Below are 57139 nucleotides of genomic sequence, written 5' to 3'. Positions count from 1 at the left end.
CCCACAGCTCCAGTCTCCTTGCTAGATCAGGAGCCTCTCCACCGGCCAGGACGGTTCAGACTGGCAGGCCGCCTACAACGCCGACGGCGAGCCCCGCCCGGGCGCGTGGGTCACCGAGGCCACCGGCCTGATGAACCTCGCGACCTGGCCGAAAGGGATGCGGGTGATCGTCCGCAAGGAGCGGCCGCACCCGGGAGCGCAGCTGCGCCTGACCGACCCGGACGGGTTGCGCCCTCGGAGCCGGCGGCAGCCAGGGACCACGCAGGGGTAATCGAATCCTCGTCGATGATGCCCGGCTCGGCCTCGGCGAGGATCGCGATCATCGCGCTAGTGGAATCGGCGATGTCTGTGACCGGCAGCGTGTCGTCGTGCCGGAAGGCACCGAGCAGGGCTCGTGCAGCGTTCGTCGCGCCAACACCGACGCTCGTGCGGATCAGGTGGTCGAGCGTCGACGTCTGCGTTCTCGGCCGCTGCTTCGACCGCGAGGGCGGTCTGCCCCTCGAGCCCGAAAGCAATGCCGGTGCTGTGCAGGAAGACAAGATCACGACTCGGGCCGGGAATCGTCGTGGTCCGGCGCAGGTAGTCGATGAGCTGACGATTGCTCTGCGAAGCCGGCGGGCTCGTCGCCGGGTGACCGACAGGTCCATCACCGGCCCTGCACCTCACGGATGATCGAGGTGTCGACGAGGCCCTCCAGCTCGGCGCGGCTGCGCGGCGTCCGGTTGTCCTTCGCCGCGAGCCATTCCTCCTCTAGTACGAGGACATCGACCAGGTCGGCCGGGATCGCGCAGGGGAAGGTGTGGTGGTGCCACGAGTCCTTGATCAGCGTCTGCGGCTGGCCGGTCCGGGTGGCCAACAGCCCCTGCATCTCGGTGGGGTCGTCCTCGGCGGCCTGGCAGCCCGCCGTGACCTCGCGCAGGAACCCGACGATCTGCGCGCGTTTGGCCGGATCGGCGAGATCGCCCGCCTTGGCGTTGAGGCTGTAGATCTCGCGGTAGCTCGCCTCGGGCCGGAGGCTCACGGCATCTGCACCGAGTGCCTGCACGGCCCGCTCGGCGTCGGGCTCCCAGATGGAGATCGCGTCGACCTCGCGGTTGATCAGCGCGTCCGCGCTCGCCGGCGCCGTCAGCGAGGTGATGGTGACGTCGGAGTCGCTCAGGCCCGCGGTCGTGAGGACCTGGTTCAGGAACACCGCCGCCGACGTGTTGGCGAAGGTCGCGACCCGCTTGCCCTTGAGGTCGGCGATGGAGGTTATCCCCGCCGACGACCGGGCGACGATCCGGTAGAGCCCCTCGGTGACCGTCATGACGATCCGGGCGTCCGGATGGGTCAGCGACATCCGCAGGGTCTGGGTGCCTGCGTTGCCTGCGAGGTCGGCGATCCCGGACGTGACGGGCGCGGACCCGCCCGCCGTCCGGCCGCTCACGCCGCTGGAGAGCTGCGAGTCGGTCGCGTCCCACAGGTTCGGGACGCCACCGCTCGCGGTGGTCACGGTGCCGGGGGCCACCTTCGAGGCCGCGAGCAGCACGGGTCCGAACTCGAGCACGGAGTTGTGTCCGACGACCGAAAGCGGTGGCGCGGTCGGGGTGGGGGCGGTGGCTGGCGGGGTGGCGGCACAGGCCGCGAGCAGCAGGGCTCCGATCGGGACGAATAGGAGCGACTTGCGCATGCGGTTCTCCTTCGGGTTGTCCTGCACACGCGGCTCGTTCCGCGACGAGACCGACGAGGGGGGTGGTGCAGGGCTGGAGCGGCCGGGTCGGGTCTGCGTACCCGGCCAGAACGGATCGATCGCGGCGGACTGCCGCTCGATCGGGGACGGGCGGTGGGCGCTCGCGGTTCGTCGGCAGCTCGGACCGGTCGGCCGGGGATCTGCCCCTTGGGCGACCACCGGTCCTCCCGCTCACTGCGGCCGAGGGAGGCATCCGGGCGGGGAAGGTGACCGGAGGGGGCTCGCGGTCCCGGGGCCCGACGGCGAAGGCCTTGCCGACTCCACACTTCGGACCTCCGCGGCGCTGCGTATATCGGGACAAGTGTCGCGCAATACGCAACAATCGGGACGCTAGTTGACGAGTCGAGCACCGTCAATGCTCGTCGGGGCCCTTTTGTCCGACAGGCAGACGAGCGGCGCCTGCGGGCGAGTGGATCCGGGCCGGCTGATCCACCTTCGAGGGCAGTCAATACCGGGGTCGGGCGGGTTCGTCCGGCCGCTCGCCCCGGCCTGCTGACCTTCGGGCGGTCCAGTCGTGCCGACCATCGGGAGGGTCAGCGCTCACCCCGCGACCACCACTGCCGGCGGCCGCCCCGTCACCGTCCGGTCGACGTTCTTCTCGCCCACGGGGTCGATGACGGGTTCCTCGACGTGGGTCTGGGCGCAGGCCCCAGGCCTTGAGCGCTCATGTCCGCGGCCGCTCGTGAGTTGGGCCGAGCGTGGTCCGCGCCAGCTCCCACGGTGCAGGCTGTCCTCTGCAATCCCCAGGGTGACCGCGAGCACGACCTGGGCGGACTCGGTCACCGCCCTCCCACGTCGTGCGCAGCTCGTGCCCACTGGTGGCCCGCCGCGGCGCCGAATACCGCGGCGTTGTTCGGTGCGTACTTGCGCACGAGCAGCGAGCGCACGAACTCCCGCCGCCCCGGAACGTGGCGTCCCGGGCCTCGTTGCCGCCGACCATCCGTTTGCGCTCGACCCGAGCGGCCTCTTCTCCGTGGCCATCCCCGCGCCGGGTTCGGCGGTGAGGGGCGGCGCTCGGAGAACGGGGGTGTTGATCCCGGTCATCGGCTCGGCCGGGTCCGCCCACATCGGCATCCGAGCTCCTCCGCCGTAGTCTCGATGTCCGGCGTGCCTGGGTCTGCTCGCCCGCGGCCACGGCCGTCCCCGGAGGACTCCTCGTCGGTGGCTTGCGGGCTACCGATCCCCCGAGGCGCAGCCCGCGCCCAGCTGATCCGGCCGGGTGAGGGGCGTACAGCCCCGCTCTCGGGCGCACTTGCATCCCCATAAATTGTCTGACAGCCTGACAGTCCGAGGTACGAGGGGGGTGCGATGACGCACGGGGCAGGCGCATGAGCGGGTACGAGGTCCTCGCGGTCCGGTACGGAACCCGGGTCGCGGGCAAGGCCGAGAGTTACCTGAACTTCCACGTCTACGGCGAGCCGGACGAGTCCTTCGAGATGGACTACTTCTTCTGGCTGGTCCGGAGCCCGGAGCGCACGGTCCTGGTGGACTGTGGGTTCGGCGCGGAGTCGGGCAGGCGGCGCCGCCGCGACATGCTGGTCGACCCGGTCGCCGCGCTGTCGGCGCTGGGCGTCGAGTCGGCTGCGGTGGACCAGCTCGTCGTCAGCCACGCGCACTACGACCACATCGGCAACCTGCACCGCTTCCCGAACGCCGAGATCGTGATCGCCCGCCGCGAGTTCGAGTTCTGGACCGGCCCGTACGCGGGGCGCCTGCAGTTCGCGCACGCCGTCGAGCCGCCGGAGCTCACCGCGCTCGCCGCGACCCGGGAACAGGGCCGGCTGCGGCTGGTCGAGGACACCCTCGACCTCGCGCCCGGCATCGAGCTGATCGTCGTCGGCGGGCACACCCCGGGCCAGATGGTCGTCCAGGTCGCCGGCGAGGGCGGCGCCGGCGCGGTGATCCTGGCGGCGGACGCGCTGCACTTCTACGAAGAGCTGGAGCGGGACCGCCCGTTCTTCGTCGTCGCCGACCTGGTCGACATGTACCGCGGCTTCGACGTGCTGCGGGAGATGACGGAGGACCCGGGCCGACTGCTCGTGGCGGGCCACGACGCTGAGGTCGGCAAGCGCTTCGCCGACCGCGTCCCCGGCCTGCCCGCCGAGCTCGCCGAGCTCGTCGTCCGGATCTCCCCATCGGCTGCTGAAGGAAAGGAGAGGCAGTGAGCCTCGAAGGAGAGGTCGCCCTGATCACGGGGGCGGCGGGCGGCCTCGGTTCCGCCACGGCGCACGCGCTGGCCGCGCAGGGCGCGAAGCTCGTGCTCACCGACGTGGACGGTGACCGGCTGGAGACGCTGGCCGAGGAGCTGGGCGTCCCGGTGGTCACCCGGGTCGCGGACGTGTCGAGCGAGGCGGACGTCCAGGCCGCGGTCGCAGCGGGTGTCGCCGAGTTCGGCCGCATCGACCTGCACCACCTCAACGCAGGCATCCCCGGCCCGCTGGTCCGGCTCACCGAGCTGTCGGTCGAGGACTGGGACCGGGTCATGGGCATCAACATGCGCGGGGTGTTCCTCGGTGTGCGCGAGGCCTTCCGCCAGTACGAGAAGCAGACCGGCGGCGGCGCGATCGTGATCACCGCCTCGATCGCGTCGCTACGCGCCTCCGACGACCTGCTGGCCTACCACTCGTCGAAGCACGGGGTGCTGGGCCTGCTCAAGGGTGCCGCGATGTACGGCGGCCCGATCGGCGTGCGGGTCAACGCGGTCGCCCCCGGCATCGTCCCGACGGCGCTGTTCGCGGGCGCCGGCGGGGGCCCGGGAGGGGGCGACGACATGGTGCGGCGGGCCTCCACCACCCCGCTACGCCGCGCCGGGCGCGCCGAGGAGATCGCCTCGGTCATCGCGTTCCTGCTGGGCGACGGTGCCACGTACATGACCGGCGAGGTCGTGTCCGTCGACGGCGGCGCGGCCGCCGTCAACACCGTCCGACCCTCGGGTGGGGCCGGGGCGTGGGATCCGCGCCCCGGCGACCTGCGGATGCACCCCGAGCTGGCAGCAGAGGAGTCCCCCCGATGAGCGAGCAGCGGACCGTCGGGTTCGTCGGCCTGGGCAACATGGGCGGCCGGATGACCCGCCGCCTGGTCGACGCCGGCTTCGAGGTCCACGGCTTCGACCCCCGGCCCGGTGCCGTGGAAGCCGTGGGCGCCGCGCCCGCGGGCTCCCCGGCCGAGGTGGCGGGGCGCGCGCAGGTGCTGCTGATGTCGCTGCCGGACAGCAAGGTCGTCGAGCCCGTCGTGCGCGGTGCTGACGGCCTGCTGGCCGGCGCGAGCGCCGGCGCCACGATCGTCGACCTGTCGACCGCGTCCCCGGCCTCCACCGAGAGGCTCTACGCCGAGGCCGCTGCGCAGGGCGTCCGCTACATCGACGCCGGCATCTCCGGCGGGGCCGCGGCGGCCGAGAAGGGCGTCCTGACGATCATGGCCGGCGGTGACGCCGAGGCTCTCGCCGGCATCGAGTGGGTGTGGAGCCCGATCGCCTCGCGGGTCTACCACCTCGGCGCCGCGGGTGCCGGGCACACCGCGAAGCTGCTGAACAACTTCCTCAACGCGGTCAGCCTCGCCGCCACCGCGGAGGTCATGGTCGCCGGGCGCAAGGCGGGCCTGGACATGGTCCAGCTGCTCGACGTGCTCAACTCCAGCAGCGGGGTCAACTTCGCCACACAGAACCGGTTCCCGAACATCGTGCGCGGTGACTACATGGAGGGTGGGCTGACCGGGCGGCTGATGACCAAGGACGTCGCGCTCTACGTCGACCTCGTCGGCCGGCTCGGTGTCCCGGCGCTCAACGCGTCGGGCCCGCTCGCCAGCTTCGGGCTGGCCGAGAACCTCGGCTACGGCGACCAGATCAGCAACCGGGTCGTGGACGCGATCGGCGACGTCTCCGGCGGCGTGCGCGTGCACGGTTCGAAGGAGGGCTGAGCATGCAGATCGTCCGCGGGCGGGCCGCAGGATCCGCCCCCAGCCAGTCCCGCACCGACACCTTCACGGGCACGGTGTGGGCCGATCCGGTGCTGCCGACCACCAACGGCAACACCATGAACTCCGTGACCTTCTGCCCCGGGGCGCGGACCTACTGGCACCACCACACCGGCGGCCAGATCCTCGTCGTCACCGCCGGTCGGGGCTGGGTCCAGTCGCTCGGCGAGCCGCCGCAGGTCATCCGTGCCGGGGACACGGTGTGGGTGCCGCCGGGGGAGCGGCACTGGCACGGCGGCACGGCCGACACGATCATGACCCATCTCGCCGTCTCGATCGGCCCCACCGTGTGGCTGGACGAGGTCGCCGAGGACGACTACCTGGCCGCGCTCAGCGTCGTGGCCGAGGAGGTGACCGCCCGATGAGCACGGAGCACAGTGCTGGACCCGGTGCCGTCGGCGCCCGGGAGCCCGACGCGCGCTATGAGCGCGGCCTGGCGATCCGCATGCAGGTGCTGGGGGAGGCCCACGTCGAGCGCTCTCTGGCGAACGTCAGCGAGTTCTCCCGGCCGGTCCAGGAGTTCGTCACCGCCGCCTGCTGGGGCGACATCTGGAGCCGGCCGGGGCTGGACCGCCGCACCCGTAGCCTGCTCAACCTGGTGATGCTGACGGCCCTGGGCCGCAACCACGAGCTGGGCGTGCACGTGAAGGGCGCCATCGCGAACGGCTGCACCGAGGAGGAGATCCAGGAGACCCTGCTGCAGACGGGCGTCTACTGCGGCGTGCCTGCCGCCCTGGAGTCCTTCCGGGTGGCCGAGCAGGTGCTCGGTGAGATCGCCGGGACCCGGAATGGCTGAGCCGCAGGGCCTGCCGGGCACCGTCGGGTTCATCGGCCTCGGCCGCATGGGCGAGCCGATGGTCCGCCGGCTCGCGGCCGCGGGCGTCACCGTTCGCGCGTTCGACGCCGTGGCCCGCCTGCACCTGGCCGAGGTCGTCACGCTGGTGGACGAGGTCGCCGCGGTCGCCGAGGGCGCCGCGGTCGCCGAGGGCGCCGCGGTCGTCATCCTCATGCTGCCGGACTCGAACGTCGTCGAGGCCGTCGTGCACGGTGGCGACTCCGAGACCGGCCTGCTCGACGCGCTGGCGCCGGGCGCTGTGCTCGTCGACATGGGGTCGTCGGAGCCGCTGCGCACGCGCGCCCTGGCGGCGGAGACCGCCGCCCGGGACGTCGTGCTGGTGGACGCGCCGGTCTCCGGCGGGGTGACCGGCGCCGAGTCCGGCACCCTGACGATCATGGTCGGCGGCCCGGAGGAGACCACCGCCGGGCTCGCCCCGCTGCTCGGGGTGCTCGGCCGGGTCCGGCGCGTCGGGCCGGTCGGGGCGGGCCACGCGCTCAAGGCGCTCAACAACCTCATGTCGGCGTCGCACCTGCTGGCCAGCTCGGAGGCGCTGCTCGCCGGGCAGCGGTTCGGGCTGGACCCGGCCGCGATGCTGGAGGCGGTCAACGGCTCCAGCGGCCGCAGCGGCTCGACCGAGAACAAGTGGCCGAACTTCGTGCTCCCCGGGACCTACAACTCCGGGTTCGCGCTCAGCCTGATGCTCAAGGACATCCGCATCGCCCTCGGCCTCGCCGAGGCCACCGGGGCGCCCTCGGCGCACACCGCGCGGACCGTCGAGCTGTGGGCCGAGGCGTCGGCCGCGCTGGGGCCGGGTGCGGACCACACGGAGATCGTGCGATGGTTGCGGTCCATCGGGACGGGGGAAGGGGACTCGTGAACGCTGGCTCGCCCCCGGCCCTCGGCCGGCCGACGTGGTCCTCGGACCAGATCGGCCGCGTCGCCGCGCCGCTGCGCGAGCAGGTCGTGACCCTCGTCCGGGACGCGATCCTCGGCTTCCGGCTGGCTCCGGGCCAGCGTCTCGTCGAGCGCGAGCTCGTCGAGCAGATCGGCGTCTCGCGGGCCACCGTCCGCGAGGTGCTGCGCCAGCTCGCCGCCGAGGGCCTGGTGACGGTGGTGCCGCAGCGCGGCGCAATCGTCACCGCCCTCTCGGCGGACGACGCCGCGGACCTCTACGAGATGCGCGCCTCGCTGGAGGCGCTCGCCGTGCAGCGGTTCGTGCAGCGCGCCACCCCCGACCAGGTGGTGGCGCTGCGCGAGGCGGTCGCCGAGATCGAGCGCACCGCCGGCGTCGCCGAGTCGGCGGAGCAGCTGGCCGCCAAGGACCGCTTCTACGAGGTGCTCTTCCGCGGTTCGGGCAGCGAGCCGCTGCAGCAGACGCTTGCCGGGCTGCAGGCCCGGGTCCGGCTGCTGCGGGCCAGCTCGCTGTCCGAGCCCGGCCGACCGCGCGTGGCGGCCGCCGAGCTGGCCGCCGTCGTCGACGCCGTGGAGGCGGGTGACTCCGCGGCTGCCGCGGCGGCCTGCGTCCACCACATCCAGAGCGCGGCCCGCACGGCGCTCGCCCGCCTCGGCGCCGACGGCTGAGAAGACTTCCGTCCACCCGCCGAGCCGCCGGACCCCGCGGCTCACCCCTCGCACCGCCGTTCCCAGGAGGACCCGTGTCGACCACCGAGCAGACCCTCACCCCCGAGCAGCAGGAGATCAAGGACGAGTTCGTCCGGGTGCGGGGCACCTGGGGCGAGACCTGGCAGAAGATGCTGGAGCTCGATCCGGCCTTCGTGCGCGCCTACCTGCACTTCTCCGCGGTCCCGTGGACCGGGACCACGCACCTGGACCCGAAGGTCAAGGAGTTCGTGTACATCGCGGCGGACGCCGCGGCCACGCACCTCTACGTCCCGGGCATCCGCCAGCACATCGAGGCCGCCTACAACCAGGGCGCCACCACCCAGGAGATCATGGAGGTCCTCGAGCTGACCTCCACGCTGGGCATCCACGCCAGCAACATCGGCGTCCCGCTGCTGATCGAGGTCCTGGAGGAGGCGGGGCTGCGCGACGGCACCCCGCCGCTCGACGAGCGCCGCGAGAAGCTGAAGGCCGAGTTCACCGCCAACCGCGGCTACTGGCACTCCTTCTGGGACGGCCTGCTCGAGCTCGATCCCGACCTCTTCGAGGCCTACATCGAGTTCTCCTCGGTGCCGTGGAAGACCGGCACCCTGTCGCCGAAGGTCAAGGAGCTCGTCTACATCGCCTTCGACGCCTCGGCCACCCACCTCTACGTGCCGGGCCTGAAGCTGCACATGCAGAACGCGGTCGGCTACGGCGCCACGGCCGGGGAGATCATGGAGGTCCTGGCGATCGTGAGCGTGATCGGCATCCACGCCGCCACGACCGCGGCACCGATCCTCGCGGAGATCGCCGCCGAACGCGGCGCCTGACCCCCGCGCGGGAGAGGCCCTCCGGACCGCGGTCCGGAGGGCCTCTCCCGTCTCCCGGGGAGCCGGCTCAGGTGACCTGCTCGACGGGCGGGGTCACGGCGAACACCGCCAGCTGGGTGGCCACGAAGTCGTAATAGCCCAGCAGGACCACCAGCTCGAACAGGTCGCGCTCGCCCAGCACGGCCACCGCGGCGGCGTACTCGGCGTCGTCGAGGGTCTTCCGGTCGATGATCGCGAGGGTCGTCGCGAACACGGTCCGCTCATCGTCGGAGCGGAAGTCCGGCTCGGTGCGGGTGGCGAGACCGTCGATCTCGGCGTCCGTGAGCCCCGCGGCCCGGCCGGCCTGCCGGTGGGCGTAGATCTCGAATGGGCTCTCGCGGTGGAAGGCGTGCAGCAGGATCGCGATCTCGCGGGCCCGGTCGGACAGCTCGAGCTCGTACCGCACGGCGTAGCCGATCTTCTCCAGCACCCGGCCCAGCGGCGGGCTGAGCAGCCAGCCGTTGGGCGGGCCCATCAGGCCGCCCTCGGGGTGCACGAGGGAGAAGGCCGCGCCCGGGGCCGCGCGCTTCCCGGTGGCGAACCGGTCGTAGATCTCCACCTGCTCGGGGGTCAGGGTGTCCCGGGTCAGGCGGGCCAGGCGCTCGGTCATGGTGCTCCGTCCTCTCCACCGCCGGAGGCCGTCACACCGGCTCCCCTTCGACGGGCTCGTACCGGTAACCGCCGGCCGGGTCGGTGACGACCCGGCCGGGCGTGGACTGGGGGAAGTGCGCCGGGAAGAGCAGCACGTCCTGGTCGGCGATGTCCCGCAACAGCTCCAGGCGCGCCGTGCTCGCCCCGCACGCGTCGATGCAGTAGTCCGTGCTGCGCTCCGGAAAGGCCAGCTGCAGCGCGTGATGGACCATGTCGCCCGCGAACACCGCCCGGCGGCCCTGCGAGCGGACCTCGACCGAGACGTTGCCGGGGGTGTGCCCGGCGGCCGGGACCAGCCGCACCTCCTCGCAGATCCGCAGGTCCGGTTCGACGAGGTCGAGGACCCCGGCCGCCTGCAGCGGCAGGATGCTGTCCCCGATGTAGTCGCCGAGCCGCTCGACGTCCGACCCGGCCTGCGTGCCCGTCCAGTAGGCGAGCTCGGGGGCGGTGGTGAGGTACCGGGCGTTCGGGAACGCCGGCACCCACGCCGTGCCGTCGAAGCGGGTGGCGAACCCGACGTGGTCCACGTGCAGGTGGGTGAAGACGACGGTGTCGATCTCCTCGGGCGCCACCCCCGCCCGGCCCAGGGCGGCGAACCAGTCGTCGTCGCGGTGGTCGAAGACCGGGTTCGGCCGGTCCTTCCCGTTCCCGATCCCGGCGTCGACGAGCAGGGTCCGCTCCGGGGTACGGACGACGAACCCGCCCATGTCGACGACGACCCGCTCGCCCTCGCGGTACGGCGGCTGCCAGTACCAGGCCGTCTCGTCGACGGTCGTGAGGTCCAGGTCCGGGAAGAACCGCAGCGGGTGCACCCGGTAGTGGAACTGCACGACGGGCACGACCGTGACGGCGCCGACGCGGAACCGCCGCTCCGCGGTGGCGCCGTCCCGGGGCCGCGCGACGGGTGGCGCGATCACTGCGGCACCGAGACCTTCCGGATCCCCACCCGGTGCAGCAGCTTCGTCACCACCAGGTACTTCAGGTGGGCACCCGGCCACTGCGTGATGTTCTTGCCGCCCTCGGAGTGGTAGTAGTTCCGGCAGCCGGACTCCATGGCGGAGGCCTTCTTGGCGATCTGCCCGTCGATCCACTTCACCCAGCGCTGCTGCATCCGCTCGTCGGTGTCGACGTAGCCCGGGCCGGACTCCAGCCGGCGCACGGCCTTCGCCGCGACCTCGGCCTGCCGCTCCAGCTGGGCGATGATCGAGAACCCGCCGTTGGTGTTGGGGCCGTAGAGGATGAAGAAGTTCGGGAAGCCGGACACGGTGATCCCGAGGAAGGCCGAGGTCCGGTCCGCCCACGCGTCGTGGATGGAGCGCTTCTCCAGGCCGCGGACGTCGATGTTCGACAGGAACCGGGTGGGCTGGAAGCCGGTGCTCATCACGAGCACGTCGATCTCGTGCTGCACGCCGCGGGAGTCCACGAGGCCCGTCGGGGTGACCGAGGTGACCGGGTGCGGCACCAGGTCGACGTGCGGCTGGTTGAGGGCGTCGTAGAAGGTCGACGCCAGCACGGGCCGCTTGCAGCCCCACGGGTAGTCGGGGGTGACGGCCTCGCGGGTCGCCGGGTCGGTGACCGTCGAGTTGATGTACTCGACGCACGCCTCGCGCTTGCGGTCCTGCGCGTGGCTGGTGGCGTCGTACGCCTTGAACCGCACCACGGACTGGTAGAAGAGGTAGCCGCGGTGCAGCCACTGCGCGCCCGGGACGTGCTTGTAGACCCAGCGCTCGCGGTCGGTGAAGGCCCGTTCCTTCTTCGGCTCCACCCAGCCCGGCTCGCGCTGGAAGACCAGCAGCGACTCGACCTCCGGGGTGATGCCGGGGACCACCTGCGCGGCGGTCGACCCGGTGCCCACGACGGCGGCGCGCTTCCCGCTCAGCTCCACGTCCTGCGGCCAGCGCGAGGTGTGGAACTTCGTGCCCTCGAACTCGTCGAGACCGGGCCAGTCCGGGTAGTTCGGCACGCTGAGCAGGCCCAGCGCGGACACGACGACGTCGAAGGTCTCGGTGTCGCCGTCCGCGGTCGTGACCGTGTAGTGGTGCTCGGCCTCGTCCCAGACGACGTCGGTGACCGCGGTGTTGAGCCGGATGTGCGGCCGAAGCCCGAAGTGGTCGACGATCTCGTTGGCGTACTTGAGCAGGTCCGGCTGCCGGGCGTGCGTGGTCTTCCAGTCGTAGCGCCAGAAGGAGAAGCTGTAGGCGTGCGAGGGGATGTCGACCTCGCAGCCGGGGTAGCGGTTGTCGTACCAGGTGCCGCCGACGTCCGGCGACTTCTCGAAGATGACGAACGACGCCGCCGTCATCTGACGGAGCTTGATCGCGGCGGCGATCCCCCCGAAACCGGCACCGATGATGCCGACCCGGACCGTCCGGCGGGGAACCCTACGTCGAGTACTCACCCTCATTGTGTCCTTCGCTCTATGCCGACGCGGCCGGCGCGGCGTCGCTGCCCGCCGTGTCCTGCGCTGTGTTCCCGGCTGTGTTCCCGGCCGCGTCCTCGGGGGCGTACGCGTTCTTCTCGCGGAGCACCTGCTCCGCCTGCCGGAACGCCGACATCGCCGCGGGGGCGCCGCAGTAGGCGGCGGAGTGCAGCATCAGCTCCTGGATGTCCTCCACGGTGCAGCCATTGACCAGGGCGGCGCCGACGTGCGAGTCGAACTCGACGGGACGGTTGAGCGCGATGAGGATGCCGAGTGTCACCAGGCTGCGGGTCCGGCGGTCCAGGCCGGGCCGGCTCCACACGTCGGCCCAGACGGCGCCCGCGATCCAGTCCTGGATCGGGCGCTGGAAGTCGTTGGCGTTGGTGTAGTTCTGGTGGACGAGCTGCTCGCCGAAGATCGCCCGCCGCACCTCCAGCCCACGGTCCACACCGGCGTCGCCCGGCTGTCGCATCATCAGTTGCCTCCCTGCTCCAGCAGCGTCCTCGCGTTGCCGCCGACCATCGCCCTGACGTCGTCGGCCGGCACGCCGTGATCGAGCAGCCGCCGGACCATCCGGCGGTACCCGGTGACCGGCAGGATGTTGCCGGCCTGCCCGAGGTCGGAGGAGAAGATCGTGCCGCCGACGCCGCACTCGTCCAGGTAGGGCTGCAAGGCCTCCTGGGTGAGCGGCGACGCCGGCCGGTTGACGGCCAGCGCCAGGCAGTGCTCGATCAACGCCCCCTGCCGGGCCCACTCGCCGCACCGCTGCGCGGACGCGCCGACGATGAAGGTCGGGTGGCTGATCACGATGCGGTGGATCCCGGCGGCGCGCGCACCCGCGACCAGCACGTCGATTTCGGGGGCGGAGAGGTGCCCGCAGTTGAGCACCGCCTCCTCCGCCGCGATGATCTCGAGGATCTCCTGTGCCACGGGCAGCAGCCGGCCCGCGTCGTCCAGGATCGGCAGCGGCTCGTGCTCGAGCAGCGCCATGCTGCTCGTCGGGAACCGGCTGTCGTGGTGGTCGTGGTGGAACTGGATGTGGGCCGCCGACGAGATCGTCGGGAACCACACCACGCGGCCGCCCAGCTTCAGGATCAGCTCGACGATGTACGGGTTGAGCCCGCCGACGGTCCGGTTCAGCGCGACCCCGCTGTACACGTCGATCGGCAGCTCCGCGAGACCGGCGTCGCGCAGGGCGAGGACGTCGGTCTGCATGCTCAGATGATGCGACTTGACGACCATCGCCGAGAAGCCCGCGGCCGCGGCGTCCCGGGCGGCGCCGAGGATGCCGATCCGCCGGGGAAAGGGGCTCGGCCCGGGGTGGACGTGCAGGTCCACCGCCCCGACCAGCAGCTCGTCGACCTCCGGGTCGGGCTCGCGCAGATCCGCGTCGAGGACGGCGGTGCTGCTCACGCGGCCTCCCCGACGACGAAGGCCTGGGCCCCGACCTCCCACGCGGCCCGCACCCGGTCGCCGACGCCTACCCGCACCGCCTCGTTCGACGGCAGGACCGCCGCCCCGACACGGCCGTCCGGCAGCACGAGGTCGATCCGGGAGACCGGGCCGAGCCGGGACACGTCGGTGACGGTCGCGCCGACCGAGTTCCAGCCGGCGGGGACGTCCGACGCCGGGTAGACGCGCATCCGCTCGGGGCGCACGACCAGCACCGCGTCGGCCGGGCGGTCGTCGGTGGCGGCGCGCCACTTCTCGTCCTGCCAGCCGTAGGTCTGCGGGTCCGCCCAGGCGCCCGCGAAGACGTTCGCCTCGCCGAGGAAGTTCGCCACGAACAGCGTGCCCGGGTCGTCGTACAGCTCGGCGGGCCTGCCGACGCGGTCGATCCGCCCGTTGTTGAAGACGGCGATGGTGTCCGACAGGAACATCGCCTCCTCCTGGTCGTGCGTGACGAACACGAAGGTCAGGCCCACGTCCTGGTGCAGGCTCTTCAGCTCCGCCTGTAGCGACTGGCGGAGCTTGCGGTCCAGGGCACCCAGCGGCTCGTCGAGCAGGACGAGCGAGGGGGAGAAGACCAGCGCGCGGGCGAGCGCCACGCGCTGCTGCTGGCCGCCGGACAGCTGCGCCGGCCGGCGGTGCTCCATCCCGCCGAGCCCGAAGCGCTCGAGGATGTCCAGGACGAGCGTGCGGACCTCGGCCTTGGTCTTGTTGCGCTGGCGCAGCGGGTACGCGACGTTGTCGAACACCGTCATGTGCGGGAACAGCGCGTAGTTCTGGAAGACCATCCCGAAGTTGCGCCGGTGCGGGGCGACCCGGGTGAGGTCGTTGCCGTTGAGCAGGATCGCGCCGGACGTGGGCTCCACGAACCCGGCGATCATGTTCAGCGTGGTGGTCTTGCCGGAGCCCGACGGCCCGAGCAGCGTGATGAACTCACCGGACTCGATCGCCAGGTCGATCCCGGCGACGGCCGGTGCGTCCGACCCGTACTGCTTGACGAGGTCCTGGATCTCGATGCGGCCCTGCGCGGTCGTCGCGGTCGTGGCCTCGGTGATCGTCGTGGTCGTCATGCCTTGCCACCGGCTCCCTGTCGTTTCCTGTTCATCCAGCCGAACTGCACGAGCAGCACGACGGCGCTCACGACGACCACCAGGACCGTCGAGGCCGCGGAGATCGTGGGGTCCGCCGCCTCGACGACGGCGTTGAACATCTGCACGGGCAGCGTGACGTTGCCCGGGCCCTGCAGCAGCAGCGCGATCACCAGCTCGTCGAACGAGGCGACGAAGGCGAACACCCCGCCCGCGACGATCCCCGGCAGGATCAGGGGGAAGGTCACGGTGCGGAACACGGTGGCCGGGGTCGCCCCCAGGCTCAGCCCCGCGGTGGTGAGCGAGCGGTCGTAGCCCTGCAGCCGGGCAAGGACCGCGATCAGCACGAACGGCACGGCCAGCGCGGTCTGCCCCAGCACCAGCCCCAGCAGGGTGCCGCTGAGCCCGAGCCGCAGGAAGGTGCCGTAGAGGGCCAGCGCGATGAGGATGTTCGGGACGATGAGCGGCGCGCTGAACGCCGCGGTCCCGAGGGCGCGCAGCCGCTTGCCGAGCCGGACCAGGCCGAAGGCGGCGCAGGTCCCGATCACCACCGCGAGGGGGGTGGCGAACGCCGCGACCTGCAGCGACACGAACACCGCGTCCCGCCACTCGGACGCCTGGACGAGGTTCTCGTACCAGCGCAGGGACCAGGTGTCCGGCGGGAACTGGAAGGTCGTCCCGCCCGACAGGCTCATCGGGATGAGGAACAGCGTGGGGATCGTCAGGAAGCCGGCGACCAGCCAGACCACCACGCCCAGGAACGGTCGGGTCCTCACGGCATCGCTCCCTTCGGGAGACCGGCCGCGGCACCGGGGCCGCCGCCACCCGGGGGCCGGGCCTGACGGCGGGCGGCGCGTTCGGAGACCTGGCGGCTCAGCAGCAGCATCGCCATGGTCACGATGAGCAGGAAGATGCCGATCGCGTTCGCCCCGGCGAAGTCGAGCACCTGCTCGACCCGGGCCATGATCAGCTGGGCGATCAGCGTCTGCTGCGGCGAGCCGAGCAGCGCGGGCGTCACGTAGAAGCCCAGGGACAGGATGAAGACGAGCACGCCGGAGGCGACGACGCCCGGCATGGACAGCGGCAGGTAGATCTGCCGGAAGGCCCGCAGCCGGGTGGCGCCGAGGCCCTGCGCGGCGTCGAGCAGCCGGCGGTCGATCTGGTCGAGCCGGGCGTAGAGCGGCAGGACGGCGAAGGGCAGCAGCACCTGCGTCATCGCGATCAGGACCGCCGGGGTGGTGCCCAGCAGCGGGTAGTCGATGCCGAAGGTCCCGGACAGGAACCTGTCCACCAGGCCGTTGCGCTGGAACAGGATCATCCAGCCGAAGTTCTTGGCGAGCGCACTCGTCCAGAACGGGATCAGCACGATCGTGAACAGGATGGCCCGGGTGCGCGGCCCGCAGACCGTCATGGCGAGGGCGAAGGGGTACGCCATGATCAGGTCGAGGACCGCCACGCCCAGCGCCACCAGCAGGGTCCGCAGCAGGACCCGCAGGGTGTAGCCGTCGGTGAACAGGCTGAGGTAGTTGTCGAGGCCGAGGCTCGGCTCGGTCACGCTGACCACGACGATCCGCACCAGCGGGTACACGAAGAGCAGGCCGCAGGCGACGATCGCCGGGACGAGCAGGATCAGGGTGGCGAGCCGGGACCCGGACGCGCGCTCCGTGGTGCGGGCACGGACGGCGGCCGGGCGGCCGGCCTGCAGGACGGCGGTCACGTGCGGACCGTCCGCGGCGGGGCGGCGCCGCGGTGGCCGGCGCCGTGGAGGGTCCAGGGCGGGATGGTGTGCATGTCGTCGGCTCCGCGAGGGGATGGGGACGGATGGTCGGTCGAGCGGGTGCCGGCCGGGGGAGCGCCCCGGCCGGACCTCAGCTCGGGGTGATCCGGGCGGCGGCCTCCACCAGATGGTCGGTGACCATGTCGTCCTCGTTGTCCGGCATGAACACGGAGAGGCCGATCACGGCGAGGGTGGCCACGATGGTGCCGTCGGAGGACAGGACCGGCGCGGCGATCGTCTTGAAGCCGCCGCTGCCGTAGACGTGGATGGAGGTCAGGACCCCGCCGACGGCCTTGAGCCCCTCGTCCTCGATCACCCGCAGGTGACCGCCTGCCGGGGGACGGCCGGTGCGGGCCAGCTTGTGGTAGGCCGCGAAGACCTTGGACTGGGCGGCGTCCGGCGGCAGCGACCGCCCGACCTCCACGGAGATCGTGGTGATCCGGCTGCTGTCCGGCACCACCCGGGCGATCACCGGGGCGCGGCCGCCCCACACGCTCAGGACGGCGGTGTTGCGGATCGCCCGACAGAGCTCCTGCATGACCGGGCCGGCGGCCTCGAGCACCCCGAGCCGGGACAGCGCGAGGGTGCCGAGCCGGGCGAGCACCGGGCCGAGCTCGAAGGTGGTGGCGTCCCGCCGGCGGAGCAGCCCGCCCCGCTCCAGCGAGACGAGATACCGATGAGCGGTCGACCGCCCGACACCGAGCACCTTGGCGGTGGTCTGGGTGTCCAGGGTGGTGGCTTCGGGTTCGAGGCACTCCAGGAGCGACACCACACGGGCGATGACCTGGATGTCTCCTCCGGAGCCTTCGCTCTCGGGTGGCACCGGGGCTTCCGACTTCCCCATACGGACCTCCGCTACGTCGCGTATTCCGGTATGAGCGTCGCACAATACGCGACACCGATGGACGGTAGTTGAGGCGGTCCGTGCCCGTCAATGCTCGTCAGGACATCTTTGTCAGACAGTCAGACGATAGCAGGTACGGTGACCCGGTGCACGCACTGGTGCGTCGCCCGACGAGGACTGGAGGAAGTGCGATGACGGTGGAACGGGAACGGGTCGCCCTGGTGACGGGTGCGGCCGGCGGGGTCGGCGGTGCCCTGGTCGAACTGCTCGCCGCGCGCGGGTACGCGGTCGTCGCGACGGACATCTCGCCCGACGTGGAGGGCCTCGCGGAGAAGCTCGGCGCCTCCGGCGGGACCGTCCTGCCGCTGGTGGCCGACGTGGCCGACAGCGCGTCCGCGGAGCGGTCCGTGGCCGCCGCCGAGCGCGAGTTCGGCCGGCTCGACCTGCTGGTCAACAACGCGGCCCGGTTCCTGCGGCGGCCGATCGTGGAGACGGCCGACGAGGACTTCGACCGGCTGCTGTCCACGAACGTGCGGGGAGCCTTCGTGCACTCCCGCGCGGCCGTGGAGCCGCTCGCGTGCACCCGCGGCGCGATCGTGAACGTGACGTCGATCTCCGGGCTGGTCGGCATGCCGAACCAGTCCGTGTACGCGATCACGAAGGGCGCGCTCGTCCAGCTGACCCGCCAGCTGGCCGTGGAGCTCGCGCCGCGGGGGATCCGGGTGAACGCCGTGGCTCCCGGCGCCATCGACACCGAGTTCATCGCCGAGGCCCGCGCGGCGGATCCCGATCCCGCGGCCACCGCGGCGGCCGTCGTCGCCCGGCACCCGCTGGGCCGGATCTCCACCGCCGAGGACATCGCCGAGGCCATCGCGTTCCTGGCCTCGCCCGCGGCGGGCGGGATCACCGGCACCATCCTGAGCGTGGACGGCGGGTACGTCGCCCAGTAGTCGGCGCACCGACCGACCGGTCCCGTGCGGGCCGTGCCCGGCGACGAGCGTCGCCGGGCACGGCCCGGGGGAGCGGTCAGCCGACCTGCCAGGCCGTCCACTTCTGCGTGATGTCCGTGGAGTTCTGCGCCCAGTAGGTCGGGTCGAGCAGGCTCACCGTGCCCTTGCCCTGGCCGACGAACGGGTTGAACAGCTTGCCGTTCGTGCTGAACTCGATCGTGTTCGGGTCGACGTCGCTGCGGACGGGGGTCAGCCCGCTCAGCGCCGCGTACTTCTTCAGGTTCTCCGGCTCCTGAGTGAACTCGAGGGCCTGCTTGGCCGCCGCCGCGTTGGGCGAGCCCTTCGGCACCACGAAGGAGTCGAAGTCCCAGCTGGTGAAGTCCCACACCGGCGCGAGCGTGCCGCCGCTGTCCTGGATGATCCCCAGCCGCCCGTTGAGGGTCAGCGTCATCGTGGCCTGCTTGTTCACCAGGCTCTGCTGCACCGCGGTGAACGACGGCGCGAAGATGATGTCCTGCTTGATCGTGCTCAGCTTGGCCAGTGCCCGGGTGACGTCGAGCGGGTAGAGCCTGTCCGGCGCCACGCCGTCGGCGACCAGGGCCGCCTCGACGATCCCGCGCGGGGTGCCGCCGAAGAAGACCCGCTTGCCGGGGAACGTCCTCGTGTCGAAGAAGTCCTTGATGGACGTCGGCACCGTTCCCTTGTAGACGGTCGTGTCGTAGGCCATCACGGTGGCGTACTTGACCGCCGGCACGGAGCAGTCGGTCGTGGTGCCCGGGGGCACCAGGTCGGTCTTGTACTTCGACAGGTCGATGGACTCGAAGAGCCTGCCGCAGTACTGCTTCGCCAGGTAGGAGCCGGTGTGGACGACGTCCCAGATGGTCTTCTGGGCCTCGACCATGGTCAGCAGCTGGCTGATGTAGTTCAGCGACGTGACGTTGTCGAACTTGGCGCCGGTCCTGGCCGTGAAGGGCTCCTGGAAGGCCTTCTTCTCGTACTCGGTGGCGTCACCACCGGTGGTCTGCCAGGTGATGGTCGTGGCCGGGCCGGCCGTTCCGGCGGGGTCCGCGGCCGGCGCCGACCCGCACGCGGCGGTCGCCAGGACGGTGCTTGCAACGGCCGCGACCAGGAGGTGCTTGGTCCTCATGCACCCTTCTCCTCTGCGTTGAGTGATCGAGTGTGGCGCCGACGGCCCGCCGGTCGTCCGGTCGTCCGCGAACGGGTCGCGCGCGTCGCCGATCGGGTGGTCGGCGCCGGACGGGTCGCCCGGTCGGAAGCCGATTCTGATGAGTCGCGTATAGCGGGACGCTCGTCGCGCCATGCGCGACGAAGCGTTGCGGACCGTAGCTGCGCTCACGGCGCCCGGTCAACCCCGGGTGGCCCGGACGTGCGGAGTCGATCGCCGGAATCGATACAGAAGGCGTCTCTCGCGGGTTCGGCTTGCGCAATCGAATCGTCAGGGTGCAACCTGCATCGCGAACAGGCTGTTCGGGAAACGAACAACGCGAGGCGGAGACGCCCCGCAGCCAGCGCGCCGATTCGATGGAGATTCGCCACCCATGGCTTCCTTCCGTGAGCTTTTCCGGTCCTCGGACGGGCCGGTCCTCGGGACCTTCGTGAAGATCCCGGCACTGGAGATGGCGGAGATCCTCGGCGAGGCCGGCTTCGACTTCGTCGTGATCGACACCGAGCACGCGCTGCTCTCGGTCCGCGACGTGTACTCGCTGGTGGTCGTCTACTCCCGGATGGGGGTGGCGCCGCTGGTCCGGATCACCGACCACGGCTACGGGGACGCCCAGCGCTACCTCGACGCCGGGGCCGCCGGCGTCCTCGTGCCGCACGTCTCGAACGGGCGGCAGGCCGAGGCCACGATGCGCCAGCTCCTGTTCCCGCCGGAGGGCACCCGCGGCATGGGCTACGCCTCCCGCGCGGGCCTGTGGGGTGCGCTGCCCGGCGGCCCGGCCGAGTACGTGCGGGCCGGCCGGGACGAGGTCGCCCGGATCGCGATGGTCGAGGAGGCCGAGTCCGTCGAGGACCTGCCGGCGATCCTCGCCGCCGCTGGCGTCGACGCGATCTTCGTCGGGCCCGGCGACCTCTCGCTGTCGCTCGGGGTGCCCGCCACCTCGCCCGTCGTCCACGAGGCGGTCACCCGGTCCATCGGCGCCGCGGTCGAGGCCGGGGTCCCGGTCGGGACCGTGGTCCAGGGCGCCGACCAGATCCGGCTGCGCGCCGAGCAGGGCTGCTCGTTCCTGCTCGTCGGCAACGACACCGGGCTGTTCGGCTCGGCCGCGCGCACCGCCACCGCGACAGCCCGCACCGCGCTCGCCGAGCTCACCGCCGCCGCCACCACCCGCTGACGAGGAGGATTCACCCGCATGGCCTACGCCAAGGACGACCTGCGCTCCGTGCTCGCGGCCCCCGCCGGGAAGCCGAACACCGGCGCGCCCATCTCCGCGCCGCAGTTCCTGGACTTCTCGGTCACGCCGCCGGACGTGCAGAGCGGCTCCGGGACCAACCAGTGGATCTCGCGCGGCCAGAACTTCGTCCTGATCTACACCGAACCGGCCGCGGGGGACCTCGTCTGGAAGGCCACCCTCGGCACCGAGCAGGTCCTGCTGCTGATCGACGAGCACAGCGCGATCACCGGCACCGCGGGCGACGAGACCCACGAGGTCTCCGGGCCCGCCCTGGTCGTGGTCCCGCCCGGCGAGAGCGCGATCACGAGCACCGGCACCGGTCCCGTCGTCCAGCTGATCGAGTCCGGGGAGACGGAGTGGGCGGCGAAGGCCTCGAACGCCGCCGCCTACGCCGAGCCGGATGCGCACGTGGCCCCGCTCGAGCCGTGGCCCGAGCCGGTCGGCGGGTACCGGTGGCGGACCTACCTGATGTCCGACGTGCCGGAGGACCCGAAGCGGTTCGGCCGACTGTTCCGCACCCGGTCCTTCATGGTCAACTTCCTGAAGGCCGGCACCGGGCCGCGTGACCTCTCGAAGATGTCGCCGCACTTCCACGACGACTTCGAGCAGGCGAGCCTGGTCGTCGCGGGCACCTACGTCCACCACATCCAGACGCCATGGGGGACCGACGGGCGGCAGTGGCGCCCGGAGGACCACGCCCTGGTGGGCAGCCCGTCGCTGGCGATCATCCCGCCGCCGACCGTGCACACCTCGCAGGGCGTCGGCTGGCGGGCGAACCATCTGATCGACATCTTCTCCGGCCCGCGCCACGACTTCTCGGCGCGGCCCGGATGGGTACTCAACGCCGAGGAGTACCCGGCCCCGGCGGCCGGCTGATCCCGCCCGCCGGGCCACCCACACACTGCCTCAGGCTCCGCCCACCCCCTCCCAAGGAGATCCCATGTCCGTGAGCACCTCGGACCCCGACTTCCGCGTCCGGCGGCGGCGGGCGATCCTGAGCGCCTGGGCCGGCTTCGCCGTCGACTCGTACTCGATCTACATCGTGTCGTCGGTGCTGTTGCCCGCGCTCGTCTACTTCCAGGGCGACATCTCGGCCGAGGGCAAGGCCATCTTCGCCGGCCTGACGCTGGCGACGACACTGCTCGGCCGCCCGCTCGGCGGCATCATCTTCGGGCACTTCGCCGACAAGATCGGCCGGGCGCGGGTCGGCTCGGTCACGATCTACGGCTTCGGCACGATCTCGCTGCTGATCGCGTGCCTCCCCGGCGCCGAGCTGATCGGCGCGGTCCCGGCGATGGGCCTGCTGCTGTTCCTGCGGTTCGTCGAGGGCATCTTCCTCGGCGGCGAGTACACCGCCGCCACGCCGATGGCGCTCGAGTACGCCCCGCCGGCCCGCCGCGGTCTCGTCGGCGCGGTGATCCAGTGCTCCGCCTCCGGTGGCCCGCTGCTGGTCGCGGCCGCGATGGCGGTCGTGCTGCTGATCGCCCCGAGCGGTGACATCAACTCGCCCTACGTCCAGTGGGGCTGGCGCCTGCCGTTCGTGCTCGGCTTCGTGATGTCCTTCGTGATCGCCTGGTTCCTGCGCCGCAAGGTCGAGGAGTCGACGATCCAGCAGGAGGTCAGGGCCCAGGAGGGCGAGCACACCACCTCCGCGCTGCGCCGCGTGCTCAAGGGCAAGTCCGGCCGGGCCTTCGTCCAGGCCTGGGTGATCATGACCGGCATCTTCTTCACGGTGAACCTCACCGGCAGCGTGCTGAACCAGTTCCTGCTCGGCAACGAGGGCTTCACCCCGGCGGACCTCGCCAACACCCAGCTGATCGTGTCGGTGTTCGGCATGGCGTCCTACATCGTCGCCGGCTTCTTCAGCGACAAGATCGGCCGCAAGAACGTCCTCTTCATCGTCATGGGGGCGAGCCTCGTCTGCTACCCGATCCTGATCTCGGTCATCGGGTCGAACGTCGGCTTCGGCTGGGGCACGCTCACGCTGCTCGCGATCGGCATCCACATCCTCAACGCCGCGCCGCTGGGCGTGCTGCCGGCCTACATCAACGAGCGGTTCGCGACCAGCGTCCGGTCCACCGGCTGGGGCGTCGCGTACAGCACCGCGGTCATCATCCCGGCCTTCTTCTCCTACTACATGGTGTGGCTGAGCGCGCTCGTGCCCTTCGCCTGGACCGCCGGCATCCTGGCCGTCCTCGGCGCGGTGATCGTGCTCGCGGCCACCGCGGCCGGTCCCGAGACCAAGGGCATCGACCTGCGCGTCGCCGGCACGGACGACGACCAGGCCCCGGCGGGTGGGACGGTCGGCTCGGAGCCGTCCGTCGCGAGCGGGACGTGACGGTCCGCATGACGACCTCCGTGACCCGCACCGCCGTCCCCAGCTACGCCGAGCTGCGGGAGCGCACCGACGCGCCCGCAGGCTCGTCGTGGGGCCTGTTCGGTCCGGTCGACCAGCTCGGGATGCTCAACTTCCTCACCGAGGAGCGGACCGCCGCCGCGGCCGGCCTGGTGAAGCGGGGTGCCACGTTCAACCTGGACTACCCGCTCAACACCTTCGTGCCGAGCCTGGCGGGCACCCGCCCGCCGACGGAGCACCGCATCTTCGCCAACAACCCGAACCACCGCGACGACTGGGTGGACTCGTTCTACCTGCAGTCCACCTCGCAGGTCGACGGGCTGCGGCACATCCGGCATCCGAAGCACGGTTTCTACGGCGGGGTGCCGGACGAGAACGTCGACGTGGGCAAGCCGGACCTGGGCATCCAGCTGCTGGCCGAGAAGGGCATCGCCGGCCGCGGTGTCCTGCTCGACGCCGTGGCGTACTTCGCGAGCATCGGCGAGCCGCTGGAGTTCGGGACGATGCGCCGCATCACCCCGCAGGACCTGGACGCGATCGCGGAGTTCGGCCGGGTGCGCGTCCGGCCCGGCGACATCGTGCTGCTGCACACCGGGTACTCCGCGGAGTGGGTGCGGCTCACCCCCGAGGAGCGCCTCGCCCGCCGCGGCACCGGTGGCACCGGCCTCGACCAGTCCGAGGACATGCTGGCGTGGCTCTGGGACCACCAGGTCGCGATGATGGCCGCGGACAACGGCGGCCTGGAGTCCTTCCCGGTGCGCACGGACTCCGGCTGGGTGGACCCGGACGAGCCGCTGCCCGAGCGCGGGCCCTCGCACAACGGCATGATGCACCGCCCGATCATCGCGCTGCTCGGCCTGATCATCGGCGAGCTCTGGAAGCTCGACGAGCTGGCCGCGGACTGCGCCGCGGACGGCGTCTACGAGTTCCTGCTCACCGCCAAGCCGCTGAACCTCCTCGGTGGCGTCGGGTCCCCGCCCAACGCCATCGCCGTCAAGTAGCCCCGAACGCACGCCGAAAGGGAACACCCCTCATGACCCAGACCGCCAACGCCCTGTGGGACGAGACGATCGAGCCCGACCGCTTCGTCCCCGACGCCGAGGCCGACGGGTTGCTCGTCGGAGCCGTGGACCTGCACACCCACCCCGGCCCGAGCCCGTTCCCGCGGCGGATGTCCATCCTGGACGCGGCGGTGGACGCGGCGACGGTCGGCTTCAGGGCCCTCGTCGCCAAGTCCCACCACCACAGCATGCAGACCGACATTCTCGCGCTGGGCCCGGCCGGGCTGGACGACATCGGGGTGAAGGTGTTCGGCGGCGTGGCGCTCAACCGCACGGTCGGCGGGCTCAACCCGTACGCCGTCGAGCTGGCGCTGCGCATGGGCGGCAAGGTCGTGTGGTTCCCGACGATCTCGTCGACGGCCCACATCGAGTACCACAAGCACGACCACGGCACGGGCTTCCCGGTCTCGGGGATCCCGTTGCGGGACAACGAGCCGATCAGCATCCTCGCCGAGGACGGCACGCTGCTCCCGGAGGCGCAGGACATCCTGGCGGTCATCGCCGCGGAGTCCGCGGTGCTCAACTGCGGGCACCTGCCCGCCGCCGAGATCGACGTGCTGATCCCGGCGGCGCTGGCCGCGGGGGTCGAGCGGATCGTCGTCAGCCATCCGGAGTTCGTCGTCGCGGCCGAGCCGGAGCGGGTCGGTGAGTGGGCCCGCCAGGGTGCCTACGTCGAGCACTGCCTCGCGATGCTCACCGGCCGCGTGCCGAAGGCGGCACCGGTCCAGGAGATCGCCGCGTTCCTGGCCGCGGCCGGGCCCGGCCGGACGATCATCTCGTCGGACCTGGGGCAGAAGGGCAATCCGCTGCCGGTCAGCGCCTACCGGCGGATGGTGCGGGCGCTGCTCGACGCGGGCACCGCCGAGGACGACATCCGTTCCATGGTCGGCGGCAACGCCGGCCAGCTGCTGGGCCTGTGATCCAGGCACATCCCGGTACACTCGCGGCCTGGCCGACACGGGCGGGCCGCGACGTACCCGCCGAGGAGGAGCGTTGACCAACGCCTCGGGCGGGACCGGTGACATCCAGGCGGTCCAGCGTGTCGGACAGCTGCTGGCGCTCTTCACGATCGACCGGCCCCGGCTGTCGGTCGCGGAGGCCGCCGCGATCGTCGGGATGAACCGGAGCACGGTCAGCCGCTACTTCGGCTCGCTCGTGCTGGTGGGTTTCCTGGAGCGCACCGTCGAGGACCCGACGGTCTACGTTCCGGGCCCACTGCTCGTCCAGCTCGGCGCGGTGGCGCAGGGGCAGCGCCGGGTCCTCGACCTGGCGCCGCCCCACATGCGCCGGCTGTCCCGGGAGACCGGGCTGACGGTCGTGCTCTCGCTGTGGGGCGCGGCCGGCCCGGTCGTCTCCCTCGTCACCGAGATCGGCACCAGCCCGATCCTGGTGACGGTGCGGGTCGGCGCGCTCCTGGACCTGGACTCGGCTCAGGGCAAGCTCTTCCTGCGCTTCGCCAAGGACCAGGAACCCACGGCCCGGTACCTGGCGGGGCTGGATCCGGTCCAGCGGCGCCGGATGGAGACCGAGGTCGCGGGTGTGGGCGCGGCGGGCCTGGCCCGCGCGCCCGCCCCGATGCACATGTCGATACTGGCCGGCCCGGTCTTCGACGACCACGACATCGCGGCCACCATCGCCGTGGTCGGTATGCCGGCGGACGAACCGAAGACCGTTGCCGCCCTGCACCGTGCCGCCTACCGGATCACCACGGACATGGGCGGTGCGGGTCACTGGCGGGCCCTGATGCCCGTCGGGACAGCGGACGCGGCACGGGACTCCGAGGAGTCGGAAGCCTCCTGACCGCCTCTCGGAGGGCGCGGCCGCACGCAGTCGTGCGCGGGTGCTCGACTGCGGGGCCGCGGACGTCGAGCCTGTTCACGGGTCCGTGCAGAGTCGAGCGGGCTGGTTGCGCCGGGAGGGCGCACGGAACTCGAAGGTGCGCGCGGTGGCCTCGTCGAAGCCCCGCCGCGGCCATGTACTCGTCTCACAGCTCACGCTGCCCGCCGTCGAGAGAGCAGTGCGTTCATGTCGTGAGGCAGACACCGCTTCTACGAGGTCGACACGTCGACCACACCGGGATCGGCGGCCGGATCCGGCCCGCGTAGGCGGTGCAGGCCTCGACGAGCGCGAGGGGGGCGTCGCCGTCAGGATGCGGCCGGTCATGCCGCCGGCGTGGAGCTCGACGTCCATGCCCTCGGCGGAGCGCATGTCGAAGACGCTGTACGGGTGATCTGGACGGCGATGATGACAGGTGTCCGCCGCGGCGAGCTCTGCGCAGTGAAGGTCGAGTCGGTGGACTTCACCCCGGGCCGCAAGACCCTCTGGTTTGAGCGAGCGATCCGCCGGGAGTCCGGCTGGGGCTGGGGCAAGGGCGAGCTAAAGATCCCGCGCCGTCCAATTCCTGGTGCCGATCTGGGTCGGCGAGCAGTGAGCCTTTGCCAACCTGGTGGACGGGCAGGTCAGGGCGCATGCGGCGTGGCGTGACCTCGAATGGGTGAAGCTCCTGGTAGACGGGCGATTGCCTAGATCAATCCGCCTGATCAGGAGCTTCGAGTGTTGTCCTACCCGTCCGGGATGACCGTGTCCAGCCGTGCCCTCGGCGTGCTCGCCGACGCGCTGCGAGCGCACCGCAACAAGCGCCGAACCCGCTGGCGCAAGCTTCCCGCCGGCCGCCAGGCCCTCCTCGTCCTCGCCTACCTGCGCAAAGGCGAGACCTACGCCGACCTGGGCTGCGGGTTCAACGTCGGCACCTCCACGGTCTACCGCTACATCCGCGAGGCCCTCGACCTGCTCGCCGCCATGGCCCCGTCCCTGGAGCAGGCGATCGCGGTCGCCCGCCGCAAGGCGTTCGTGATCCTCGACGGCACCCTGTTGCGCATCGACCGAGTCGGCATGGCTTCCGGGTACGACCGCGCCTTCTACTCCGGCAAACACAAGGCCCACGGCTTGAACGTGCAGGTCATCGCCGACCCGGTCGGCCGCCTGGTGTGGATCTCACGGCCGCGGGCCGGGCGAGCGGGCCAACGCCGAGCTGAAGAACTGGCGGATCCTGCGCAAGATCCGCTCCAGCCCGAACACCGCGGACAAGCTCATCGCCGCAGTTCAGACCCTCATGATCGCCAACGCATGATCAGGTTGGCAAAGGCTCAGTGGTCATCGACGCGCCGTTCAGTCCGTACCTGTCCGATGCCCAACACGTCACCGCGGTCGCGGAGCGTTTCAACTGGCCGTCTGTCGACATCGAAGTGGTCCGCGTTCGTGTCTCACCCGAGACGCTCCGAGGCCGCCTGCAGACGCGGGGACTGGAGCGGGACCGGGTCAAGCTCGCGAACTGGGACGACTACTGGGCGACGCACGGAGGTCGACCATGCCTGTGGGAAGGCGTTCACATCGTGGACGTCTCCATCGATTCGGATGAGTCGCCATCCGGGAGCTGGATCGCCGCTCCGAGGGAGCGGACATGATGATCAGTGGATCAACCGCACTCGTCGCCCACATGGGATATCCAACTCGCACATTCATGTCCCCCCTGATCTACAACCCGTGGTTCGAGAAGAATGACATCGACGCGGTCGTCGTCCCCATGGGAATCAAGTCCGAACACTATGCCGACTTCTTCCGGGTGGTCTTCCGACTGACAACATTCGTGGCGCACTGGTGACCATGCCGCACAAGGTGGCGACCTTGGAGCTGGTCGACGATGCGAGTTCGGCCGCGGACATCGCGGGCGCCGCGAATGCGGTCGTGCTGCGGGAAGACGGCTCGCTCTATGCCGATCAGTTCGACGGTGCCGGTTTCGTCCGCGGCGTGTCGCGCAAGGGTTTCGTCCCCGCCGGAAAGCGAGCACTCATCGTCGGAAACGGCGGGGTGGGTTCAGCGATCGCGGCCGCGCTGGCGGGCTTGGGGTTGGCCGAAATCGGCCTCGTCGATCCACACGCGGCCGTCTCCGAACGCCTCGCCGAGCGCATCGGCCGACACTATCCTGCGGTGAAGGTCGACGTCGGGTCCAAGGATCCCGAGGGTTGTGACCTCATCGTCAACGCTACTCCGCTCGGGATGAACGACGGCGACGCACCGCCTGTCGACGTCGACCGCATCGCACCTGAAGCCTACGTCGGAGACGTCATGCTCAAACCGGGGGTCACTCCGTTTCTGCGTGCGGCTCGGGACAGGGGCTGCACGATCCAGCCGGGAACCGACATGCTGTTCGAAATGGTCCCCGCCTGCCTGGAGTTCTTCGGCTTCGGCACCGCAACGCCGGAGGAACTACGCGCGGGTACGCAGCAGCCGTCCTGACCGGTTGACACCGGTGCCAGGCCGGATCTCGGCCCGGGCCTCCCGGCCGAGGACCCGCTGCGTCTCCGCCAGGCCGATCGCCGGAACCGATCTGAGCGGGGCGCGGGTCCCGCAACGGCGAGTGCGCCGCGAGCCGACGCTGACGGAGCCGTTCCTGGAGTACTGCCGGCTGCGGCTGGGCGAGGACCCGCATCTGTGGGCCTCGACGCTGTTCGACGAACTCACCGCGCTGGGGTTTGCCGGGTCCTATCCGTCGTTGAACGCGGCGATCCGCGCGCACGGGCTGCGCCCGCACTGCGAACCCTGCCACGCGTCGAGAGGCCGCGACGCTGCGGTGATCACGCATCCGCCGGGTGAGGAGACCCAGTGGGACTGGGTCGAGCTGCCCGATGCGCCGACGTCGTGGGGCACCTGCTGGTCGGGTCGCTGGCGCACTCGGGGTGGTGGCGGGCGGTGCTGGCCGAGTCGGAGGACTTCCCGCACCTGGTCGAAGGCCCTCGACCGCGTGACCCGCAAGCTCGGCGGACTGACCCGCGGCTGGCGATCCGACCGGATGGCCACGGTCTGCTCACCGACCTCGGGGACGGTGTCGGCGGCGTTCGCCAGGCCGCCAAGCACTACGGCGTCCGGGTGGATCTGTGTCCGCCCCGGCACGGCAACCGCAAGGGCGTGGTGGAGAAGGCCAACCACTCCGCGGCACAGCGGTGGTGGCGCACCCTGGCCGACGACGCCACCATCGCCGGCGCCGAGCACAGTCTCGACGAGCTCTGCGCGCGCCTGGACGGCCGCACGCGGCGCCGCGACGGCGAGAAGACCACGGTCGGGCAGCTGGCCGCGGCCGAGCGGCTGCGTCCTGCTCCGGCGCTGGGGTTCCCCGCGGAGCTGGCGGTTCTGCGGACCGTCTCGGCCCAGGCGCTGGTGTCGTGTGGATTGGGTGCCGGGAGGGCCGGGAGTCGGAGCCGGTTTCACACACCGCCGCTGGGCGGAAGACTTGCCCGGCAGAAACTCGCGAACGCACGAGCCCGTCGTGTCAGCGTCGCGTCCGCGGCGTGTGCCAGAACTATCGACGGGCCGTTGACGTCGTCGGCTACCGGGCGGGTAACGATGCGCGATCCCTCATAAGTGAAGTCGATGGCGGGGCGCTGAATCAGCATAGAGATTCCGAATCCTCGCCCGACGAGTGCGCGCGCCATTTCAAAGCTGCCGGCACGGTAGCGGATGTTGATGTCGATCCCGGCGTTTGTCAGCAATGTATGGTAGAACTCATAACTGGGTTCCACGTCGAGTAGCACCAATGGCTCACCAGACAGCGCGCTGAGCGGGATCTCGGCCTCGGCAGCGAGCGGATGGTCGGGGTGCAGAAGTACGGACGGTGTCGTGGTGTAGAGCAGTTCCCGCTGAATCTTCGGCATGACCTCCAGGTCGTACAGGAGGGCCAGCTCGCACTCGCCGTTCTGCAGGAGTCGCCGCAATTCGTTCATCGAGCCCTCGATGAACTCGACGTGCACACCCGGGTGGCGACGGTGGAAGCCCTCGAGTAGCTGAGGCAGCAAAAACGGTGCCAAGGTCAGGAAGCATCCGATGACGAGCCGGCCGGCCAGCTCCGTCCCCAGGCTGCGCGCGGTTGCGAACAGCTCGTCGGAATGAGCGAGAAGAGCCCTGGCGTCCGCGACCACCTCCGCGCCGGCGGCGGTCAGGGTCAGGCCCTTCGAGCGGTGTCGCAGCAGAAGTTGCACGGCGAGTCGTCGCTCCAGTGCCGCCACGGCCTGTGACACCGCGGACTGGGACACCCTCAGAGCCTTGGCGGCGCCGGTCATCGATCTGGCGTCGGCTGCGGCGAGGAAGTAGGCCAGCTGCCGGAGGTTGATCGGGTCGGGCATTCGTTTAGCTTATCCACATCCGTGCATCTATGTGCTTTTCGCGCGGACCGCCCACTTATAGTGTGGTCTGTGTCACGGTGCCCCGCCAGGGGTAGCCGCCGCCACTACAACGAGGTGGTCTCGTGGGACATGCCCCTGACTTCATGACGATCGACATCGACACCGGTGGAACCTTCACCGACGGCTACGTCTCGGGGTCAGGTGTCGGCGTTCAGGTCAAGGTCGATACGACGCCGCACGACCTCACCCACGGGATCATCGCCTGCATCGACCGGGCTGCTGAGGTCCTCACCCTGACTCGGCGAGCACTGCTCGCGGCTACGGGGGCGATCCGCCTGTCGACGACCGTCGGCACCAATGCGTTGATCAACCGCACCGGACCCAGCCTGGGGCTGCTCCTGGGCCCGGAGCTCCACGCCCGCCCCGGCGTGTTGGAGGAGTTGCCGGTTCGACCGGACCTTGTCGCGGCTGCTGGTCCGGGTGACGATCACCTCGCTGCGGTCAAGCGTCTGCTCGACCGGGGAGCCCGCCTGATCGTCGTCGCGCTCGATGGCGACGGAGGTCAGACGCTCGAGGCGGCCGAGAACTCGCTGCGCGAGTCGATCGCGCTCGAGTACCCGCGTCACTACCTCGGTGCGGTCCCGGTTCTGAGCTCCCACGATGTCACCCGGAGTCCGGACCCCTCGGCCAGGCTGCGAACCGCGGTCATCAACGCCTACCTGCATCCCCTGATGTCGCATTTCCTGTACCGCGTGGAGGACGAGCTGCGCCGGGAGGGATATCGCTTCCCGCTGCTGATCGGCAATGCCGACGGTGGCTCGTCGCGGGTCGCCAAGACGACGGCGATCCGCACCTGGGGCTCGGGGCCGGCCGGGGCGGTGGCGGGGGCCGCACACGTGGCGCGAACTCTCGGCATCCCCGCCCTGCTGACCCTCGACGTTGGTGGTACCAGCTCGGACATCTCCCTGCTCAGTGCAGGGAGATGGCGCTACACGGTGGAGCCCGTCATGGATGGGGCGAGGGTCGCGGTCCCGGTGGTCGAGCTCGAGTCGATCGGCGTCGGCGGCGGGTCGATAGTGCACGTCGTCGACGGCGAGGTCGTGGTCGGGCCACGCAGCGCCGGAGCGCAGCCCGGGCCGGCGGCGTTCGGACTCGGCGGCGAGGACGCGACCCTCGCCGATGCGTTCTGCTGCCTGGGTGTGTTCGATCCCGCGCATTTCCTCGGAGGTCGGAAGAAGCTCGACAAGGACGCTGCGGTCGAGGCGTTCGCCCGCATCGCGGATGCATTGATGGTGGACGTGCCGACAGCCGCCCATGCCGCCGTCCGGGCGGCGACGAGCACGGTCGCGGCCGGAATCGGGGCTCTTCTCGACAGGTACGACGTCCGTCCGTCCGATGTAGAGCTCCTCACCGGCGGCGGCGCGGGTGGTCTCCTCGGATGCTGGGTTGCCGCGGCGGCGGGACTCAAAGCGACCCGTGCGTTTCCACTCGCTCCGGTCTTCAGTGCGTACGGTCTCTCCACGCTCGACCGGATGCATTCGTACGAGATCGCCCCCGACCTGCACGGACTGTGCGATCGCGTCGACGTGGTGATCGATAGAGCCCGTGCCGACATGCGCAGCGAGGGCGTGGATCCGGAGGTCCTCCGCTTCGAGGTCGAGATCGAGGTCGGCGACGACGGAGCGGCCGGTGCCGTCCGGCTCGGTGCGATCAGGAGCGGTCAGGACGCTGCTGACCTGATCTCGGCCGTAATGGAGCCGGTCCGGCTCATCCGGCTCCGGGTCGTCGCCGACACATCCACCCGTCCACCTGCGGCGGCATCTCCTATCGACGAAGCCGCGACGACCCGGATGATCCGCTGGGACGCGGTCGAGCCCGCCGGGGTCGACACGACTGTCCGGTCCTGGGCAGCTCTGCGGCCAGGGGAGCGCCACGTCGGACCGACGCTGATCGAGAGCGTCGACACCACGGTCGTCCTGCCACCGGGTTTCACCGCCACCGTCGGTGACCACGCGGACCTTCACATCATCAACCCGATCCCTGGAGCGTGAGATGCGGCGCCGCATCACCGAATCCCTCGACCTGGACAGCGCGACCCATCGCTGGTCCTGCCACGACTGCGGACAGGACCTGGGGCCGGCGACCGAGGACTACAAGAGGGCGACGCTCGTGCGCGAACGAGACCCCCATGACCTCTGGCAACCATCGGTGGCCGAGCCGTTCACCTTCTCCTACAACCCTGACTGGATGCGACTGGTCGAGTTCTACTGCCCGAGCTGTGCGCTCCTGATGGACGTCGAGGTGCTGCCACCCGGACACCCGCTCACCCATGACATCGAGCTCGACCTCAGCCGTCTGGCCGACTCGGAAACCGGCGGTGCGGAGGATTCCGTCGCGATGAGCGCGGGCATCGTCGACGCCCCGGGAGTGCAGGAATGACCGCCACCAGGTTGCCCGCAGCCGTCGGCGCGACGATCAACGTCGACATCGGGGGCACGTTCACGGACTGCTTCGTCCGCGCTGCTGACGGCCGCGTCGCTGTCGTCAAGACTCCGACGACCGGATACCGCCTGGCCGTGGGTTTCATGCGAGCTCTCAAGCAAGCTGCGGCCGAGCTGAGCACCGACGTCGAATCCCTGCTGCGCGACACCGCAGAGATCCGGTACTCGACGACGGTCGCGATGAACACGCTCCTGCAGCGACTCGGACCGACTCTCGCGTTGATCACGACCGAAGGCTTCAGCGACGTCCTCGAGATCGGGCGGGGCGCCTCGTGGACCGATTCGGCGAGCAACGACGAGGTGCGCAACGTCGCGCGCATCGAGAAACCGGTTCCGCTCGTGCGGACCGACATGACGGTCGGTGTCCGCGAGCGGATCGACAGCTTCGGGGAGATCGTCCGGCCACTCGACCGCGAGCACTTCCTCGGCCAGCTGCGAACCATGGTGGACAAGGGAGCTCGTGGCTTCGTCGTCTCGCTGCTGTTCTCCTACCTCAATCCCGTGCACGAGCGGGAGATCCGCGATCTCATCCACAGCGAGTATCCCGAGTCCTACCTCGGGGCGATGCCCATCATGCTCTCGTCCGACGTACTGCCGAAACGGTGGGAGTACACACGCACCAACACCACCGTGCTCAACGCCTACCTCCATCAGGCGATGTGGGAAGAGCTCGCCGGGATGAACGACGAGCTGCGCGACCACGGCTACACGCGCGGCATCATGATGGTGCACAACACCGGTGGTATGGCCGAGGTCTATCGAACCTCCGCCGTCGAGACCTTCAACGGCGGCCCGGTCGCCGGCCTGATCGGCAGCGCTGCCATCGGTGGCGACCTCGGATTCAACAATGTGATCGTCGCCGACATGGGCGGCACGAGCTTCGATATCGGCATGGTCGTGCACGGCCGGACGCGCTTCTACCAGTTCAAACCGGTCATTGACCGCTACTGGGTGGACATGAGCGTCCTCGAGACCCGATCCATCGGTGCCGGGGGTGGTTCCATCGCCTCCGTCAACACGGCGTTGGGAGATCGCCTCGAAGTCGGCCCCCGCGGAGCGGGGTCGATGCCCGGCCCGGCCTGCTACGGCCTCGGTGGCACCGAGCCGACCGTGACCGACGCCGACGTCGTGCTGGGCTACATCGATCCGGACCACTATTTCGGCGGCGAACTCACGCTTCGGCGGGAGCTGGCAGAGCGGGCCATCCGAGAACACGTAGCCGATCCGCTGGGCATCGACGTCGTGGAGGCAGCAGCTCGGATCCGCTCTCTCGTGGACGCCAACATGGCCGACGTCATCACCCGCGAGGCTTTGCTGCGCGGGTCCCACCCGGCCGATTTCACCCTGTTCGTCTACGGCGGCGCCGGCCCGTTGCACGCGGTGGGCGTCGGACGTCGACTCAGGTCCCCGCAGATCGTCGTCTTCCCCTACTCCCCGGTGTTCTGCGCGTTCGGGTCCTCGACGATGCCCGTCGCCCACATCTACGAGATTTCCTTGCGCATCGACCTCCTCGCGGCCGGGACCCAGGCTCCGCTCACCGACCTCGAGGCCTTCAACCACATCGTCGACGAACTGCGGGCCCGCGCCGAGAAGGACCTGTCCGGTGAGGGGTACGACCCGCGATTGGCGACCTACATCCTCGAGCTGGACACGAAGTACGGCGGGCAGATACACAGCCACCGCTTCACCTCGCCGGTTCTCGAACTCCGGGACGAAGACGACGTCCGCGCCGTGTACTCCCAGTTCGAGAAGGAGTACGCCGCCTTCTTCAGCGACGTCAACGTGTTCCCGGCCGGCGGAGTCGAGATCCACAACTTCGTGCTCCGCGCAGAGATGCCGCAGCCCGAATGGTCGGTTCCGCGGTTCCCGACCGAGCCCGGCGCCTCGGCCGAGGCCGCCCGCGTCGGCACTCGGGAGGCATGGTTCGCGGACAGCGGATTCGTAGACACCCCCGTCTACGACCGCGAGATGTTGTCGCCCGGAGTCCGTCTCGACGGCCCGGCACTTGTCCGTAGCCGCTACACCACCTCCGTGGTCGAGCCGGCATACACGTTGCGAGTCGACGAGCGCCGGAATCTCATCATCGCGGCCAGCGAAAGGAACCCGTCATGACGTCGGCTCATGCTGGAGGAGAGCCCGCCTACTATGCGCCGGGGCAGGTCCCGGCGCACCTGCAGGTCCGCTCCATCGAGGTTTCCCCGGCCACAGTGGTGGAGTGGATCAAGCCAGAGCCGGTCAGCGAGCTCGAGCGCCGCTGCATGGAGCAGCTCCTCGCGGGCGAGTACGAGATCTACCACGAGAAGCTCGTGAACTTCCTCGCCGAGACGCGCGAGGTCTTCACCCGCAGCGGCGTGACCTCGATGTTGCGATCCGGCGACTGCATCGTCGCCATTTACACCGCGAACGGGGATCTGGTCAACGCCTCGGCCGGAACGTACTTGCACTGCGTGACGGCGACCCTGCCTGTCAAGTACGTCCTCCACAAGTTCTTCACCGACCCATCCGTCGGCATCCGCGAGGGCGACATCTGGTACGCCAACGAGGCTTCCTATGGCGGCATCCACAACCCCGACCAGATGGCCTTCATGCCGATCTTCCACGACGGCGAGCTGATCGCCTGGTCTGCCGCCCTGGCGCATCAACCCGAGACGGGCGCGACCGAGCCGGGCGGGATGCCGCAGTCCGCCAGGACCCGCTACGACGAGGGCCTGAAGATCACGCCCATGCGGATCGGACAGGACTACCAGATACGCGCCGACATCCTGGAGATGCTGGTCAACCAGATGGGGCGCGCACCTCGGATGCAGGCCGTGGACACCCGAGCCAGGGCCACCGGCGCGGACCGGCTCCGCATCCGGATCCAGGAGCTCGCCGCCGAGCGGGGTAACGAGTTCGTCCGCGGACTGCTGCGGCGGCACGTCGTCGAGGCCGAGGAGGCGTCGCGCCGGCGGATCTCCCGCTGGAACGACGGCACGTACCGAGCGAACGTGTTCATCGACACGATCGGCCGTGAGCCCGCCCTGGTGCGCGGTTCGCTGTCGGCGACCAAGCGTGGCAGTGACATCATCATGGACTACACCGGCACGTCGCCGGAGAACGACTCCGCCTACAACTGCTTTCCCCACATCGTGGCGGCGCACACCGCTGTGTACATCTACGCCTTCGCCTTCCAGGACCTTCCGGTGTCCAACGGGTCGCTCGCCGCGTTCACCTGGACCGTCCCGCACGGCTCGGTGTTCAACGCCCAGCCGGATGCGGCGATCTCCAACTCGCCGCTGCTGAACAGCCTCGCGCTGTCACTGGCACCGCTCGTGCTCTCCCGGATGATGTTCGCCAGTGTGGATCACGATCAGGTGGCAGCCCCCATCTCGAACGTGGGGGCCGGGATGGTCTTCGCGGGTCCGAACCAGTACGACGTGCCCGTTGCCGAGATGGAGGCGAGCACCATGAACACGGAGGGGCACGGTGCGCGATTCGACTGCGACGGCGTCGACGCGTACGGATTCCCCTGGGGACACGCCGGAAGATCCATGGACACCGAGGACAGCGAGACCGAGTACCAGTATATGCGGCTCTACTTCGGCCTGCGAACCGACAGCGGGGGCTTCGGGATGAACCAGGGCGGGCTGGCGACCGAGTCGGCGGTGTGCCCGCGACACGTACCGATCATGTTCTTCCAGAAGATCGGCAAGAACTCGCTGATCCCAGTGAGCGTCGGGCTGTTCGGCGGGTATCCGTCGGCGTCCCTCCCCGGCATCTGGATCCACGACACGAACCTCTGGGAGAAGCTCACACGAGGCGACACCGACATCCCTGCCAACACCCTGCAGCTGGCGACCGATCGCGCCATCGAAGGGACCTACACCTTCGAGCATGCCAACCAGATGACCCGCGTCGCCAAGAACGGCGATGTCATCGTCCAGCTCGCCGGTGGCGGCGGCGGATACGGTGACGTTCTCAAGCGCGATGCCGCGCTCGTCGAGAAGGACGTCGTCGCGGGCAGGGTGAGCAGATGGACCGCGGAGAATGTCTACGCCGTCAGGTTCATCGAGGACTCCACCGCCGTCGACGAGGACGCGACCGCGTCGGCACGGGCCGCAACCCGAGCCGAGCGGTTGGCTCACGGCCGGCCGTATGCCGAGTTCGTCGCTGCCTGGCAGGAGCGGCGCCCGGCCGAGGCTGCGCTCACGTACTTCGGCAGCTGGCCTGACGGAGTCGTGACCACGCCGATCGTACGGATCTGATGGCGAGCGGTACCCCGTCGAACCGGGCCGAGGTTCGACGCGTTCTCGCCGAGGGGGCGGGTGGGCCCGTCGTCGCGCCGATGCTCGAGCGGCACGCGGCCCGCCTCGAGCAGCTTCCGCCGGGCCGACCGGCCCGCGACCCGGAGGCGCTCGCACGCGCGCTTCGCGCGGCTCAGCAGCTCTACGGCCTCGCAGCGCTGACCGTCGGCGATGGCGGCGATGCTCTCAGCCTCGCGGTTCGCACCGCAGGTCCAGAGTCCCGCGCCGTGCTGGTCACTCCACCCTTCTCTGTCGAGATCGATGCCATGTGCCGTCTGCGGATGGTTCTGTCCGCGAAGGCGGCGTTGATCGTGACGCTCCCTGCCCCAGGTCGGCTGGCACGCGACGCGGATGTCGCACCGGATGTTGCATCACGGGTGTTGTGCGACGTCATTCGAGCCGTCGGCGAGCACGAGCCGGACGCGTTCATCCTGACGGGCCACGACGAAGAGCCCGACCCGGTTCACGACGCACTGGGGTCCTTCTATGGAGCCGGTGTCTTCCGAGTCGGCTCGCGCACCACCCCCGGGGTAGGCGTGTGGGCCGACCTGGAACCACCGGCAGAGCCGCTCGGCGACGCCTTCCTGATCACGACCCCGGGCGAGATCAGATCGGACGTCGACCCGGCAACGGTACGCGTGGGGCTGGCAGCCGGCCATTGACCAACGGCGCGGGGCGTCGGCCGGTTCGAGCACGAGGTCGTGACTGGGCTGCCGCCCAGGACTGGGTGCACGCGCTGCGCTTCTGATCGCACGAAGGACGAACAGTGACCAGCCCAGCGAAGACAGCGATCGTGATCGGCCGACGCTGGCCGACTTCGCCCGCTCAGCGGACCCGGCAAGCCTCCGAGGTCGCGAACGTCGTCGCCCTCCTGCTGAGCGACGACCCGTACTACGTCACCGGCACCGCGCATGCTGGCGACGGCGCATTGACCACGGCATGAGTCATGGGAGATGAAGGGATCACAACAATGACCAGCAAGATCTTCGACCTCACCGGCAAGGTTTCCTTCATCACCGGCGCCGGCTCAGGGCTGGGAATCCAGTTCGCCGAGGCCTGTGCTTCCGCTGGTGCGGACATCATCTGCGCCGATATCGATCTGAGCGGAGCCGAGGCCACCGCAGCTGAAGTCGGCAAGCTGGGCAGGAAGGCCCTCGCAGTAGGATGCGACGTCTCGAACGAGACGGAAGTCACCGAGGCCTTCGAACAGGCGAGGAGTACATTCGCGCGCGTCGACATTCTTTTCAACAATGCCGGTATTGCCGATCCCGTCCCCGCTCCGGTGCACCAAGTCGAAACCGCGCACTGGCACCAGGTCATGAACGTCGACCTGCACGGCGTCTTCTACTGCGCCAAAGCGGCCCTGAAGATCATGGTCGCCCAGGCGAGCGGCAAGATTGTCAACGTCGCATCCATGTGGGGCCTCGCAGGATCCTCGAGTCTCTTCCCCATCCCTGCCTACAGCGCTGCCAAGGGTGCCGTAGTCAACCTGACCCGCGAGCTCGGCCTCGAGTACGCACGACAGGGCATCCAGGTCAACGCGCTCTGCCCTGGCTTCTACCGGACGAACATCGCTGGCGGCACCTCCGACAACGAGGAGATCGCTCAAGCGATGACGGCATTCACCCCGATGGGCCGCGTGGCCGAAGCCGCCGAGATCCGTGGCCCAGCGTTTGTTCCTGGCCAGCTCCGCCTCGGACTACATGACCGGGCAGACGCTCGTCGTCGACGGCGGATGCATGGCCAAATAACCCACCCACTCCGCCCTTGCGGCGAGCCCGCAGCTCGGCCCGAGTGCCGCTGCGCCGGGGTTGCCGTCCTGCGAGGAGACAGCCGACGTCCGTCGGCTCGCACCGAATTCCACGAGGAGTTGGACGGAACGTGATGACCAATGCTGGTGATGACCGGCCAGGATGGGGAGAGCGATGAACCCGGCGCCGGGACAGGTCATGTGGACCCCCCCGCCGGACGTGCGACGGCGCACCCGGATCGGCGGATTCCTGGCCTGGCTCGCCGAGAACCGGGGCCTGCGGCTGGATTCCTTCGAGGAGCTGTGGCGCTGGTCGGTCGAGGACCTCGACGGGTTCTGGTCGGCGGTGTGGGAGCACGGTGGGGTGCGGTCGTCGGAGCCGTACGAGGCGGTGCTGGCGGACGCCTCGATGCCGGGCGCGGTGTGGTTTCCCGGGGCGCGGGTGAACTACGCGGAACACCTGCTGCGCCAGGGCGCGGACAGCGAGGTGGCGGTTCTGGGTAGGTCCCAGACCCGTGCGGACGTCGACCTGACCTGGCGACAGCTGCGTGAACAGGTAGCGCGGGCGCGGGCGGTGCTGGTGGGGCTGGGGGTCGGTAGGGGAGACCGGGTGGTCGGGTACCTGCCCAACGTGCCCGAGGCCGTGGTCGCATTCCTGGCGACCGCGAGCCTGGGCGCGGTGTGGGCGACGTGCGCGACCGAGTTCGGTCCGCGCAGCGTGGTGGACCGATTCGCGCAGGTGGAACCCGTGGTACTGATCACTGCCGGGGGCTACCGGTACGGACGCAAAGACGTCGACCGCGGCGAGGAGGTCGCCGAGATCCGCGCCAGCCTGCCGACGCTACGCCACGTCGTCGACGTCGAGTACGGCCAGTGGCGCGTTCCCGATTCCCTGTCCTGGCCGCGGCTGCTGGCCGGTGCGACGCCGGACCTCTCGCCTCCGGAAGCGGTGCCGTTCGACCACCCCCTGTTCGTGCTGTTCTCCTCAGGCACCACCGGCGTGCCGAAGGCGATCGTGCACGGCCACGGCGGGATCCTGCTGGAGCACCTGAAGAACCATCCGCTCTCGTGGGATCTCGGACCCGGCGATCGCATGCTCTGGTACTCCACCACCGCGTGGATGATGTGGAACGCGCTCGTGTCGGGGCTTTTGGTGGGTACCTCCATCGTGTTGCTGGACGGGGATCCAGGCTACGAGGGGTTTCTGTGGCAGTGGCGAGTCGCCGAGCGGGCGGGGGTGACCTGTTTCGGGTTGAGCCCGGGATTCCTGATGGCGTGCCGGGCCGCGGGTGTCGACCTGCGGGGCCTGGACCTGTCAGTGCGCATTGTGTGCACGGCGGGAGCGCCGATGCCGGTGGAGGGTTACGCCTGGGTCGCCGAGCAGCTCGGCTCCGAGGTCGTCCTCAACAACGGCAGCGGCGGAACCGACGTCTGCTCTGCGCTCGTGCAGGGCTGTCTCCTGCTGCCGGTACTGGCCGGCCGGATCTCCGGGCGAGTGCTGGGAGGCGACACCCGGGCGTTCGACGAACAGGGCCGCGAGGTCGTCGGTGAGCCGGGCGAGCTTGTGATCACCAAGCCCATGCCGTCGATGCCCATCGGGTTGTGGGACGACCCCGACGGAAGCCGGTTGCGCGCGGCGTACTTCGACGCCTACCCGGGAGTCTGGAAGCACGGCGACTGGATCATCTTCCATCGCGATGGGTCCTCTACGGTGACCGGCCGTTCCGACGCAACCCTCAATCGCGGCGGTGTGCGGATGGGTACCGCGGAGTTCTACGGAGTCGTCGAGCAACTGCCCGAGGTCGCCGATGCGCTGGTGGTGCACCTGGAGGACGCCGAGGGTGGCCACGGGGAGCTTCTGCTGTTCGTCGTCCCCGCCTCCGGGGTGGAGCTGGACGACGTGGTGCGCGGAGTGATCCGTGACGCGCTGCGGGTGGCGCTCTCGCCACGACACGTGCCGGACCGCATCGAGGCGGTGCCCTCGGTGCCGCGCAACCTGACGGGGAAAAAGCTCGAAGTCCCGGTCAAGCGGATCTTGCAGGGCGTACCGCTCGAGACCGTCGCGAGCCGGGACGCTCTTCTCGACCCGGCGGCGCTCGACCCGTACGTCGAGCAGGCTCGGCTCGACAGGCAGCCGACTCCGCGGTCCGAGCCTTCACAGAGCTCGGCTGTCGCACCGCCGTCCTAGAGGCCGGATCCGACCCGTACGAATGACGACGGAGAACACACCATGACTCGATACACGCCGGCGCTCGACCTGGATGTGGTCACGGCAATCGACATCCACGTCCACGTGGAGGGGGACGATCACGGGAACGTCTCACTCGACGACGAGCTGATGGCGGCGTCGTCAACGTACTTCCGGGGTGTGGCGAACCGGACTCCGACGGTGACTGACCTGGCCACGACCTACCGCGGACTCGGCATGGCGGCGGTGGTGTTCACTGTCGACGCGCGCACCAACCTCGGGCGCCTGCCCCTGTCCAGCGAGGAGATCGCCGAGCAGTGCGTCGAGCACGCGGACGTACTGATCCCGTTCGGCTCGGTCGACCCGTTGCGCGGCGCCGCCGCTGTCGAGCACGCAACCGTGCTCGTCGAGGAGTGCGGCGTGCGGGGGTTCAAGTTCCACCCGAGCCTGCAGGGCTTCGCTCCGAACGACCCAGAGCACGCCGCGCTGTGGGCGCGGCTGCAGGAGTTGCGCGTGCCCGCGCTGTTCCACACCGGGCAGAACGGCATCGGCGCAGGATTACCGGGCGGGCGCGGGATCAAGCTGCGCTACTCGAACCCACTGCTGCTCGATGACGTCGCCGCCGACTTCCCGGAGCTGACGGTCATCCTCGCGCACCCGTCGGTGCCGTGGCAGGCCGAGGCGATCTCCATGGCCACCCACAAGTCCAACGTCTTCATCGACCTGTCCGGGTGGCGGCCCCGGTACTTCCCGAGTGAGCTCGTCCATGCCGCCGGGCGGCACCTGAGCCACAAAGTGATGTTCGGGAGCGACTACCCGCTCATCACACCTGAACGGTGGATGGCTGATGCCGCTGAGCTGCCGTGGTCGGACGCCGTGCGGCCCGCGATCCTCAAGGACACCGCCGCAGGCGTGCTGAGGCTCACCACAGCGACGTAGGTCGCGGCCGGGTCTCCGTTCCCATCAACAACAGTGCTCCCAACTGCGCCGTGGCACAGCGCAGTTGGGAGGAACGCCTGGGCGACGGCGTTCTCATGGCGATGCGGCGGGCGTGGCTCAGAGAGCACCCTGCAGATCGGCTCGACTCCCCACCGCAACCCGCCCGCGTCGTGCTCGGCGTGGGCGGCGATGAACCTCACGAGCGTGTCGAGGGCCGGTCGAGCTGACGCGAAGAAAGCCGGAAGTGGTGGGCTCTGTCGCCGGATCCTGAAATCTGACCCCCTGGCGTTCGGCCCGTCTTGGTGGGACCTCGGCGACGGATCTTGCGGGTCTTCCCGTCGAGATCGCGGTAGCGGCACTGGGCGACCCAGACGCCGGCCTCGCGTGTGACGGAGATCGACCCGTGAGTGCCGAGAGCGAGCGGGGGACGAGCCATCGCGGACTCCTCGCGGGCGGGTTCCGCCCAGTTTCCGGTCAGTTTGATCACCGAAAACGCTAACAGGTCAGACCGACAACCGGTCTGACCTGCTAGTTTGCGTACACCGCCACGGACTTGAACCGTGAACCCGCTGGAGGGGAGTCGGGTGTTCCGCCACCGGCTCCGATCCTCGTTCATGCTGGTCAAAAGCCTGGTGTGCGTCTAGTCGATCATCAACGGAGATGCCTGTTCGTCACGGTGATCTGTCGTAAGCGGTGACCAAAACGGTGAACACGGGTTGCGGGACGGACAATCGGGTGCATGCACGCTCTCCGAGGGAGGGCGAGGCTGGCGAACGCCTCATTCGGACTTCGCTGCGCGACTTCGGTCCAGAGCCGCCGAGCGCCGAATGGGTCTCCAGGATGACGCGCCCAGCTAGCCAGCGGTCCCGGACTCTTGAAGAAGGTCGAGTCGACGTGGACAGCTTCTGCCGTCATGTGCCGATCCGTGTCGACTCGCTCGGATGATGGAAGTGTCGGTCTGCAGCTGCCCCAGTTCCGGCGCACGTGTCAACCTTCGAGTCGGTGGGGTCGATCCCACGCTGCCGAACTCCGGCGGGTAGAAGCGAGCACAAATCGACTTCTCTCTGACCCTGGTGATTCATGAGGGCTGTGGGCTGGCCGCGGATCCGTGATCGTGTTCGGATTCCGGGTCGGGGCATGCGAGACCGTCCGGCCTGCTGTTCTGCCGGGTGCTCCGTGCCGCTCGTGCCGGCCGGGACCGGGGTTCAGCCTGCAGGAACCGGCAGCGAGTGGAGCCGGGCGGACGCGGTGGCGAGGTCGGTCGCCCAGGGCCAGGACTGCTGGATCCGGATCCAGGTGCGGCGCTGGCCTCGGGTGATACGGGCGGCGACGTGCAGCAGCCGGTAGCGCAAGGTCTTCGGTTCGGCCTTCGCGAGATGCCCGTCGAGGACGAGGTGTTGGGTCCAGGACAGCAAGTCGACGGCGAGCATTACCACGGCCGGCCAGGCCGAGTTGATCGCGAAGCTCCGCGACGGGAAGTGGTTCAGGCCGGTGTCCTTCGCAGTGCGGATGCGGTCCTCGACGCGGGCGTGGGCGCGGTGGCGGGCGTCGAGGAACGCCAACTGCCCGGCGCCGGTGTCGGTGGCGAAGCAGGTGTATCGCCAGCCGTCGCGGGTCTCCATCAGGTCCAGCTGCGCCCCGGGGTGCGGGCGCTCCCGACGAACGATCACCCGGGTTCCGGGCGGGTAGCCCTCGAGTGAGACGGTGGGCAGCAGCCCGGTGAGCTCGGCCAGGCCGGCGCCGTCGCGGTGGCCGCCGTCGGCGTCGACCGCGTCCGCCCACACACTCTTCGGGACCGCGCCGATGGCGGCGCGTTCGCGGTCGGTGATGGCCCAGCCGACGGAGAACTCGCAGTTCACCGCCTTGTCGCGCTGGTCGCGGATGTGGCCGAGGAAGGCTTTCGTGCAACCCGCGGTGTCCGCGCGGACCAGGACCTTGCGGCCCTGGCGGTGCTGATCCGGGATCTGGGCCAGGGCCTGGTCGAGCACGCTGATGTGGTCGGCGGCGGTGTTCGCGCCCGCGTTGCCGCGCCGCAGCACCCCTGCCAGGAACTCGCAGGTGTTGTCGCAGAACGCCATCAGCGGGTGGTAGCCGAAGGTCCGCTTGAACGTCGGCGCCGCCTGCTCCTTCTCCGAATGACAGATCACGATCGACGCGTCGAGGTCGAGCACCAGCACGTCGAGGTCCTGCCCGGCCACCCGTGCCGGGGGGAACGGCCTGCCCTGGCGTTCGGCGTGCTGGTCCCAGACCACCTCACGAGCCCTCGCCCGCGCCGCCGCCACCTGGCCGAGGATCGTGTCGTCGAGGCGGTCGAGCAGCCGCCAGCACGTCGAGTCCGACGCCACCGCCCCGAACAACTCGCCCTGATCGCGCAGCACGTCGATCTCGGAGATCGTGGTCGCGCCGTCGGCGACGGCGACGGCCAGGTCCACCAGGACCCGGCCCGGATCATGCCGGGTGCCCGGCCGCCGCAACGCATCGAGGGCCTGGGACAACTCGCCGGTCAAGGTGGTGCGGTCGGCGACGTCGGCCAGCAGACGCGACCCGGCATGCGACACCACCCCGGCACCGTCGGCGGTCACGATGATCTTCGGACGGGTGGTTGTAGCCTGCACTCGGAAAGTGCCTCCTCGACCCCGGCGGACATGGCCCTCAGCAAGCCCTGTCTTACCTGGTCGAGAGGCACTTTCTTCTTTCAGGGGTCACCTACCGTCGAGCCCACCGTGAAGAGCACGGGCTGATAGGCGGCGTCTGCCTCGGATGAGGTGTCTCGGTCAAGAGGTCGAGTCACTATTCCGGAAGCTGACGCCGCGATCGAACCGGGTGACTCCGACCTGTCGACACACCCCGTGCACATTTATGTCGTAACTCAGTTACGAAGAACTCGAGTTGGGCGCAGCCATTCCGCTGCAAAAGATGCTGGCGAAGGCCTCGGCCACCTCATCGGCGGAGTGGTGTCGGCCCGGCTGGAACCACACGGACGTCCAGTTCAGCATTCCGAACAGCGCGTTCACGGCGAGCGGCGGTGTGATGTCACCGCGGAATCGCCCCTCGCGCACGGCGGCGATGACGACTTCGGTGACGATCTTCTGGTACCGGCCGGTCTGCCGCGCTATCCCCTGGCTCCATTCGGACGGATTGTCGGCGACCTTGTGATAGAACTCCTGCAGGTATACGTACATCTGCGGGTAGTTCTCCTGGTACGAGCGCATCAGTCCCTTGGCTAGCAGATGCAGCTTCGCGGCCGGGTCGATGTCCATCTGTCGAATCTCGAGCGCGTCGGCGAGGTTCCCGTCCATGACGCCCGCGACCGCCTCCTGAAACAGCTCTTCCTTTCCGCTGACATAGTAATACAGCTGCGCTCGGTCGGTCCCGAATCGCTCGGCGATATCGTTCAGCGTGGTCGCATCGTAGCCCTTCTCCTTGAAGACAGTGGAGGCGAGGCGGACCAGTTCCCGGCGCTTCTCCTGGTAGGCTGGATTCGCTTCTCGAAGCGTCCCTCGTCGACGCGAAATCTTGCTCATGTCACTGTTCGTTCCCTCTGGGCCTGCGGGGTGCGGCACGATGACCGGCCCTGACCGGGGCCGGCGTTCACGGCGACCCACTGCACTCGGCTCCGACATTGGCGATGGTAGCTCGACCCTCCTGGGGCGGTGATGTCCGCACGGAACGGTGGGACGAGTGCACGGTACACCGGATGGCCAACGCCAACGTTGGTATTGACATCTCCCCAGCCCGGCGGCCACGCTGGCGCCGTGGGCGCTGCTGCCGACATTCCCGTCAGGCTCTCGTGACGCGGTCCGCCGTTGTCGTCAACGCACTCACTACATGCCCGGCCAGACCGACCCGGAGGTTCGCGATGGAGTGGCCCGACCAATGCTCGATCGGAGACGTGCTCACTCGTGCAGCCCGTGCTCACCCCGACCGAGGGGCGCTCGCCATCGACGGCGAGCACCTGACCTATGCGGAGCTCGACGCCGCCGCGCACCTCCTCGCCGAGGGACTTCATTCCCTGGGTGTCCGGCGCGGCGATCACGTCGGGATCTTCATGCCCAACTCGGTCGAGTTCGTGGAGACGCTCTTCGCCGTCGCGCTGCTTGGCGCCGTCGTCGTGCCGATCAACACCCGCTACCGGGGCGCCGAGCTCTGCCATGTGCTGAAGAGTTCCGACCTGAAGGCCGTGGCGACGACCGAACGTCCGGATGTGGGGGTGAGCTTCCCGAGTCTGCTCGCGGCGGCGCTTCCGCACGCTCTGGAGGACTCGGTACCCGGGCCGGGCCGAGGCGCCACCCCTGTGGTCGTCCTGCGTGGCCTGGTCCCGGCAGGGTGGGTCGGCCGATCCGACCTCGTGGATGCCACTGCCCACGCGCCACGGGCCACGATGGTCACACCGGAGCCGGGCGAGCTCGCCATGATCATTCACACGTCGGGCACGACGAGCATGCCGAAGGGTTGCATGCTCACCCATGAGGCCGTCGTGCGAGCGGCGATCGAACGGACGCGCACCCGGTTCCCCGGCACGGCTGACGAGGTCTTCTGGATACCGGGTCCGTTCTTCCACATCCTCGCCCTGACCGCGACCCTGGGCTGCTTCTCGCTCGGCGGCAGGGTGGTGTCCGGATGTCGATACGTGACACCGGCGACCGACCTGCTCGGCCGAGAGCGCGTCACGTCGGCCTGGCCTGGTTTCCCTGGCCTCGTTCGCGATCTGCTCGACGACCCCGAGTTCCAGCGCGACCGGCTGCCACACCTGCGCTCGATCTTCACGATCGGCCCGGAGAGTCTCCTGCTCGACCTGCAAGAACGTCTGCCGGCAGTCGCGCTGCTCAACGGCTGCGGGATGACCGAGACGGCGGGTCCGTACTCGTTCACCGCACGCGACGATTCTCGCGTCGACCGTGCGCGGTCCGGCGGGACCCCGCTCCCCGGCATGGAGACCCGGATCGTGGACGCGTCGGGAGCTCCGCTTCCCCCCGGGGAATCCGGCGAGATCCAGGTGCGCGGGTACTCCGTCATGACCGGCTACTACCGGGCTCCGGAGCACACTGCGGCGGCCTTCACCGCCGACGGCTGGCTGCGGACGGGTGACATGGGTGTCCAGACCGCCACCGGTCACCTCGCGTTCCGCGACCGAGCCAAGGACATGCTCAAGGTCGGCGGCGAGAACGTCGCCGCCAGCGAGGTCGAGTCGGCGCTCCTCCGGCACGAGGCGGTCAAGCTCGCCGAGGTCATCGGCCGACCCGACCGCAGGCTTGACGAGGTGCCGGTCGCCTTCGTCGAGCTACACCCCGGACGCAGCGTCGGCGAGACCGACCTCATCGAGTTCTGCCGAGAAGTGCTGGCGCGCTTCAAGGTACCGCGCCAGATCCTCTTCTTGGCGGCGGACGCATGGCCGACGTCGGCGACGAAGGTCGACAAGTCCGCTCTGCGACAGATGCTGTCGGACGCGGAGCCGGCGCGGAACTGACGAGCGCGGCTCCACGCGAGCGTGCTCCCACCGACACCGACACCCGAAGGAAGGAAACCCATGAAGTTCCATCTGCTCCAGGCCGGCGCGATCGGCCGTCCTGTGGAGATCGAGGCCGGCATGGCGGGACAGCGTCCCGATCTCTATCAGCGGTTCCTCGAGGAGATCCGTGGCTACGTGCGCCTCGCGGACGAGCTCGGGTACGCCAGCTACGGACACAACGAACACCACCTTCAGATCGAAGGCTTCGAGATCACCAACCATCCCGGCATGTTCAGTCTCTATGTTGGTCTGCACTCCAAGCGGCTGATGGCCGCGACCCTCGGGTACGTCCTGCCGACGCACAATCCGGTGCGGGTCGCCGAGGAGATCGCCACGCTCGATCACATGTTGCAGGGGCGCCACCTGGTCGGTTTCACCCGTGGCTTCCAAGCGCGGTGGGTCGACTCGTATGCGGCGTTCCGGGGAACCACGGCGACGACCCCGGATCTCGCCAGAGCGCGGGACGAGAACGATGCGATGAATCGCGAGATCTTCGAGGAGTCCGTGCGGGTCGTGAAGACCGCCTGGGAGAACGAGACCTTCTCCTTCTCCGGCAAGTACTGGCAGTACCCGCCCGAGATCGGATCGGCGAGTCACCCCGCCTACGAGACCTTCGGTCGCGGGGTGGGTGCCGATGGGCGAGTCCACGAGATCGGCATCGCCCCGCGCCCCTACCAGACTCCGCATTCCAAGATCTACGGCGCCTTCGCGCACAGCATGCGGACGATCAAGATGTGGGCACGGGAGGGAGGGAAGCCGATCGTGATGGCGAACGACCCCGACTTCTGCGAAGCGCTGTGGACGACATACCGGGCGACCGCCGCCGAGGCCGGCCGCGACGTCGCCCCCGACGACGTCGCAGCCTGGGGTGGCCTGCTCATCATCACTGAGGACAAGGACCAGGCCCAGCAGCTCTACGCCCAGCACCGCTGGTTCTGGGACAAGTGGTTCATCCCGTTCGGGCAGCGGTTCCCGAACGTGCTGATCGGTTCTGCGGACGAGGTGTCCCGCCAGATCGAGGAGGCGCACGAACGCCTGGGCTTCAACGAGATGTGGCTGCAATTCGGCCAGGGCCACCTCGATCCGGAGCAGAACCACGACGAGCTGATCGCCTTCGCCGAGAAGGTCGCGCCCCGGTTCGCCGACAAGGACGCGGCAGGCACTCTCGTCTGATCGAGCCCGACAGGTCGAACCCCGCCGGGGCGACGACGCTGATGAACGTCCGGGCCGAACCCCGCCGCAGCGGTGGCCGCCCTGGTTCCCCCACGAAAGGTGTTCAGTGTTGAATCCTCCGACATCAACGTCGACAGCGAGCGGTGCTCGGCCGAAGATGAGCGCGAAACAGATCGCGATCGTCGCGCTCTGCGCATTCCTCAACATGCTCGACGGATACGACCTCCTGGTCATCGGCTTCGTGCTGCCGCACCTCCCCAGCGAGCTCGCCACCGCTGCGGAGAAGGGTCTGCTGATCAGCTCCGCACTCGTCGGGATGGGGATCGGCGCCATCGTCCTGGCTCGGATCGCCGACCGCCTCGGCCGCCGCTGGACCGTGATCGCCGGGCTCGTGGTCAACGTGGTCGGGCTGGTCGGCTCCGCCCTCGCGCCGAACTTCGAGGCGCTCCTCGCCGCGCGATTCGTCACCGGGCTGGCGCTCGGCACGATCAGCGTCGTCATCGTCGTGATCGCCCAGGAGGCGACCCCGGAGGCCCGCCATAGCACCGCGACCGGGATCGTCATGTTGGGGTTCCCGCTGGGCAGCACGATCGCCGGGTTCGGCGGCAGTTGGGCGCTCGCGGTCTCGGGCGGCGCGTGGCAGTCCCTGTTCTGGGTGGGTGCGGTGCTGACCGGAGTCGGTCTGCTGGTCGCCGTGGTGGGGATGCCGGAGTCCGCGGCCTTCCGCGAGGGCCGACGCAGGGTGGCCCCCTCCGAGGCGGGGGCGGGCGACGAGGTCGCGGGCGACCCGGCACCGCACCTACTCGGCCCGGAACTGCGGGCGCGCACGCTGCTGCTCTCCGTCGGCTACGGAATGCTGTCCGCCGCCTACTACTTCGTGGGCACCTGGACCCCCCAGCTCATCACCGACGCGACGCAGGACGCCTCCGCCGGAGCGACCGTCGGGATTCTGTTCAGCGTGGGCACGCTCGTCGGCGCCGTCGGCTTTGCGCTGCTGGGGCTGCGGTTCTCGGCCGCTCCGATGACCGCGTGCCTCCTGGCAGTGGCGGTGCTGTCGCTGGTGGGCTTCGCGGTGCTACTGCCGAGTGCGGCCTCGTACGTGCTGGCAGGGCTCCTCGGCGTGGGAGTCTTCGCCTCGGCGTGCGGCTACACCTCGATCATTCCCGTCGCCTATCCCGTCCTCGCTCGCGCGAAGGGCTACGGGACGATGCTCGGCGTCGGCCGGGTCGGCGCGACCGTGGCACCGGCGATCGTCGGGTTCGCACTGGCGGTGATGACTCCCATCGCCCTGTACCTCACCGCCGTCGTCCCGCTCGCGATCGCCGCCGCGGCCACGCTCGGCCTCATCGCGATGAGCCGCAGCCGGGCCGGCCGAGCGGTCCGTCCTTCGGACAACTGAGCCGGCCCGGCCGGGGGGCGGCGCAGGCGTGGGAGTCGCGGAGGTCCAGCCGTCCATCCGGGAGAGCTGCGTGGTACCGGTACCGCGAGATCTCCCCTCGCGAGGTGGACGACACTTCCGCCGCCGTCGCCCTCCTGATGCCATTCACGTGATCACGGCTGCCGAGCCAGGTGTCGTCGCTGGTCGTCAGGGGTACGGCCAATACCTCCCTCGGTCATCGCGGGCGGCATAGCCTGCGGGAATGACTGGTTGGACTTCGCGTTCGGCCCGCAGCGCCAAAGGCCTCAAGTCAACGCCAACGTTGGTATTGACAGCTCGGCGGCAGGCCGCCAGTCTGTGTGCGGGGTGCTGCATACGACCCCAGCGATGGACCGGCGGGCGCAACCCGCCTGCCTGAGACGCCGCAACCCAGCCGCTTCCGATCCATGGAGGATCACGATGGTGCGGCCTGACACCGCTGGATCAGAGAACTGTCGGCTCCGGTGGCTCAGGCCCACCGTCGGTACAGCGGCGCTCGACCGACCGGCTCCTCTCAGGGGACTGGTTGCCGACGGCGAATCGGTCGCAGGATGGACGCTATAGAGTCGTGGAAGGTCTGAATGAGTTGGGCGTTGAGAAACAAGGTGGCCATCGTCGGCATCGGCCAGACGACGTTCACGAAGCCCGGGACGAGTGGGCGCAGCGCGTACTCGTTGGCGCTTGAAGCGGTCCTCGCCGCCTGCGCGGATGCGGACGTTCGCCCGCCGGACGTCGACGGCTTCGTGACCTACGGGCTCGAGACCACTGATCCCTACACCCTTGCGGAGACACTCGGCGTCGAGAAGACCACCTTCATGGACCGATATCCAGGAGGCGGCGAGTCGCTGGCAGGCGTGGTCCACCACGCAGCCATGGCGATCCACGCGGGAGTGGTGGACACGGTGGTCGCCTACCGGTCGTTGAGCGGGCGACTGATCAACGGAGACCTCAGGACGATCAGCGCCGAGGAGGACAACGGAGGCTTCCGGCGGAGCTTCCTCTCGCCCTTCGGGGTGACCATCCCGGCGCAGTTCTACGCCATGCACGCTCGCCGATACATGATCGACTTCGGCGCGACGAGCGAGCAGTTCGGCGCCTACGCCGTCAACCAGAACCGCAACGCCCAGCGCAATCCCCGCGCCATCCACTACGGCCGTCCGATCACTCTCGCCGATCATCAGTCCGGGCCCGTGGTGGCGGACCCGTACCGCCTGCACGACTGCACCCAGGAGGCCGACGGCGCCTGTGCCGTCGTTGTCACCGGTGCGGACCGGGCGAAAGGGCTCGTGCGCACTCCGGTCTACCTGCTGGCCGCGGCAGAGGGCAGCGGACCCTCGAACCACCTCTATACGCAGTTGCGACACCAGTCGCGCTTCAACACCGCCGGCTTCCCGGAGATCGCCGCGGATCTCTACGGCCGAGCCGGGCTCGGGCCGTCCGATATGGACGTCGCACAGATCTTCGAGACCTTCACCGCTCAGGGCATGATGGCGCTCGAGGACTTCGGCTTCTGTGGTCGCGGAGAGAGCGGCCCATTCGTCGAGTCGGGGAACGTGAGCTGGCCGCACGGTGATATCCCCATCAACACGGCCGGGGGCGGGCTCGCCGAGGCGTACATCCACGGTTTCAACAACCTGGTGGAGGGCGTGCGGCAGCTTCGAGGAACGTCGACTTCCCAGGTCGCCGGTGCGGCCACCTGTCTGGTGACGGCGGGCCCTGGGGCCATGCCTTCCAGCGCTCTCATCCTGTCCAATGAGCTGCGATGACCCCGGGGGCCGGAGAGTGCTGATATTCGACGAAGGCATGCCCCGACCGCGCCTCGACGATCCCGACACGCTGCCCTTCTGGGCAGCGTGCCGGGAACATCGACTAGTGGTCCAGCAGTGCGCGAACTGCGGCACGTACCGGTTCGCGCCCGTCCCGCTCTGCTATCGGTGTCGGTCCTGGGACACCGACTGGGTCGAGTCGGCGGGACGAGGGCGCGTCTACACCTGGACGGTCACACATCGAGTGATCCAACCCGCGACTGCCTCGGCGAGGCCGTACAACACGGCGGTGATCGAGCTCGACGACTGCGGCGGTGCGCTCATCACGAGCAACGTGCTCGACATCGACAACGACCGGCTCCGACCGGACCTGGCGGTCGAGGTCATCTGGGACGAGGTCGCGGAGGACTTGACCTTGCCACGGTTCCGGCCGGTGGCCGAATCCGATCGGAAGAAGGCGAACAATGCCCACTGACTTGCTGGCCGGAATCCGGATCCTCGACTTCACCCTCGCGGCCGTTGGGCCGTTCTGCACGCGGGTTCTGTGCGACCTCGGGGCCGAGGTGATCCACGTCGAGTGGCCGCGGGCGCGCCACGACGGGCAGGCGTTCGATCCCGACGCCACGAGGTTCCGTCGCGACCAGATGCTCGCGGACAACCAGAGTGACCAGTTGTTCGCTCACGTGAATGCGGGCAAGAAGAGTCTGGCGATCAATCTGAAGTCGCCGGAGGGGCTCGAACTGATCCGGGAGCTCGTGGTCGCCTGCGACGTCGTGGTCGAGAACATGACGCCCCGCGTCATGCAGAATCTCGGCTTGACCTACCCTGAGCTGAAGCGCCTCAATCCTCGGATCGTGATGTGCTCGATGAGCGGATTCGGGCAGGGCGGCCTCGACGGCGACACCACGAAGCCCTGTTCGGATCCCATCGCGCAGGCGATGAGCGGTCTGAGCTGGCTGACCGGCGAACGCGACAGCTACCCGTACTCCATCGGTGGCGGGATCGCGGACACCATCACCTCCATGGTGGGCGTGGCGGCGATTCTCGCTGCGCTGCTGAGCCGCACCACGTCAGGCGAGGGTCAGTTCGTCGACCTCGCCATGGTCGAGTCCGTCGCGTACCTCGACTGCACCTCCCTCCCCTACAGCGCCATGACCGGCCGACAGGTCGGCGCGCGTAACGGCGCCCAGAACAGCTACCAGTCGCCGATGGGTCCGCTCAAGGCGAAGGACGGATACCTGTCGATTCAGGCGTACGGGGAAGGCCCGGACAGTCCCTGGGGCCGAGTGGCGCAACTGATCGGTCGAGTCGACATGATCGACGACCCGCGCTACCGCACCGACGCAGCCCGAGTCGTCAACGTCGCCGACGTGGTCGAGGCGATCGAGCTCTGGTTGGGGTCCCTCCCGTCGCGCGACATCGCCCTGACCCTGTTCGGCGCCGAGCGGATTCTGTGCGCACCGATCCTCTCTCAGCTGGATATGCTGAGCCACCCGTACTTTGCCGAGCGGGGCACGTTCGGCGACATCGAGTATCCCGGGCTCGGCCCGGTCACGATGGTCCAGCCGCCGTTCAAGTTCTCCGACGCGAGCGCCTACGTGCGAGGACCCGCGCCCGAGATGGGCGAACACACCCGAACGCTGCTGGCGGACATCCTCGGTGTGGACCACGGACGGTTCGAGGAGCTGGTCCGGTCCGAGGCGGTGTTCGAGTCCGCCGCCGGGCGCGCCCGCGGCAGGCAGGCGTAGCCCGGACACCGGTCACAGGCACAGAAGCGGCCTCGCCACGTGGCGGGCCGACATGCACACGAGATGCGGAAGAGGCGGATGCACGTGCAACTCACTCCTGGGCGCGCCCTGTACAGCGCCATCGACTCGACGGGAATCATCGTCGTGCGGGCGCCCGGCGCGCACACCGACCTGACGTGCGGTGAACAGCCCATGACCGAGTCCTCCGGCTACCTGGGCGAGCCCACGAGTGGCGGCCTGGAGCGGGGCCGTCGCTACTGGGACCCGGTTGGTGGACTCGAAGTCCTCTGCACCGCACCCGGAGGATTTCCGGTGCTGGCCAACGGGGCACCTCTGGAGCCCGTGCCCGCCAGGCCGCTGCCGTCGTCGGACTGACCGGTCCGCGAGGCTCTGCAGCAGCGGCCGCTGCACTGCGAACAGGCCGTAGGTAGGGATGTCGTGAGGGTGCCTCCGGTGGCGGCACAGGAAGCGGAGACGATTGTGGCGACATATGTGCTCGTGCACGGCGGCGGACACGGAGGCTGGTGCTGGGGGCGGGTCGCCCGGCTGCTGCGCGCGGCCGGGCACGAGGTCTTCACCCCGACGCTGACCGGGCTGGGCGAACGCTCGCACCTGGTCAGCGCCGCGACGAATCTCGACACGCACATCGACGACGTCGTCAACGTGCTCCAGTACGAGGACATCACCGATGCCATTCTGGTCGGTCATTCCTACGCAGGCATGGTGATCACCGGCGTGGCCGACCGTGCGTTGGCGCGCGTCGGCCACCTGGTGTTCCTGGAGGCGTGCCGACCGCGCAACGGTGAGTCTCTCTACGACACAGGTCCCGACGTCATCGACTGGGCCCGATCGTCGGGGCGCACCGTGGACGGTGTCGAACTGGTGTTGTGGCCGAGCGAGGGCGTCGTGGAGGCCTTCGGTATCAGAGCGCCCGAGGATGCGGCCTGGGCGCTCGAGCGACTGACTCCGCATCCGTGGAAGACCATGGAGCAGGCCCTGCGCATGGTGAACGAGGACGCCGTGCGCAGGATTCCGTTCACCAACATCAATGCTCCCGGAATGGTGATGGACGGACGCACTCCGGAATCGCGACGACGCGCGTTGGAGGGCGACCGAGTGTGGGAGATCGATGCCGGACACGATCTCATGCTCACCGCGCCGAAGGAGACGGCCGAGCTGCTGTTGCGGCTCGTCTAAGGGTGTCCTGAGTGGAAGAAATATCGAACTCCTACCGCAGCGCTGATCTGAACGGAGACATCGCGTGACCACTATCGGGGTCCTGCTCGACATGGTGGCTCAGCAAGCCCCGGAGCGCGTCGTCGTGGGCGGCATGGCCGACGGCCTCACGGCGCGGCGGCTCTCCACGATGGCCGACGGCGGCGCCCGACTGCTGGCGCAGGCGGACGCGAAGGCGCTCATCTACCTCGGGACGAACGGACCCGCCTTCACCTCCGCGCTCTTCGCCGCTGCTCGCGCTGGAGTTCCGCTGGTGCCATTGAACTACCGGTTGAGCAGGAGCCAACTGACTTTGCTGATCGCGGAGCACGAGGGTGCGGTCGCCGTGGCGGACCCCGAGTTCGTGGATCAGCTCGCTGAGACGTGCTCGCACGTGTACAGCAAGGACTCGTGGCTGGAGGCGACCGAATCCCACCCTGTCGAGGGCGCGCCGCAGGCGAACGGCGACGTGGCCGTCGTCATCTACACGAGCGGTTCCACGTCGGCACCCAAGGGTGTCCTCCTCCGACACTCGAATCTGGTCAGCTATGTCGTGGGAACGGTCCAGTTCGGCGCCGAGGACCTGGGCGAGTGCAGCCTCGTGAGTGTCCCGCCCTATCACATCGCCGCCGTGGCCAACGCCATCACGAACCTGTACGCCGGACGGCGTTACATCGTCCTCCAGCAGTTCGACCCGCGGACGTGGCTGGAGGTGGTGCGCCGGGAGCACGTGACCCACGCGATGGTCGTCCCCACGATGCTCGCTCGCGTCCTTGAGCTCGAGGCGCACGCGGTTCCGACGCTCCGGTCGCTCGCCTACGGGGGAGCCCAGATGCCGCTGTCGTTGATCACGGCCGCACTCGAGGCATGGCCCCACGTGGAGTTCTCGAACGCCTACGGTCTGACCGAGACCAGCTCGACCATAGCCGTGCTGGGTCCTGAGGATCACCGTCTCGCCGCCGAGGCAGCCGATGCCAAGGTGCGGGCGCGGCTGGGTTCCGTGGGTCGACCACTTCCCGGCGTCGAGGTCGTCATCACGAGGGCCGACGGCGAGCCCGCCGGTCCGAACGAGCCGGGTCGGATTCTCGTGCGCGGCCCCCAGGTATCCGGTGAGTACGCCGGGGCGAGCGCGTTGCTCGACTCGGCGGGCTTCTTCGATACGCGGGATGGCGGGTACCTCGACGACGACGGGTATCTCTTCGTCATCGGGCGACTGGACGACACGATCATCCGCGGTGCGGAGAACGTGTCCCCCTTCGAGATCGAGGAGGTGCTGCTGACCCATCCGAGCGTGCGCGACGTCGTGGTAGTAGGCGTGCCCGATGCCGAATGGGGTCAGCGCATCGAAGCGGTCGTGGTGCCCGAGGCCGGAGAGTCCGTCGAGTCGGTGGACGCGGAGATGCTCAGAAGCTACGTGCGAACCGAGCTTCGAGGCTCGAAGACGCCCGATCGAATCCACGTCTGGGGCACGCTCCCGCGGACGGAGGTTGGGAAGTTGTCGCGCCGCGCGATCGCAGGTCTGCTGGAGGCGGAGCGCGCGTGACCAGTGGGCCGCGGCTTCCGCGGCCCTCGGCCTGCTGACGAGCCTAGGATGCGGGGATGGCCATGATCGATCTGCGCACGGAGATCAAGGAATTCTTGACCTCGCGTCGCGCGCGGATCGGCCCCGAGCGAGCTGGGCTGCCCGCCTATGGCGGCAATCGCCGGGTTAAGGGTCTACGTCGCGAGGAGGTGGCGCTTCTCGCCGGAGTCTCGGTCGGCTACTACGTGCGGATGGAGCGCGGCAACCTCGCCGGTATCTCGGACGGGGTGTTGGATGCCGTGGCCTCTGCGCTGCAGCTCGACGAGGCCGAGCGCAATCACCTGTTCCAGCTCGCACGGCAGTCGAAGGCGCGCGGAGGCCCCCGCCGCCGGCGCCCCGCAGTTACGGTGCGTCCGGCGCTTCGGCGGGTGCTCGACTCCATCACCGATGCGCCGGCCTGGGTCTGCAACGGACGGTACGACGTGCTGGCCATGAACCGACTGGCCCGCGCGTTGCTCGCACCTGTGCTCGCCGACCCGCGGCGGCCTGCGAACACCGCGCGGTTCGTGTACCCGAACTCCGGGCACGCCACTGCCTTCGTCGTCGATCACGGCCGGGTCGCCCGCGACGTGGCCGCGAAGCTACGCAGGGAGGCCGGTCGCAGCCCATCCGACGACGAGCTGATCGCGCTGGTCGGTGAGCTGTCGACGCGCAGCGAGCCTTTTCGGCAGCGCTGGGTGTCGCAGGATGTGGGCCCCGTTCAGCGATCTTCACTGGGGCCCGGGCACGGGCGGATCGTGCCAGTTCCCGCCTTGCCTCTCAGAGGGTGTTGTAGAACCTGCACGGTCAGTCGTCGGTGTCCTCTGCTAGCTGTCGCCGCCGCAGAGGTTGTTGACGCGGTGGGCGGGTGGATGTCCGCCGATCGCGGTG

General features: G+C 69.6%; 52 protein-coding genes and 2 pseudogenes. 40 read left to right on the top strand and 14 right to left on the bottom strand.

The window, feature by feature from the left end:
- Positions 1-61: 61 nt before the first annotated feature.
- A pseudogene (locus ABD993_RS21795) lies at positions 62-232 on the top strand (IS1380 family transposase); the annotation flags it as partial.
- A 414-nt stretch (positions 233-646) separates the two neighbouring features.
- On the opposite strand, the gene ABD993_RS21790 reads toward ABD993_RS21795, so the two are convergent.
- Positions 647-1669: an ABC transporter substrate-binding protein gene (locus ABD993_RS21790; protein ID WP_345421473.1), complete on the bottom strand. Its 1023-nt coding sequence runs from the start codon at positions 1667-1669 to the stop codon at positions 647-649.
- 1388 nt (positions 1670-3057) lie between these two features.
- Here ABD993_RS21790 and ABD993_RS21785 point away from each other — a divergent pair.
- The 8 genes from ABD993_RS21785 (at position 3058) to ABD993_RS21750 (ending at position 8971) form a co-directional block, all read left to right on the top strand.
- The gene (locus tag ABD993_RS21785) at positions 3058-3894 is read left to right on the top strand and encodes an N-acyl homoserine lactonase family protein (RefSeq protein WP_345421470.1); all 837 of its coding nucleotides are present in this window, start codon (positions 3058-3060) and stop codon (positions 3892-3894) included.
- Positions 3891-4742, top strand: coding sequence for an SDR family NAD(P)-dependent oxidoreductase (locus ABD993_RS21780; RefSeq protein ID WP_345421467.1), 852 nt, complete (start codon positions 3891-3893; stop codon positions 4740-4742). The genes ABD993_RS21785 and ABD993_RS21780 overlap by 4 nt, the downstream gene beginning before the upstream one ends.
- Complete coding sequence (locus ABD993_RS21775; RefSeq protein ID WP_345421464.1) at positions 4739-5644, top strand: NAD(P)-dependent oxidoreductase; 906 nt, start codon at positions 4739-4741, stop codon at positions 5642-5644. Before ABD993_RS21780 ends, ABD993_RS21775 begins: the two co-directional genes overlap by 4 nt.
- A 2-nt stretch (positions 5645-5646) precedes the next feature.
- The gene (locus tag ABD993_RS21770) at positions 5647-6066 is read left to right on the top strand and encodes a cupin domain-containing protein (RefSeq protein ID WP_345421461.1); all 420 of its coding nucleotides are present in this window, start codon (positions 5647-5649) and stop codon (positions 6064-6066) included.
- A complete protein-coding gene (locus ABD993_RS21765) occupies positions 6063-6497 on the top strand; it encodes a carboxymuconolactone decarboxylase family protein (RefSeq protein ID WP_345421458.1) in 435 nt (144 codons plus the stop codon). Before ABD993_RS21770 ends, ABD993_RS21765 begins: the two co-directional genes overlap by 4 nt.
- The gene (locus tag ABD993_RS21760) at positions 6490-7416 is read left to right on the top strand and encodes an NAD(P)-dependent oxidoreductase (RefSeq protein WP_345421455.1); all 927 of its coding nucleotides are present in this window, start codon (positions 6490-6492) and stop codon (positions 7414-7416) included. The genes ABD993_RS21765 and ABD993_RS21760 overlap by 8 nt, the downstream gene beginning before the upstream one ends.
- A complete protein-coding gene (locus tag ABD993_RS21755) occupies positions 7413-8120 on the top strand; it encodes a GntR family transcriptional regulator (protein WP_345421452.1) in 708 nt (235 codons plus the stop codon). The genes ABD993_RS21760 and ABD993_RS21755 overlap by 4 nt, the downstream gene beginning before the upstream one ends.
- 74 nt (positions 8121-8194) lie before the next feature.
- On the top strand, positions 8195-8971 hold the full coding sequence (locus tag ABD993_RS21750; RefSeq protein WP_345421449.1) for a carboxymuconolactone decarboxylase family protein: 777 nt from the start codon (positions 8195-8197) through the stop codon (positions 8969-8971).
- A gap of 67 nt (positions 8972-9038) precedes the next feature.
- Here ABD993_RS21750 and ABD993_RS21745 read toward each other — a convergent pair whose 3' ends face one another.
- The 9 genes from ABD993_RS21745 to ABD993_RS21705 all read right to left on the bottom strand — a co-directional run bounded on the left by ABD993_RS21745 (position 9039) and on the right by ABD993_RS21705 (position 17238).
- A complete protein-coding gene (locus tag ABD993_RS21745; protein ID WP_345421446.1) occupies positions 9039-9620 on the bottom strand; it encodes a carboxymuconolactone decarboxylase family protein in 582 nt (193 codons plus the stop codon).
- A gap of 31 nt (positions 9621-9651) precedes the next feature.
- Positions 9652-10578, bottom strand: coding sequence for an MBL fold metallo-hydrolase (locus ABD993_RS21740; protein ID WP_345421443.1), 927 nt, complete (start codon positions 10576-10578; stop codon positions 9652-9654).
- Positions 10575-12059, bottom strand: a complete 1485-nt coding sequence (locus ABD993_RS21735) for a flavin-containing monooxygenase (RefSeq protein ID WP_345421440.1) — start codon at positions 12057-12059, stop codon at positions 10575-10577. The genes ABD993_RS21740 and ABD993_RS21735 overlap by 4 nt, the downstream gene beginning before the upstream one ends.
- Positions 12060-12078: 19 nt before the next feature.
- Positions 12079-12555, bottom strand: coding sequence for a carboxymuconolactone decarboxylase family protein (locus tag ABD993_RS21730; RefSeq protein ID WP_345421437.1), 477 nt, complete (start codon positions 12553-12555; stop codon positions 12079-12081).
- Entirely contained in the window at positions 12555-13493 is a 939-nt protein-coding gene (locus ABD993_RS21725; protein ID WP_345421434.1) for a DUF6282 family protein, read from the bottom strand. Before ABD993_RS21725 ends, ABD993_RS21730 begins: the two co-directional genes overlap by 1 nt.
- Positions 13490-14599, bottom strand: a complete 1110-nt coding sequence (locus ABD993_RS21720; RefSeq protein WP_345421431.1) for an ABC transporter ATP-binding protein — start codon at positions 14597-14599, stop codon at positions 13490-13492. Before ABD993_RS21720 ends, ABD993_RS21725 begins: the two co-directional genes overlap by 4 nt.
- Positions 14596-15393, bottom strand: coding sequence for an ABC transporter permease (locus ABD993_RS21715; RefSeq protein ID WP_345421428.1), 798 nt, complete (start codon positions 15391-15393; stop codon positions 14596-14598). The genes ABD993_RS21720 and ABD993_RS21715 overlap by 4 nt, the downstream gene beginning before the upstream one ends.
- Entirely contained in the window at positions 15390-16334 is a 945-nt protein-coding gene (locus ABD993_RS21710) for an ABC transporter permease (protein ID WP_345421425.1), read from the bottom strand. Before ABD993_RS21710 ends, ABD993_RS21715 begins: the two co-directional genes overlap by 4 nt.
- 151 nt (positions 16335-16485) lie before the next feature.
- Positions 16486-17238, bottom strand: a complete 753-nt coding sequence (locus tag ABD993_RS21705) for an IclR family transcriptional regulator (protein WP_345421422.1) — start codon at positions 17236-17238, stop codon at positions 16486-16488.
- A gap of 191 nt (positions 17239-17429) precedes the next feature.
- On the opposite strand from ABD993_RS21705, the gene ABD993_RS21700 reads away from it, so the two are divergent.
- Complete coding sequence (locus tag ABD993_RS21700) at positions 17430-18188, top strand: SDR family NAD(P)-dependent oxidoreductase (protein ID WP_345421419.1); 759 nt, start codon at positions 17430-17432, stop codon at positions 18186-18188.
- Between the two features lie 76 nt (positions 18189-18264).
- On the opposite strand, the gene ABD993_RS21695 is transcribed toward ABD993_RS21700, so the two are convergent.
- A complete protein-coding gene (locus ABD993_RS21695) occupies positions 18265-19335 on the bottom strand; it encodes an extracellular solute-binding protein (RefSeq protein ID WP_345421416.1) in 1071 nt (356 codons plus the stop codon).
- A gap of 412 nt (positions 19336-19747) precedes the next feature.
- On the opposite strand from ABD993_RS21695, the gene ABD993_RS21690 reads away from it, so the two are divergent.
- From ABD993_RS21690 to ABD993_RS21640, 11 genes and pseudogenes are all read left to right on the top strand, one after another.
- Positions 19748-20545: an HpcH/HpaI aldolase family protein gene (locus ABD993_RS21690; RefSeq protein ID WP_345421413.1), complete on the top strand. Its 798-nt coding sequence runs from the start codon at positions 19748-19750 to the stop codon at positions 20543-20545.
- Between the two features lie 18 nt (positions 20546-20563).
- The gene (locus ABD993_RS21685) at positions 20564-21481 is read left to right on the top strand and encodes a hypothetical protein (RefSeq protein ID WP_345421411.1); all 918 of its coding nucleotides are present in this window, start codon (positions 20564-20566) and stop codon (positions 21479-21481) included.
- Between the two features lie 64 nt (positions 21482-21545).
- Positions 21546-22943 carry an MFS transporter gene (locus tag ABD993_RS21680; RefSeq protein WP_345421408.1) on the top strand — a complete coding sequence of 466 codons (1398 nt, stop codon included), beginning with the start codon at positions 21546-21548 and terminating at the stop codon, positions 22941-22943.
- Positions 22944-22951: 8 nt separating this feature from the next.
- Positions 22952-23962 (top strand): cyclase family protein, encoded by a 1011-nt coding sequence (locus ABD993_RS21675; RefSeq protein ID WP_345421405.1) that lies wholly within the window; start codon positions 22952-22954, stop codon positions 23960-23962.
- A gap of 32 nt (positions 23963-23994) precedes the next feature.
- The gene (locus ABD993_RS21670; protein WP_345421403.1) at positions 23995-24942 is read left to right on the top strand and encodes a DUF6282 family protein; all 948 of its coding nucleotides are present in this window, start codon (positions 23995-23997) and stop codon (positions 24940-24942) included.
- A gap of 73 nt (positions 24943-25015) precedes the next feature.
- Positions 25016-25822: an IclR family transcriptional regulator gene (locus ABD993_RS21665; RefSeq protein WP_345421400.1), complete on the top strand. Its 807-nt coding sequence runs from the start codon at positions 25016-25018 to the stop codon at positions 25820-25822.
- Positions 25823-26194: 372 nt separating this feature from the next.
- Positions 26195-26506, top strand: a complete 312-nt coding sequence (locus tag ABD993_RS21660; protein WP_345421397.1) for a site-specific integrase — start codon at positions 26195-26197, stop codon at positions 26504-26506.
- 69 nt (positions 26507-26575) lie between these two features.
- Positions 26576-27152: pseudogene (locus ABD993_RS21655) on the top strand (transposase family protein).
- Between the two features lie 19 nt (positions 27153-27171).
- Positions 27172-27486: a hypothetical protein gene (locus tag ABD993_RS21650; RefSeq protein ID WP_345421394.1), complete on the top strand. Its 315-nt coding sequence runs from the start codon at positions 27172-27174 to the stop codon at positions 27484-27486.
- A complete protein-coding gene (locus ABD993_RS21645; protein WP_345421391.1) occupies positions 27483-27683 on the top strand; it encodes a hypothetical protein in 201 nt (66 codons plus the stop codon). Before ABD993_RS21650 ends, ABD993_RS21645 begins: the two co-directional genes overlap by 4 nt.
- Before the next feature lie 23 nt (positions 27684-27706).
- Positions 27707-28318, top strand: a complete 612-nt coding sequence (locus ABD993_RS21640; protein ID WP_345421388.1) for a shikimate dehydrogenase family protein — start codon at positions 27707-27709, stop codon at positions 28316-28318.
- A gap of 965 nt (positions 28319-29283) precedes the next feature.
- Here ABD993_RS21640 and ABD993_RS21635 read toward each other — a convergent pair.
- Positions 29284-30198, bottom strand: coding sequence for a LysR family transcriptional regulator (locus tag ABD993_RS21635; protein WP_345421385.1), 915 nt, complete (start codon positions 30196-30198; stop codon positions 29284-29286).
- Between the two features lie 143 nt (positions 30199-30341).
- On the opposite strand from ABD993_RS21635, the gene ABD993_RS21625 reads away from it, so the two are divergent.
- The 9 genes from ABD993_RS21625 to ABD993_RS21585 all read left to right on the top strand — a co-directional run bounded on the left by ABD993_RS21625 (position 30342) and on the right by ABD993_RS21585 (position 41859).
- A complete protein-coding gene (locus ABD993_RS21625) occupies positions 30342-32249 on the top strand; it encodes a hydantoinase/oxoprolinase family protein (protein WP_425569082.1) in 1908 nt (635 codons plus the stop codon).
- Between the two features lies 1 nt (position 32250).
- The gene (locus ABD993_RS21620; protein WP_345421382.1) at positions 32251-32637 is read left to right on the top strand and encodes an acetone carboxylase subunit gamma; all 387 of its coding nucleotides are present in this window, start codon (positions 32251-32253) and stop codon (positions 32635-32637) included.
- A complete protein-coding gene (locus tag ABD993_RS21615) occupies positions 32634-34811 on the top strand; it encodes a hydantoinase/oxoprolinase family protein (protein ID WP_345421379.1) in 2178 nt (725 codons plus the stop codon). Before ABD993_RS21620 ends, ABD993_RS21615 begins: the two co-directional genes overlap by 4 nt.
- Positions 34808-36943 carry a hydantoinase B/oxoprolinase family protein gene (locus ABD993_RS21610; RefSeq protein ID WP_345421376.1) on the top strand — a complete coding sequence of 712 codons (2136 nt, stop codon included), beginning with the start codon at positions 34808-34810 and terminating at the stop codon, positions 36941-36943. The genes ABD993_RS21615 and ABD993_RS21610 overlap by 4 nt, the downstream gene beginning before the upstream one ends.
- Positions 36943-37644 carry a hypothetical protein gene (locus ABD993_RS21605; protein WP_345421373.1) on the top strand — a complete coding sequence of 234 codons (702 nt, stop codon included), beginning with the start codon at positions 36943-36945 and terminating at the stop codon, positions 37642-37644. The genes ABD993_RS21610 and ABD993_RS21605 overlap by 1 nt, the downstream gene beginning before the upstream one ends.
- 104 nt (positions 37645-37748) lie before the next feature.
- Positions 37749-37925, top strand: coding sequence for a hypothetical protein (locus ABD993_RS21600; RefSeq protein WP_345421370.1), 177 nt, complete (start codon positions 37749-37751; stop codon positions 37923-37925).
- A 27-nt stretch (positions 37926-37952) separates the two neighbouring features.
- Complete coding sequence (locus ABD993_RS21595) at positions 37953-38867, top strand: SDR family NAD(P)-dependent oxidoreductase (RefSeq protein WP_345421367.1); 915 nt, start codon at positions 37953-37955, stop codon at positions 38865-38867.
- Positions 38868-38907: 40 nt separating this feature from the next.
- Complete coding sequence (locus ABD993_RS21590; protein ID WP_425569081.1) at positions 38908-40920, top strand: acetoacetate--CoA ligase; 2013 nt, start codon at positions 38908-38910, stop codon at positions 40918-40920.
- A gap of 42 nt (positions 40921-40962) precedes the next feature.
- Positions 40963-41859 carry an amidohydrolase family protein gene (locus tag ABD993_RS21585; RefSeq protein WP_345421361.1) on the top strand — a complete coding sequence of 299 codons (897 nt, stop codon included), beginning with the start codon at positions 40963-40965 and terminating at the stop codon, positions 41857-41859.
- A 1205-nt stretch (positions 41860-43064) separates the two neighbouring features.
- Here the strand turns inward: ABD993_RS21585 and ABD993_RS21580 are convergent.
- Together ABD993_RS21580 and ABD993_RS21575 are read right to left on the bottom strand one after the other, a co-directional pair.
- Positions 43065-44474, bottom strand: a complete 1410-nt coding sequence (locus ABD993_RS21580) for an IS1380 family transposase (protein WP_345421359.1) — start codon at positions 44472-44474, stop codon at positions 43065-43067.
- 258 nt (positions 44475-44732) lie between these two features.
- A complete protein-coding gene (locus tag ABD993_RS21575; protein ID WP_345421356.1) occupies positions 44733-45383 on the bottom strand; it encodes a TetR/AcrR family transcriptional regulator in 651 nt (216 codons plus the stop codon).
- 266 nt (positions 45384-45649) lie between these two features.
- Here ABD993_RS21575 and ABD993_RS21570 point away from each other — a divergent pair, with 266 nt between their 5' ends.
- From ABD993_RS21570 to ABD993_RS21525, 10 genes are all read left to right on the top strand, one after another.
- Entirely contained in the window at positions 45650-47326 is a 1677-nt protein-coding gene (locus ABD993_RS21570) for a class I adenylate-forming enzyme family protein (protein ID WP_345421354.1), read from the top strand.
- Between the two features lie 60 nt (positions 47327-47386).
- Positions 47387-48541, top strand: a complete 1155-nt coding sequence (locus ABD993_RS21565; protein WP_345421351.1) for an LLM class flavin-dependent oxidoreductase — start codon at positions 47387-47389, stop codon at positions 48539-48541.
- A 157-nt stretch (positions 48542-48698) separates the two neighbouring features.
- Complete coding sequence (locus tag ABD993_RS21560; RefSeq protein ID WP_345421348.1) at positions 48699-49940, top strand: MFS transporter; 1242 nt, start codon at positions 48699-48701, stop codon at positions 49938-49940.
- A 599-nt stretch (positions 49941-50539) separates the two neighbouring features.
- Positions 50540-51724 (top strand): thiolase C-terminal domain-containing protein, encoded by a 1185-nt coding sequence (locus tag ABD993_RS21555; protein ID WP_345421345.1) that lies wholly within the window; start codon positions 50540-50542, stop codon positions 51722-51724.
- Positions 51711-52199 (top strand): Zn-ribbon domain-containing OB-fold protein, encoded by a 489-nt coding sequence (locus tag ABD993_RS21550; RefSeq protein ID WP_345421342.1) that lies wholly within the window; start codon positions 51711-51713, stop codon positions 52197-52199. Before ABD993_RS21555 ends, ABD993_RS21550 begins: the two co-directional genes overlap by 14 nt.
- Entirely contained in the window at positions 52189-53472 is a 1284-nt protein-coding gene (locus tag ABD993_RS21545) for a CaiB/BaiF CoA transferase family protein (protein ID WP_345421339.1), read from the top strand. Before ABD993_RS21550 ends, ABD993_RS21545 begins: the two co-directional genes overlap by 11 nt.
- A gap of 84 nt (positions 53473-53556) precedes the next feature.
- The gene (locus ABD993_RS21540; RefSeq protein ID WP_345421336.1) at positions 53557-53847 is read left to right on the top strand and encodes a hypothetical protein; all 291 of its coding nucleotides are present in this window, start codon (positions 53557-53559) and stop codon (positions 53845-53847) included.
- 78 nt (positions 53848-53925) lie between these two features.
- Positions 53926-54669 (top strand): alpha/beta fold hydrolase, encoded by a 744-nt coding sequence (locus ABD993_RS21535; RefSeq protein WP_345421333.1) that lies wholly within the window; start codon positions 53926-53928, stop codon positions 54667-54669.
- Between the two features lie 64 nt (positions 54670-54733).
- Positions 54734-56230: a class I adenylate-forming enzyme family protein gene (locus tag ABD993_RS21530; RefSeq protein WP_345421330.1), complete on the top strand. Its 1497-nt coding sequence runs from the start codon at positions 54734-54736 to the stop codon at positions 56228-56230.
- A 56-nt stretch (positions 56231-56286) separates the two neighbouring features.
- Positions 56287-57139, top strand: an 853-nt coding sequence (locus tag ABD993_RS21525; protein ID WP_345421328.1) for a helix-turn-helix domain-containing protein, incomplete at its 3' end; no start/stop codon positions are given.

This window comes from Pseudonocardia xishanensis (genome assembly GCF_039541715.1).
In the GTDB taxonomy this organism is placed as follows: domain Bacteria; phylum Actinomycetota; class Actinomycetes; order Mycobacteriales; family Pseudonocardiaceae; genus Pseudonocardia; species Pseudonocardia xishanensis.
Note: the sequence above shows the minus strand (reverse complement) of the source record. Positions and strands in the feature narration are given on the sequence as shown.

Coding starts and splice junctions, on each gene's coding strand:
- ABD993_RS21790 (WP_345421473.1), bottom strand. CDS start 1,669: ATGCGCAAGTCGCTCCTATTCGTCCCGATCGGAGCCCTGCTGCTCGCG.
- ABD993_RS21680 (WP_345421408.1), top strand. CDS start 21,546: ATGTCCGTGAGCACCTCGGACCCCGACTTCCGCGTCCGGCGGCGGCGG.
- ABD993_RS21565 (WP_345421351.1), top strand. CDS start 47,387: ATGAAGTTCCATCTGCTCCAGGCCGGCGCGATCGGCCGTCCTGTGGAG.
- ABD993_RS21785 (WP_345421470.1), top strand. CDS start 3,058: ATGAGCGGGTACGAGGTCCTCGCGGTCCGGTACGGAACCCGGGTCGCG.
- ABD993_RS21610 (WP_345421376.1), top strand. CDS start 34,808: ATGACGTCGGCTCATGCTGGAGGAGAGCCCGCCTACTATGCGCCGGGG.
- ABD993_RS21555 (WP_345421345.1), top strand. CDS start 50,540: ATGAGTTGGGCGTTGAGAAACAAGGTGGCCATCGTCGGCATCGGCCAG.
- ABD993_RS21575 (WP_345421356.1), bottom strand. CDS start 45,383: ATGAGCAAGATTTCGCGTCGACGAGGGACGCTTCGAGAAGCGAATCCA.
- ABD993_RS21550 (WP_345421342.1), top strand. CDS start 51,711: ATGAGCTGCGATGACCCCGGGGGCCGGAGAGTGCTGATATTCGACGAA.
- ABD993_RS21720 (WP_345421431.1), bottom strand. CDS start 14,599: ATGACGACCACGACGATCACCGAGGCCACGACCGCGACGACCGCGCAG.
- ABD993_RS21560 (WP_345421348.1), top strand. CDS start 48,699: ATGAGCGCGAAACAGATCGCGATCGTCGCGCTCTGCGCATTCCTCAAC.
- ABD993_RS21765 (WP_345421458.1), top strand. CDS start 6,063: ATGAGCACGGAGCACAGTGCTGGACCCGGTGCCGTCGGCGCCCGGGAG.
- ABD993_RS21770 (WP_345421461.1), top strand. CDS start 5,647: ATGCAGATCGTCCGCGGGCGGGCCGCAGGATCCGCCCCCAGCCAGTCC.
- ABD993_RS21675 (WP_345421405.1), top strand. CDS start 22,952: ATGACGACCTCCGTGACCCGCACCGCCGTCCCCAGCTACGCCGAGCTG.
- ABD993_RS21670 (WP_345421403.1), top strand. CDS start 23,995: ATGACCCAGACCGCCAACGCCCTGTGGGACGAGACGATCGAGCCCGAC.
- ABD993_RS21595 (WP_345421367.1), top strand. CDS start 37,953: ATGACCAGCAAGATCTTCGACCTCACCGGCAAGGTTTCCTTCATCACC.
- ABD993_RS21705 (WP_345421422.1), bottom strand. CDS start 17,238: ATGGGGAAGTCGGAAGCCCCGGTGCCACCCGAGAGCGAAGGCTCCGGA.
- ABD993_RS21620 (WP_345421382.1), top strand. CDS start 32,251: ATGCGGCGCCGCATCACCGAATCCCTCGACCTGGACAGCGCGACCCAT.
- ABD993_RS21615 (WP_345421379.1), top strand. CDS start 32,634: ATGACCGCCACCAGGTTGCCCGCAGCCGTCGGCGCGACGATCAACGTC.
- ABD993_RS21605 (WP_345421373.1), top strand. CDS start 36,943: ATGGCGAGCGGTACCCCGTCGAACCGGGCCGAGGTTCGACGCGTTCTC.
- ABD993_RS21700 (WP_345421419.1), top strand. CDS start 17,430: ATGACGGTGGAACGGGAACGGGTCGCCCTGGTGACGGGTGCGGCCGGC.
- ABD993_RS21635 (WP_345421385.1), bottom strand. CDS start 30,198: ATGCCCGACCCGATCAACCTCCGGCAGCTGGCCTACTTCCTCGCCGCA.
- ABD993_RS21545 (WP_345421339.1), top strand. CDS start 52,189: ATGCCCACTGACTTGCTGGCCGGAATCCGGATCCTCGACTTCACCCTC.
- ABD993_RS21730 (WP_345421437.1), bottom strand. CDS start 12,555: ATGATGCGACAGCCGGGCGACGCCGGTGTGGACCGTGGGCTGGAGGTG.
- ABD993_RS21625 (WP_425569082.1), top strand. CDS start 30,342: ATGACGATCGACATCGACACCGGTGGAACCTTCACCGACGGCTACGTC.
- ABD993_RS21685 (WP_345421411.1), top strand. CDS start 20,564: ATGGCCTACGCCAAGGACGACCTGCGCTCCGTGCTCGCGGCCCCCGCC.
- ABD993_RS21775 (WP_345421464.1), top strand. CDS start 4,739: ATGAGCGAGCAGCGGACCGTCGGGTTCGTCGGCCTGGGCAACATGGGC.
- ABD993_RS21585 (WP_345421361.1), top strand. CDS start 40,963: ATGACTCGATACACGCCGGCGCTCGACCTGGATGTGGTCACGGCAATC.
- ABD993_RS21695 (WP_345421416.1), bottom strand. CDS start 19,335: ATGAGGACCAAGCACCTCCTGGTCGCGGCCGTTGCAAGCACCGTCCTG.
- ABD993_RS21590 (WP_425569081.1), top strand. CDS start 38,908: ATGAACCCGGCGCCGGGACAGGTCATGTGGACCCCCCCGCCGGACGTG.
- ABD993_RS21760 (WP_345421455.1), top strand. CDS start 6,490: ATGGCTGAGCCGCAGGGCCTGCCGGGCACCGTCGGGTTCATCGGCCTC.
- ABD993_RS21690 (WP_345421413.1), top strand. CDS start 19,748: ATGGCTTCCTTCCGTGAGCTTTTCCGGTCCTCGGACGGGCCGGTCCTC.
- ABD993_RS21645 (WP_345421391.1), top strand. CDS start 27,483: ATGATGATCAGTGGATCAACCGCACTCGTCGCCCACATGGGATATCCA.
- ABD993_RS21745 (WP_345421446.1), bottom strand. CDS start 9,620: ATGACCGAGCGCCTGGCCCGCCTGACCCGGGACACCCTGACCCCCGAG.